This window comes from Algoriphagus sp. NF (assembly GCF_028823735.1).
Lineage (GTDB): Bacteria > Bacteroidota > Bacteroidia > Cytophagales > Cyclobacteriaceae > Algoriphagus > Algoriphagus marincola.
This window is the reverse complement of sequence record NZ_JAPEIB010000002.1, coordinates 57,672-115,342: the sequence shown is the minus strand read 5'-3', so window position 1 is coordinate 115,342 and position 57,671 is coordinate 57,672. Positions and strand designations below refer to the sequence as shown.

Genomic DNA, 57,671 nt, shown 5'->3' with positions numbered 1-57,671 from the left:
CAGGATATTTTGTATTCGATTCAGCGTATCCTTCAGGTAGTGTGATTGCGGCTTTTAGGTTTTTATCCATTATTTCACTTCTTACAGTCAAGGTGTCTACTTGCGAAAAAGCAAGGGTGGAAAAGAAGTAAATAAGGAACAGGGCTTTCTTCATAGGTTTAGGGTATTTTTAATTCAAGAGTAGGGTATTTTCTAGCTTTTCAAAACTCTATAAGCAGCTTCGATCAAATAGACATGTGGTGAAAATAGCTTTTTTTGAAATATTCTAGGAGGGAAAATTGATCATAGGGGAGTATTTCCTTTCGGAATAGGTATATTTCAAAGGTAAACTAGAAAAGAATGGAACGTCTAAAACGAACTGCTTTATTTCTGATTGTTTTGGTTTTCGGGGCTTTAGTACTCCGAGAAGGGTCGTTTATCTTGGTCCCTTTGGTTTGGGGAGTTTTCTTTTCTTTTGCACTTTCTCCCATTGCTGATTGGCTGGATTCAAAAGGTCTGCCAAGGAGTATTTCCATTATTATGAGTATCCTGCTTGTGACTCTGATTGCCGGAGGAATAGTATATGGTCTATTGAATCAGATGATCGGCCTGGTCAAAGACATTCCGGAAATTGGAGAGAATTTCAATAGGAAGATTGGAACTTATGTCGAACAGTTGGAAGGGCTACTTGGGCGAAAAGTGTTTGATCCTCAGAATCAGGAAGAGTTGTGGTCTGTAGTAAAAATCGAGAATTTAAATGAAACACTTTTTGCTACTGGTAAATCCTTGACTTTGGCTGGAATTATCCCGCTTTATATCTTTTTATTGATGTATTACCGGGATTTTTTCGTGACTTTTTTGATTAAATATTCAGAAAAAAGCAAAGAAAGGATTCTCACCTGGGCAAAGGATTCTGGAAAGGTCATACAGTCTTATTTGACGGGAATGATTTTAGTGACTTTGATTGTGGCAGTTTTATCGGGCTTATTCTTTTTCCTGATCGGAGTGAAATATTTTCTTTTGTTCGCCGCTTTCATAGCTATTCTTAATTTGATTCCCTACGTAGGCGTATTCGTGTCCTCTTTTTTTGCGATTCTATATGTTTTTCTTACCACGGACTCCATGCTTTATCCTTTGATGACCTTCGGAGTTCTCTGGGGGATTCAATTACTCGAAAACAATATTATCACTCCCTGGGTAGTGGGTTCACATGTCAAAGTCAATGCCCTCGCTGTGATTTTGGCAATTCTTCTAGGGGGATGGCTTTGGGGAATTTCTGGAATGGTTCTTTTCATTCCATTGGTAGGAGTCTTGAAAATCACCTTGGAAAGGTCCTCTGGGCTGGAGGCATTTGGTTTTTTACTTAGCGATGCTGTCCCTGTCCAAGATAACTCAGCGGGCGAGCGAGCCTGGTTTTCTTGGTTTAGAAAAGATAAGTAGCCCAAAATAAAAAATGCCAGCAAGTTTTGCTGGCAAGTAAAGTGTCGGGGTGGCAAGATTCGAACTTGCGACCTCCTGCTCCCAAAGCAGGCGCGATGACCGGGCTACGCTACACCCCGAGAATTTTTGATTTTTAAAACGGCCATTTGCCATTTAAGGATTCGAAGTTTCGGCCTTCCCGATCCCTATCGGGACGCGATGACCGGGCTACGCTACACCCCGAGATTTGATGAGCTTAACTCCCCAAACGGATTGCAAATGTATGGAAATTATTGAAAGTTTATTGATAGGCCTGAAAAAAATATCAGGCTTTATTTTTTGGGATTAATTTGAAAGAAAATGTGATCATTTAATGGATTACATTTTATCACTCTTTAGTGATTAAAACTTCTTTTGGCTCAATTTTGAGTGAATGGAATTTTCGCAGAAATAAAAAAAAACCTGACCATTGAGGGTCAGGTTTTTATGGGTGATCAGACTATCGTATAGTCCAGCTTTTCTCTGTACAACTTTTACTTTTTACTCTATTGCTTATTGCTATTCATCAATCTTTGTACCACTTCAGCAATAATAATTAAGACTGCAATGACTACAAAAAGGTATATCGGGTTCAATTTTCCGCTTTGTTAATGATCGCGCAATGATAAGATAATATTTACTTAACATGGCAAAAATTTATGTTAAGTTTTTGGCAATCGGGAAAAACTTAACATTGGATACTGCTTTTGACGAGCTTCATTGAATTTTTCTACCTTTGAAATAAAGATATTCATCATCCTATGTTCAAGTTTAATTCATTGCCTATCGTATTGCTACTGGGCTTAATTGTAGTTTTCACAAGCTGTCAATCGAGTGAGGAGCAAGAAATAGAATCAGTTCAAAAAATTGAGAAAGTCTCAATTGCAGAGATTGAAGCTGGGATTAAGGCATTTATCGATCAGAAAACAACTGAAAATGGAGGGGTTTTTCCGGTAAAGGATGAGAATCATGATTTGAAAATGAAATTAGTCAGAGTACATACTGAGTATCTCTCAAATCTTGGCCCTGAAAGACACTTTGCTTGCGTAGACTTGGTAGATGATAGTGGAGACGTATATGATGTAGACTTTTTTATGGAAGGAAAGCCCGGTGCTATGACCGTCACTGAAACTACCGTGCACAAACTCAATGGGAAGCCATTCTACTCATGGAGGCAAAATAAAGAAGATAAAACTTGGTATCGAGTAGCTCTAGAGGAGTCTACCAACCGATTATTGGGTGTAGTAGAGGGAAGTGATGAATTCCAGTTTTTTTATCATATCAGTGTTCCTGAACTTCAATCGGAAGCACGAATGTGGGTTCCGGTTCCTATCTCAGATCATTATCAGCAAGTGGAAGTGTTGGAAATGGAGCTTGCGGGTGAGACAGTGGAAATAGAAGATCAGGAATATGGTAATAAGTTTGTCTATTTTGAATTAGGGCCTACAGATAGTGGTAAGGAAATCAAGTTTTCTTATGCTGTCAAGCGGAAGGAAAAAGGACCGTATGAGGCACCAAGCCCGAATCCAGATTTATACCTTGCCTCCAATCGTCTGATGCCTAAAGGTGGTCGCTTTGAAGAGATTGCTAAAGAGGTACTAGGGTCGAAAATCAATGATTCCAAGCTTATCCAAGCAAGAGCATTGTATGATTATATCATTGACAATATGCGGTACATGAAGTTTGGAGACTATGGAAACGGCGATTCAAACTATGCTTGCGATTCTAAAACTGGTAATTGTTCAGAGTTTCATTCCTTCTTTATTTCCTTGGCTAGATCTGTAGATATTCCTGCTCGTTTTGCAATCGGAGCATCCATCCCCTCGGATAGGAATGAGGGAGGAATTGATGGGTATCATTGTTGGGCGGAATTTTATGCAGATGGAAAGTGGTGGCCTGTGGATATCTCAGAGGCTAATAAGTACACCGCATTGGCAACTTATTACTTTGGAAGGCATCCAGCCAACCGAATTGAACTTAGTAGGGGACGTGATTTACAAGTAAATCCAGGCCCACAAGAAGGCCCAATTAATTTTATAGCTTTTCCCTATCTGGAGATCGATGGTAAGGAAGTCAAAGCGCCATCAAAGTTCACCTTCCAGAGAAGTGAAAATTCTTAAAACAGAAACGGGTCCTAAAAGACCCGTTTTTTGTTTAATCGTTGTCAGGATGCTCATTGGATGGATGTTCTCCACCTTCAGATGGGTGTTCAGAGCTATCAGTAGGATGCTCGCTTCCGTCAGAGGGATGCTCATTGCTTTCAGCAGGTTGTTCAGTAGCAGCTTCTTGATTTTCTTCTTTTTTGCCGCCACAGGATGTCAATGTTGTGGCTGCCAGAAAACTAAAGGCTAAGCCGAGAGTCAGGAGTGATTTGATTTTTTTCATGATAATGTTGATGGTTTTTTGTGAAATTATCAGGAGGCTTTGAATAATGCAATAAAATGCGCTTAATCCTTATTTGCAGGATTCAATTATCGAAGGATTTTTTTGACTACCTCTCGTTTTACATAGACAATCAAAAACCAAACAAGGTAAGCTGATGCCATTCCAATCAATGCTCCTACCAGCAGGTCTAATGGATAATGCACTCCAAGGTAGATTCTAGTGTAGCTGACCAAAGCTGCATATAAGAAAAGCCAACCTAAGTAAGGGACTTTTTTTCTCATTTTTAAGTTGAGAAAAGTGGCCATGCCAAAAGTATTGGCAGCATGCGAAGATGCGAATCCATATAGCCCGCCACATCTTTCATAATTGTGAATCAAGCCTTCCCAGCGAGCATCGTGACAGGGTCGGAGTCGCTCGAAAAAGGGCTTCATAAAGCTTGATGTAATCTGATCTGCAAATAATATGGTCAGAGCGACCCCGCCAAAGACCCACCAACTGTTTTTGGGGTCATAGCGATAAATCTTATAGATCAAGAATAAGAATAAAGGGAGCCAGGTGACGGTTTTTGTAAGCTGAAATACAATGGGATCCAGCCAATCTGTATGAAAGGAATTTAGCCATAAAAACAGCTGCTCGTCCCATATTGACAATTGCTCAATCATGTAGGAAAGTTTAGCCAGTCAATATCTTTCTTCAAGTGTTTCAAAGTAAACTCCTCCTGACTTCCTACAGTAGGTTCATGCATGTAGGTCCACTCTGCTTGTGGAGGCATACTCATCAAAATACTCTCTGTTCGGCCATTTGTATCTAGTCCAAACTTAGTACCTGCATCCCACACAAGATTAAATTCCACATAGCGACCACGGCGGAGGTTCTGCCATCTTTTCTCATTTTCTCCAAAACTGATGCGGGAGTTTTTCTTCATAAAATGACCATAAACTTCAGGAAAGAGCCGTCCTAAAGCTAAGCTGAAATGAAGGATTTGCTCAAACTCAGCATCTGATTTACCCGAAAGGCGATCATAGAAAATCCCCCCAATCCCCCGGGTTTCGTTGCGGTGCTTCAAATAGAAATAATCATCTGCCCATGTTTTGAATTTTGGGTAGTAAGTCTGGTCGAATGCGTCGCAGGTCTTTTTCACTTCTTGATGAAAGTATTGGGCATCTTCAGGCACAATGTAGTGGGGAGTCAAATCAATTCCCCCACCAAACCAATGAACACCATTATCCATTTCGAAATACCTGATATTCATATGGATGATCGGAACCATGGGACTAAATGGATGCAAAACAATGGAAACTCCAGTGGCAAAAAAGTCAGCTTTTTCAAGACCTAGTTTCGCCAAAATCTTTTCAGGTGTCGGTCCATGAACTGCAGAAAAAGCCACTCCTCCTTTCTCGATTATTTGACCATTTTTGAAAATCCTGGTTCTCCCGCCACCTCCTTGTGCACGGTCCCATTTATCTTCCATAAAATGGCCCTGACCGTCATATTCTTCGAGTTTGGCACAAATATGATCCTGCATTTGCTGGTAAATCAGCGCTATTTCTTCTTTTGTTTTTCTAGCCATAACTAATTTTAGAAAGGGTAACCGATCCCAAAATTGAATACGGTCTGCCCTCTGACCCCAAAAGGTCGTCTGAATGAAATATTGTCTAAAACCCAACGCTCTCCTTCAGGCTGAGCGGGGTCAATTGCTTTCGTAGCAAGGTCCAGTCGGATAATCAGGAAATCAAAATCCATCCGGAGTCCAATGCCTGAACCTACTGCCAGTTCTTTGTAAAATCGATCGAAACGGAAGTCGGCTCCCGGTCTAGTTTGATCCACTCCGATGACCCAGGAGTTTCCGATGTCCAAAAATAAAGCCATGTCGAAATAGCTGAATAAATTTCTCCGGTATTCCAGCATGGATTCGATGATCATTTCTGCTGGCTCTTCAAAAGGGTAATCATACTCGCCTTCTGGACCTCTTCGAGGGTTTGAGCTACCGGGGCCAAGTCGTCTGGCTTGCCAAGCCCGGATACTAGTTCCACCTCCCGCAAAGAAATATTTTTCGTAAGGAAGAATACCATTACTGACACCATATGGTTGGGCTATTCCAAAATTTAGCCGGTAGGCCAATGTTTGTTTTTCGTCCAAAGGATAGTACCTTCTGAAGTCTGCCTGTAACTTCAGCCACTGGAAATTTGCGATTTCGGTTTCCTCACTGTTCGTCGGTATATCCCGAAAATTTAGCAGCGTACCGCCACTTTCTACAAAAAGTCTAAGCATGGAGGAGGGACGGTTCCTGAAGTTTCCATAGCTATTGAAATTAATAATAGACTGGCCTGAAATACTGCTGATGTAGGAAGGTAAAAATGACCAAATCAGATTGTTTCCTTGATTGGCAAGGTCTAGCAGGATTTCTCCAAACTCTGGAGTGATGGCAGGCGTCTGAATGTAGTTTAGATCGGCTACATTCAAGGTGAACTGCTGCCGATTATTCAGCGTAGCCCATGTGTAGGCGAGTTTTCCGTTGAAACTGGTTCGTGTATACTCAGGCCGGTTGGTATAATTATAACCAATCTGAACTCGGGTGTTTGGGTTATATCGTCCGAATTTTCTCAAGCTCGATGGGTAAAATGGGACTAAAAACCGAGGGAAAATCACTGAAGAAGAGATGCCCAGTTCCCGACTTTGATAAACTCCTTGATTTGTGGCTGATGCCACTCCTTCCAAACCTGCCCTGAAGTTGAATTCGAGGATTTCTCCACCTCTGAAAAAGTTTCTGTTTCGAAGGGAAGTACTGAAAAATGGCCCCGGTAGCTGCTCTGTAATGCTTAGACCTACCTGATTGGTTAATTGATATTTTTCTGCGGGCTGAGTGAATATGTTAGCAGTCAGTGAGTTGCCTAAGGTGTCAAAGGTGATGTTGACAAAGCGAAATAGGTCAAGATTGCTGAGCTGTTTTTGACTCTCGATGACCATATTTCTTTGGTAGGTACTCCCTTTTTCGAACAGGACTCTTGAATCAAGAATCTTTTCAGAATACCTGTCTCGATAAAAAGAAAAGTCAATTCCATTGTACTCTACATTCACCTGTTGGTCAGCAAATTCATTGGATGGTGGGTTGACGCGAAAGTTGATTTCATCCAAGGAATAGACTCTATGTTTTTCAGCAAAGGTTGGTTTTTGGATCTCCTGACTGATTTTAACGGTCTTTGCGACGGTATCCATGTAGACCAGGTATTCTAGATAGGTCTTGGTAAACATGTAGAAACCATTGTTTTTCAGGAGCTCTTCTACTCGGTTTCTCTCTGCAGTAATGTCATCCTGAGCATAAGCTTTGCCTGTTTTTAGAAGGCTTCTTTGCTTTGATTGGTTGAGTAGTTTGATGATTTCTTCGTTGTCTGTCCGGGTGTAGACAGAGTCGATCAGGTAGAGTGGCCCTTCCTCAATTTCATAAGTGACATAGGCTTTTTTCTTTTTAGTCTTTACCTCAAAATCTACCTTTGATTCAAAGAAACCATTGTTGTTAAGGTAACCAGAAAGATTTTGGGTCGTGTTTTTGATAGCGGTGGAATCCAAGCGCGTCACTGGATTGCCGGTTCGCATCAGTCCATTCCCATATTCTTCCTTGTACTTCAAACTTTCAATTCGGCCAGAGACTTTTTCGATACGTTTTTCTTCTTTTCGGCTTAAAGAGTCAACCTCCTCTTTTTCTTCTAAAGACTGGAGTTCGGCCTCAAAGTTTTTTCTTTTTTCTGCCACTTTGCTACTGTCGAAAAACGAACGGCCAATTCGATAAATGGATACGCCCGGAGAAACGTTCAGAAGCGGAATTCGAAAGTTCGTTTCAGGCTGAAGGAGAGCAGACAATCGTTCTTCATCGGCTTTTTCGATGCCTTTTAGCTCATTTTCAAAAAGCGCATATTCATTCTCTTGAAGATTTTTGGTGAGTGAGCATCCAAATGATAGTCCAAGCAGCAAAAGAAAAAGTATATATTTGGAGCTCTTCAAAATGGTGTAATCAGACGACATGCTAAGCAAAAATACAATTAAGTTTTTTAAATCCTTACATCAAAAGAAATACCGAATTGCCCATCAGCAGTTCTTTGTGGAGGGTAGAAAAAGCGTTTTGGAGCTATTGGAATCCTCCTTTGTGACCGATTGTGTTTATGCAACTCATGAATTCTTGGATACCTATGGAGACCGGCTCCGCCAAGCTAAGGTATCCTTTGAGCTAGCTACCCCTGCACAGCTCGAAAGTATGGGCCAGTATCAGAGTAATGACTCGGCGATCGCTTTGGTCCGAATGAAAGAAAATCAATTGCCGGAAATTCAATCCTCAGATTGGGTTCTCGCTTTAGACGATGTGCGGGATCCGGGAAATTTGGGTACGATCATCCGCATCGCTGATTGGTATGGAATCAAAAATTTACTCTTTTCCAAACAAACGGCCGATTTCTATAATCCTAAAGTGATACAATCAACGATGGGTTCCTTCACAAGGGTTAATTTTTACTACTGTGATTTAGCAGAAGTTTTGTCAGCGTTGAATTTACCCGTCTATGGAGCATTTATGGATGGAGAGAATGTCCACTCCATCCAATCTGTCGAACATGGAGTTTTATTGATGGGGAATGAATCAAATGGAGTTTCTCAAGAGCTAGAACCCTTCATCAGCAAAAAACTAGCTATTCCTGCTTTCGGTCAAGCTGAATCACTCAATGTAGCGGTTGCCACAGCTATTCTTTGTGACAACCTCAAAAGAATTAGCTCCTGGAAATGAAAAAAGTCAAAAACCTGCTCCAGAAAGTCGGATTCAATACCTTTTTATTGGGCTTGATCTTAGCCATTTTTCTGGCTTGGCTTTTCCCAAAATTAGGAAGTTCAGAAGGCCCTATTCATTGGAAGCCTTGGATCAATGGCGGGATAGCATTGGTTTTTTTCTTTTATGGAGTCAAGCTAAATCCAAGGCAGTTGATGGAGGGCTTGTCAAATTGGAAATTGCATCTGACGATTCAGCTTTTCACCTTCATTGTTTTTCCCTTTTTAGTTCTGCTGATATTCAGGTGGTTGCCATGGGTCGATCAAGATTTCGAGTTGGGTATTAGTTATTTAGCTGCTTTGCCTTCCACGGTCAGTGCCTCTGTAGTGATGGTTAATATTGCGGGTGGAAATGTTCCTGCCGCCATTTTCAATGCAAGTATTTCAGGTTTACTAGGGGTGGTAATTACCCCTGCCTGGATGGGTATTTTGGCTGAAAACCTCGGACAGGGTGAGGTGGATTTCTGGCCTACCTTTGTGGACTTGACCATAAAGGTCATCTTGCCGGTTTTTGCGGGTGTTTTATTGCATGGAAAGTTATTTCCATTGATCAGATCGCATCTTAAAAGACTGAAATATCTCGATCAGGCGATTATAATGATGATTGTATTCACTGCTTTTTCAGATAGCTTTTACCAGAAAATATTTCAACCTTATTCCTGGTTAAGTCTTTTGAAAATAGCCTTTTTGATGCTCATACTTTTTCTGATGGTGCTATTGTCTATTGAGTTGGTTTCACGCTTTCTCGGTTTTTCTATTAGGGATAGGATAACAGCGCTTTTTTGTGGATCCAAAAAATCCTTGGTACATGGAGTTGTTATTGGAAAAGTTATGTTTCCAGATCCTGCTGTTTTGGGACTGGTTTTACTCCCCGTGATGCTTTATCATTTCCAGCAGCTCTTGATTGGGTCATCTTTGGCGGAGTGGTTTGGAAGGAAAAACTTCCAATAAAAAAAGCCCGTTTTATCGGGCTCAAAATTTTAAATATGTTTTTCGGATAGTTTTTCGACTAGCTCCAAATACTGACTTTCAGCTTCAGTTTTGGAAAGTCCTTTCAGGTTCAACCATGCATTGTACTTGGCAGCTGCTTTGAAGTCAAATCCTCCTGGACGTTCGGTTTCATTATCACCTTCTGTGGCCTGTTTGTAAAGGGCATATAATTTCAAAAGTTCTTCATTTGAAGGTCTAGAGGTGAATTTCTTGGTAATCGCTACTGCCTCTTCAAGTGTAGTTGGTTTCATTTATGTACTTGGATAAAAGGATAAAGGATTCTAATTATGCTCAAAGATAGGGCATAAAAAAGGCCAACTTTTGAAGTTGGCCTTTGATATTGGTCAATAAAGCTTATCGCTTATTCATGGAAACGTAGTCGCGCTCGTTTGCACCAACATAAACCTGACGCGGTCTTCCGATTGGCTCTCCATTCTCACGCATTTCTTTCCACTGAGCGATCCATCCTGGGAGACGACCCAAGGCAAACATCACTGTAAACATGTCGGTAGGAATACCTAGCGCTCGGTAGATGATTCCTGAGTAGAAATCTACGTTTGGATAAAGCTTTCTATCGATAAAGTACTGATCATTTAGCGCAGCATATTCGAGTTCTTTTGCGATATCTAAAACTGGATCTTTAACGCCTAGCTTTTCTAGCACATCGTCAGCAGCTTTCTTGATGATTCGAGCTCGCGGATCGAAGTTTTTATAAACGCGGTGTCCAAAGCCCATAAGACGGAAAGGATCGTTTTTATCCTTCGCCTTGTCTAAATACTTTTTCGCATCTCCACCGTCGGCTTTGATCGCCTCCAGCATTTCGATCACTGATTGGTTAGCGCCACCGTGTAGAGGTCCCCAAAGAGCATTTATTCCTGCAGAGATAGAAGCATAAATAGATGCTTGGGAAGAACCTACGATTCGTACGGTAGAGGTAGAACAGTTTTGCTCGTGATCAGCGTGAAGGATTAGAAGTTGATCCAAAGCCTTTGCTACCACTGGGTCTACATCATACTTCTCAGCAGGAAGTGCAAACATCATTTTCAAGAAGTTGGAACAGTAATCCAAAGTATTGTCTGGATAGTTTACTGGGTGTCCCATTTCATTTTTATATGCCCAAGCAGCAAAAGTTGGCATTTTCGCAATCAGCCTGATGATGCTCAAGTTTACTTCATCCTCGGATCTGTTTGGATTAAGCGACTCTGGATAAAAAGCAGAAAGTGAACAGATCAAAGAGGATAGTACACCCATTGGATGGGCATTAGATGGGAATCCGTCCAAAATCTTTTTAATATCCTCATGCACCAATGTATGGTGAGTTACTTCACTGGAGAAAGCTTCAAATTGATCTTGAGTAGGAAGCTCACCATAGATAAGCAAGTAAGCCACTTCAAGAAAAGTAGATTTTTCGGCCAAGTCCTCGATACGATATCCTCTGTAGCGAAGAATACCTTTTTCCCCGTCCAAAAATGTGATAGCACTGGTAGTAGAACCGGTGTTTTTGTAACCTGGATCTAGGGTGATTAAGCCAGTTGAGCCTCGAAGCTTGGCAACGTCAATAGCAGGTTCGTTTTCGGTTCCCACTGTGACAGGAAATTCAAAATCTTGTCCGTTATAGGACAGCTTTACGGATTCAGACATATAGGTTTATTTTTGGATTACTACTTTCAAAAACTTGATAATCGCCCATAAGTTAACAAAATCCCCTATTTTATTTAGGATTATTTACACTTGGTGTATTTTGATTGTGCTAAAGGAAAAGGGCCTGTTTTGGTATTCTTCACTTGGTTGGAAGGCTTTTTTGCAAGGTGATATACGGACAGTTTTTTATTCGGAGGTATATCTTTTTTGCCAAACGTAAAAAAAGCCCCGAAGGGCTAATTTTAATCACAAAAATGTTCGAAAACTTCGACTAAGTGGTCTCCGATCATCTGGGCGTTTCTACCTTCGATATGGTGACGCTCAATGAAGTGTACCAATTCTCCGTCTTTGAACAAGGCCATTGCTGGAGAAGAGGGAGGGTAAGGCAATACAATTTCTCTGATTTTATTGACGGCATCGCGATCATTTCCTGCGAAAACCGTAGCAAGTGTGCTAGGCTTCTTTGCCGCCTTATCCAATGCATATCGTACACCTGGTCTTGCAGCTCCGGCTGCACAACCACATACTGAATTGATAACCACGAAGGTGGTACCCTTATGCTCAGAGCTAAGGTGCTCGCTTACCTGATCAGCTGTACGGAACTCTTCGAATCCGACGTCTGTCAATTCTGCACGCATCGGTGCGATTAATTCTTCTGGATACATATTCTTTACTTATTATTTGAAACTTACAGAAATCCTAATTCAAGTTTGGCAGCTTCTGACATCATGTCCTGTGAGTAGGGGGGATCGAAAGTCACCTCTACTTCTACATTGTTGATACCTTGAATCTGCTGTATTTTATTCTTAACCTCAGAAGGAATAAATTCCGCCGAGGGGCAATTCGGTGAGGTAAGAGTCATCAAGACATACACATTGTTGACCGGGTACACGGTGATCTCATAGATCAAGCCTAACTCATAGACATCTACGGGTATTTCTGGATCATATACCTGCTTGATGGCTTGTATTACCTTTTCTTTTGTCTGTGTTTTGGTTTCCTCCATGTTAGGCGTTCAATTTTGTTTGATACGCTAGCGCATAGCGTTTCATTTGTTGGATCATAGAGGCCAGTCCATTAGAACGCTGGCTTCCGATGATGCTTCCCATTCCTATTCGGTCGATAAAATTCAAATCTGCCTGAATGATTTCCTCTGGGCTGCGATTATCCAATACGCGAATCAACAGTGAAATCAATCCCTTGGTAATATCAGTGTTAGAATCAGCGAAATATCTGACCTTCCCATTCTCCTCGTCTGCGATCAACCAAACCTTGGATTGACATCCTTTGATCAGGTTTTCATCTTTTTGTTCATCAGCTGGAAATTCAGGTAATTTATCACCTAACTCCATGATGTAAAAAATGGTAGATTCCCGATCATCACCGAGGATTTCAAACTCTGATACAATTTCGTCTTGTAAGGTGCTGATGCTACTCATTTGTTTTTGATTCTAGCAATTTTGGCGATTCCTTCCGCCATATTTTCGATTTCAAATTTGGTGTTGTAAACAGCAAAACTAGCCCGTACAGTTCCCTCAATTCCAAATCGATGCATCAAAGGTTGTGTACAGTGATGCCCTGTCCTCACGGCGATTCCTCTCGCATCCAGCATTTGCCCCACGTCAAAAGGATGCATGCCTTGAATATTAAAAGAAAGTACCGAAACTTTGTCCGCTGCAGTCCCCACCGGGATGAAGCCTTTTATATCTTTGGTAAGCTGATTTGCATAGCTCAGAAGATCATCTTCATGCGCTTTGATCTGCTTTTTGCCAAGGGACTGAATAAAATCCAGCGCCTGCCCAAATGCGATTACATCGGCAATATTGGGCGTCCCCGCTTCGAATTTGAAAGGGATTTCATTGTAAGTGGTCTTTTCAAAGCTGACTTCTTTGATCATTTCACCACCACCAAGGAAGGGAGGCATTTCTTCCAGAATCTCCCGCTTCCCGTACAATACGCCTAGTCCAGTAGGTCCATAAAGCTTATGAGCAGAAAAGGCTAAGAAATCACAGTCTAGTTCCTGTACATCAATTTCTAAATGCGAAGTAGACTGGGCTCCATCCAAAAGCACTTTAGCTCCAATTTCATGAGCCGACTGGATGATTTTTTTGACTGGATTGATCGTGCCTAGGGCATTGGAAGCGTGAACGATGCTGACGAGTTTTGTCTTTGGGTTAAGCAGCTTTTCAAATTCCTCAAAGACAATTTCTCCATTTTCTTGAATGGGAATCACTCGAAGTTTGGCTCCCTTTTCTTCACACAGCATCTGCCAAGGCACAATATTGGAGTGGTGCTCCATGGTGGAAATAATGATTTCGTCATCTTTTCCGATAAACTTTCTTCCAAAAGTCTGAGCGACCAAGTTGATGCTTTCGGTGGTGCCCTTAGTGAAAATTACTTCAGCAGACTCTTGTGAATTGATAAAGTCCTTGACTTTTTCTCGAGTTGCCTCGTAATGGCGTGTTGCTCGATCTGCTAAGGTGTGCGCACCTCGGTGAATATTGGAATTGTCGTGTTCGTAGTAATTCCTCAAAGCATCAAGAACTGACTGAGGCTTTTGGGTAGTGGCTGCATTATCAAAATAAACCAAAGGCCTGCCATGTACTTCTTGGTGAAGCACAGGGAACAGGCCTCTGATTTTTTCCAAATCAAAACTCATGTATTGTTAGAATTTGCTGCCTAGACGATCTTGGATCAGCCCGACAACATGGTTTTTAAAGCTTTCTTCCTCAATTTTCTCCATCACTTCTCCAGCAAAAGCATATAAAAGCAATCCTTTGGCTTGGACCTTACCGATCCCTCGAGCTTGTAGATAAAACAAAGCCTCTTCATCAAGTTGACCTACTGTACAGCCGTGTGAACATTTAACATCATCTGCCCAAATTTCCAATTGTGGTTTGGTATTCACGATGGCATCCTCAGAAAGCAGGACATTATTATTCTGTTGGAATGCATTGGTTTTTTGTGCGTCTTGTCTTACGAAAATCTTTCCGTTGAAAACTCCTCTGGACTGAGCGTCAAAAATACCTTTATACATCTCATTTGACTCAGCATGCGGAATCGTATGGTCCACATTGGTATGATTATCTACATGCGTTTTTCCGTTCAGCAAATAAATCCCGTACATATTTCCTTCCGAGTTGCTACCGAGAAGGTTTAGGCTAAGGTTATTTCTAACCATATCTCCTGAAAGAGAAATATTCACAGAAGTAAATCGGGCATCAGACTGAATATCTGTCTCAATATTGCTGACCTCAATCGCCTGATTGGATTCGTTTTGTAGTCTGTAGTAATTGATGTGGGAGTTTAGTCCTCCTTTGATTTCAACTACTTTGTTGACAAAGTAAGCTTCCTCTCCCATACTGATACTTTGATCTAGGAAAGTAATCTCTGAGAAATCACCCACTTCTATCCAGAATCGAGGCGTGATAACCTGCCCGTCATTTGCTCCATTGAAAGAGAGCAGCAAGATGGGCTTTTCAACTTTGGTCTTTTTAGGGACTTTGATGCTGATTCCTCCTGAAAAGCTCGCTTGATTTAGAGCAGCAAAGGCATCTTTTTCTGCTTTGGCAATAGAACCGATCTCCGCTGAGCTTGATAGAATATTAGAAACTTCAAGGCCTTCGATAGTGGAGGACATTTCCTGAAGGAATTTTCCATTGGAAAAAACCAAAACATCTCCCTCAAATCCTTGAAAAACAGATTCTTTGATCAGGTTTTCTTCTACCGAAAGCTGATTAGCTTGATTGAAATTATCTAGGCTTTTTTCAAGCTTTTTGGTGATTCCGGTGAATTTATACTCTTCTTCCTTTGGAGCAGGAAGACCTGATTTTAGGTATAAGTTTTTCGCTGTCTGTCTGGCTTCCGTGAAGTTAGCGGGAGCGCTTTCAAGCAAATTCTCAAATAAATCTTCTTTTACTAAAGTGCTCATGTTTATTGATTTATACAGCAGCGTCTACTTCTTCTTTGATCCAGTCATACCCTTTCGCTTCCAGTTCGAGCGCAAGGTCTTTTGTACCTGACTTGACGATTTGTCCTTTGTACAACACGTGCACGTAATCAGGGACAATGTATTCTAACAGCCTTTGGTAGTGAGTTACTACGATAGTAGCAGTGTCAGGGCTTTTCAGCTTGTTGACGCCATTCGATACGATTCGAAGTGCATCGATATCGAGACCAGAGTCTGTTTCATCCAAAATGGAAAGCGTGGGCTCTAGCATTGCCATTTGGAAAATTTCGTTTCTCTTTTTTTCTCCTCCAGAGAATCCCTCATTGAGCGAACGGCTAAGCAATTTTTGGTCAATCTCAACCAATTTCATTTTCTCCTTCATCAAGGAAAGAAACTTTACTGCGTCCAAAGGCTCCTGACCACGATATTCACGTACTTGGTTTAGGGCTGTTCTTAGGAAGTTGGTAGAAGATACTCCGGGGATTTCTACCGGGTATTGAAATGCCAAAAAGACTCCTTCTCTAGCACGGTCTTCCGGCGCCAAGTCTAATAGATCTTTTCCCTTGAAAATTACTTCTCCTTCAGTAACCTCATATTCTTCCCGTCCTGCTAAAACAGAAGCAAGCGTAGATTTGCCAGAACCATTTGGTCCCATGATAGCGTGAACCTCACCTGGTTTTACTTCGAGATTGATTCCTCTGAGAATAGGCGTGCCTTCCACTGCGGCATGCAGATTTTTTATCGATAGCATAGTTGTGTTATTTCTAATGGTTTTACTGGATCAACCTACTGATCCTTCTAAGGTCAAGGCAAGAAGCTTTTGAGCTTCTACCGCAAACTCCATAGGAAGTTGATTCAATACTTCTTTGGCGTATCCATTGACGATCAAGGCTACTGCATCTTCTGTGCTGATACCACGCTGATTACAGTAGAAAATTTGATCTTCTCCAATTTTAGAAGTAGTAGCCTCATGCTCTACTTTGGCACTTGGATTTTGGATATCAATGTATGGGAAGGTATGAGCTCCGCATCGATCACCCATCAATAATGAATCACACTGTGAAAAATTCCGTGCGTTGGAAGCACGTTTCATCACTTGAACCTGTCCTCGGTAGGAGTTTTGAGATTTACCTGCAGAAATACCTTTCGATACGATTCGTGATTTAGTATTCTTGCCGATATGGATCATTTTTGTTCCTGTATCAGCTTGCTGCATGTTGTTTGTGACAGCTACAGAGTAAAATTCACCGATTGAATTGTCTCCTTTAAGGATACAAGAAGGATACTTCCAAGTCACAGCAGAACCCGTCTCCACCTGAGTCCAAGAAATTTTAGAATGATCTCCGGCACAGATTCCACGCTTCGTTACGAAATTGTAGATTCCGCCTTTTCCATCCTTGTCTCCAGGGAACCAGTTCTGTACGGTTGAGTATTTTACTTCAGCATGTGCTCCTGCATAAATTTCTACAACAGCAGCATGAAGTTGATTTTCATCTCTTTGGGGGGCAGTACAGCCTTCCAAATACGATACGTAAGACTCGTCCTCGGCTACAATTAAAGTTCGCTCAAACTGTCCTGTATTGGCAGCATTGATACGGAAGTAGGTAGATAGCTCCATTGGACATCTGACACCCTTCGGTATATAGCAAAAGGATCCATCAGAAAATACTGCTGAATTCAAAGCAGCATAATAGTTATCTGTCATGGGAACTACTGATCCCAAGTATTTCTTCACCAGTTCGGGATGCTCTTTTACTGCTTCGCTAAAGGAACAGAAGACGATTCCCAACTTGGCAAGTGTGCCTTTAAAAGTGGTCGCTACAGACACGGAGTCCAAGACTGCATCAACAGCAATTCCTTGAAGCCTTTTTTGCTCATTCAATGAAATCCCTAAGCGCTCATAAATGGCCAATAACTCAGGATCGATTTCGTCCAATGATTTTGGCTTTTTGGTTTGTTTAGGAGCTGAATAGTATCGAAGCTTTTGGAAATCCACCTTTGGGTAGGTGACGTTAGCCCATTCAGGCTCTTCCATAGCCTCCCAAGCGCGAAAAGCTTTCAAGCGCCAATCCAAAAGCCATTGAGGCTCTTCTTTTTTGGCGGAAATCCATCGTATAATTTCTTCATTAAGGCCTAAAGGAGCTTCATCTGCTTCATAATTGACGGACCAGCCGTGCTCATATTCTTTGGATGTAAACTCTTCTAAAATCTGATTGTCTTTGCTCATGGGGCGAGTTATTTAGACTAATTACATTTTGCTTGCGAAGGTACAACTTATAATCAAAATATAATGTTCCCGGTTATACGAAAATTCTATCAGGGATGCTGTTTGTCAATGAAAATGAGCAGAAAAACGCTGAAATTCAGTTTAAATAAAAATAAAAAAAAGCCCCAATAGAGGCTTTTAAACAGGATAGTTTTTTATTTAGATTTAGTCCAAATAGTATTTTTATTTTGTTTCTTTATCGAAAAATTGAATCGGGCGATTGATACTTTCTTCAAGAACAATCAAGGTTTCCGTTCTGTCTATGCCCTCTACCTTTTGAATTTTGTCCAGAACCATTCTGAGGTGGTTGGTATCTCGGCAGATGATTTTTGCAAAAATGGAATAGTTGCCTGTGGTGTAATAGGCGCTGACAACTTCAGATATTTCTTTGAGTCGCTCAATGACGGTGTCATAGAGGGAACTTTTCTCTAGGTAGATTCCCAAAAAAGCTGCGATGTCATATCCAAGTTTGGTGAAGTTTATATTTAAGGTCGCACTTTTCACAATCCCCATGTCCTCTAGCTTTTTCATCCTGACGTGAACCGTCCCGGATGAGACAAAGACTTTTTTGGCTATTTCGGTGTAGGGAGTCTTTGCGTCCTCATTGAGTAAGGAGATAATTTTTAAATCTATATTATCGATATCTGAATTTTTGTCCATCTTTTTAGATAGTTTTTAGATGATTTTTAACGAAACTGCTTGTAAATTAGAGATTGTTCAAAATAATGCAAAATTATTTTTTCAATTTGTAATTGAATCGATTTTATTTTTTATTTGTAGCCGATTTGAATACGTTTAAAAAATTTGGATTTAATTGCTTTTGATTATTTTTAATTTTGAAGTGATTAATAAAATCCGAATTTTCAGCTAAAAATCGGACTTTTAATCTCTAAAGTTATATTTGGGTTTATATTCTGAAAAAAGTCTTGCCGGTGGCAGGACTTTTTTGTTTGGGCTTTCTAAAATTTAAAATGCAAAAAATTGTATTCGAAAAAAAATTTAATGTATTTTTGAGCAATCCTTTAAAAATCATGACAAAAACAGCCCTATCCATCAAGATTTTTGTAGCGTTTTTAAGTGTAACATTGATTAGTGTTCACCCAATTCAACCTTCAAGCGCACAGGCAGCAAGCATTGTCTCCAAAGCTGAAGTAAATTACAATAAGGTTAGTTTCAGAAATTTAGCCTATGAAAACTTAGAGGCGGAGATAGTATCTTCCGAAGAAGTGACCTATTTGCCTTTGACAGTGAAGGAAAAAGAGATTGCTCGCGATCTTGCTTCTAGCTGGGTTTGGCCGGAGTATACCTTAGATATGATTGACTCTTACTCGCCATTTTTGTTCCGCACCAAAAAGTCAAGAGAGTATGAAGAGGTGAAGGTCTTGGTCAAGGTGGATTTTAGAGGAAAAGTCAGTGGTTATGAGTTCCTAACTGAATTGGATAAAGGTACGCAAGAGCGGATGGATTATTTAATCAGGAAATTGCCTGCTTGCAAGGCTGTGCCAGGATACCCAACTTACAATTCGACGACTTTCGAATTGACAATTCGAAAAGAATAATTCTCCTACATTTTTTTTAAACGGTGGTGAATCGATTTCTTGGCTTTTTTACCTTAGCCAAGTAATAAAATGCCACCAATATGTATAAGCAACTCATACTTTTACTCTTAGCCTTTTTTGGTTTAGGGCAGGGATTTGCCCAAGTCAAGGAGTTCCGAAAGGATAAAGCCTATCCTGAAAAAGACTCAAAAGGAAAATACTACACTGTATCTGGTGAACGCCATGGTCCTTCTTTTTTCAAAAAGGAGGTTTTCCCTGAAGTGGAATATACCCCCGGTGACCAACTGACTTTTGATAAGTATCACACAGTTGATGTGATGTACCATTGGTACGAAAAATGGGCTGCAGCCTTTCCAGAAATCACAGATTTATATGTGATCGGCTATTCATTTGAAGGTAGGCCCATTTACCAAATGACGATCACGAATAAGGAGACAGGAAAGGATACCGATAAGCCTGCTGCTTATTTCGAAGGAGGGAGACATTCAGGTGAAATCACTTCCTCAGAATCTATTCTTTGGCTGACCAAGCACCTATTGGAAAACTACGGAAAGGACGAAGAGATCACTCATTTGATTGACACCAAAGCAATCTATCTCCGGCCACAAAATAACCCGGACGGTTCCAACCTTTATCTTTTTTCGGCTCAGAGAAACAGAAGCACCGTAAGACCTCATGATAATGATAGAGATGGTTTGGTGGACGAAGATCCCGAGGAAGATCTTGATGGAGATGGGATCATATATCAAATGCGCAAAATGGCCGTTACGGAGGAGGAAAAGAAAAAAGCAAATTATATCGTGAATCCCGACCATCCATCCGGCAAGCTGATGAAGCGTGTTTTTGCCGGCCAAGGTGATTATTTAGTTTTCACCGAAGGTATCGACAATGATGGAGATGGAGATTACAATGAAGATGGGGTAGGAGGCTTGGACCTTCATAGAAATTACCCTGAAAATTGGCGTCCGGATATCGGAGGAGACCTTACAGGAAGAGGCTACACTCAATATGGTGCCGGTCAATACCCGCTAAGTGAAGCAGAAACCCGCTCTACTGTATTGTGGATTCTAAGCCATCCCAATATTTCTGTGGTCAACTCCATGGATACACGTGTTCCCATGCACCTTCGTCCACCATCCACCTCCAAAAGTGAGGAGCGAATGTATCCTGAAGATTTGGCGATTTACAAGGAAATGGATGAGCTTGGACTTTCCTATACGGCCTATCCATGGGCTGGAGATGTCTATGAAACCTATTCTACTCGCTACAAAGTCAATCGATTGACAGGAGACCCACTCAAGCCTTCTCCACTTTTCGGTCATGGTCCTGACTTTGGCTACTTTTATTTCGGAAGCATTTGGTATGGTGATGAGCTCTGGAACAACGGGGCTATGAAAGATTATAATGGGGATGGGGTCTATGATGACTATGATGGTCTTGTATGGGATGAAGAGGAAAACGGAGGCCGTGGATTTAAATCTTGGACACCTTTCACCCATCCTGAATTGGGCGAAGTAGAGATTGGAGGTTTTCATCCTAAATTCTTTGGACAAAATGGTCCACCTTGGCAACTTGAGGATTGGGCTAGAAAACAAGCCTTGTTCAATTTGGCTATGGCTCAACGACTACCTGAGTTGAAAGTAGAGACTCCAGAGGTCAAAAAAATATCCGATGGTGTATTTGAGGTTTCTCTTTCTTGGACCAATGTAGGTGGATTGCCTGTTGCCCTTGAGCAAGCCAAATTGGTTAAGATTGTTCAGGAAGATCGTGTCACGCTGGAGTTTGATAAGGAACTGATGGAAGGGTATGAAAATGCCAAAGTGAAAATCACATCTCCTGAGCTATATGATAAGACAATTTATGCAGGACATACAGGGAAAGGAGAGACAAAAAAAGTGACCTTCCGAGTGGAAGTAAAAATGGATGAAGAAGTCACCGGAAAAATCAAACTGTCTTCCACGCGTGGAGGATTTATCAGTCAAGAAATTACGCTAAATAATTGATTATTATATGATGATTAAAAGTAGAATAATTGCGGCAGGGGTTTTCTTGCTGCTTTTTCTGAGTCTAGAAGGGCACGCTCAGCAAAAACGCTCTCTGACTCATGCGGACTATGACGGATGGGAGAGCCTATCTTCTGACCGCATTACCAAAGATGGGAAGTGGGTAGGATATATGATCTCACCTCAAGAAGGGGATGCAAGACTGGAGTTGATGCCCTATCGGGATCCCTCCAAAAAAATGATTATCCCCCGGGCATCAGGCTGGAATTTCTCTCCTGACGATGCTTTTGCCGTGGGGAAAATAGAGCCACAGTATGACTCGGTTCGTGTTTTGAAGCTTAAAAAGACCAAAAAGGATGAAATGCCTAAGGATAGCTTGTTTATCTATGATTTGGCTAAAGGCTCCATCGAAAAGCTAGCAGAGGTCAAATCTTTTTCCATTCCTGAAAAGTCCGGAAGTTGGATTGCTATTCATTTTGAAAAAGAAAAACCTGCCAAAAAGGATCCCGCTGACTCAACAGCTAAAGCGGAAAAGCCAAAGAAAACTGACGGAACAAAATTATTGGTTCGATCCTTGGATGGCTCGAAAAAGTATGAATTCGACCGGGTAAAGAGCTACGGTTTTTCGCCAAATGGAGACTTTCTTCAATTTGTCTTGGCAACAGAAGATACCTTAGATAATGCATCCATTCACCTTCTTAATCTTCAGACAGGGGAGGAAACTAGCATTCATGAAGGCTTCACTGAGTATTCTAGGATGAAGTTTTCTCCAGCATCTAAGTTTTTGGCATTTGTGACAACAGACGATTCTACCAAAGCTGAAAAGCCCTATTACTCTTTGATGCTTTATCAAACAGCTTCTCAAAACCTCGAAAAAATAGCGGATGAAAATTCTCAAGGAATTCTATCTGATGCTAGAATCAGTCAGGATGAATCGATCGTGTTTTCAGAGGATGAACAGTTACTCTTCTTCGGAGTGACCAATGATTACGTGGACTATGCATACGAAAGCGACACCACCATTCTGGATGAAGATCGAGTAAGCTTGGATATCTGGGGCTGGCAGGATGCTGAAATCCAGCCCATGCAATTGAGAAATAAGTCAAGAGAGGAAAAAAGAGCATACAAAGCGGTGATGGATATTTCTTCAAAGCAGATACATCAGCTAGAAGACCGCGAGATTCAAAATCTGATTTTGCCTAGCAAAGTAGAAAATACCACGGCAATCGCTTGGACAGATAGTCCGTATCGTAGAGAATACAGCTGGAATATTCAGATTGGTAGAGACATTTATTTGGTAGATTTCGAAACGGGAGACCGGACATTGATCGAGAAAGATGTGCCAGGCTATCCAAGTCTTTCTCCGGAAGGAAAATTCATCACTTGGTATGGCTCTCGGGATAGTTCTTGGGTGGCTTTTGATGTCGCAAATAAAAAGCGAATCAATCTGACGGAAGCATTGGATGTACCCTTCTATGAAGAGCTTCATGATTCTCCATCCCTACCAGGTTCATATGGTACTGGAGGCTGGATGGCAGGAGATGCGGCTATCTTGATCAACGATCGTTATGATGTCTGGAAGATTGATCCACGTAATCCCACTGCAGCTCTGAATATTACGAAAGGCGAGGGAAGAAAGAATAAGATCACATTTAGACGCCAATCTTTGGATCGTGAAGAGCGATTTATTGATCCGAAATCTGAATTGTATCTAACTGCATTCAACGAGCTTACCAAGGAATCCGGAATGTACAAGGGAGATTATTCTGGACAAACGCTTTCAGAAGTTTTGATGACTCCACACAGATACTATGGATTGAATAAAGCGAAAGAGAGCGATCATTTAGTAATTCAGAGAAGCACCTATAAGGAAAGTCCCGACCTGTATATCACAGATTTGAAATTGAAGGATATGAAAAAGGTGTCAAACCTGAATCCTCAGCAAAGTCAGGTCAAATGGGGCAGCGTGGAGTTGGTAGATTATTTAGCCAATGATGGTACCCCACTGCAAGGATTGCTCTACAAGCCAGAGTATTTTGACCCGAACAAGAAGTATCCAATGATGGTATATTTTTATGAGCGAAACAGTGATGGATTGCATAATTATCGTTCTCCTGCACCTTCTGCTTCCACAATCAATATTCCTTATTTCGTAAGCAATGATTATGTGGTATTTGTGCCAGATATCAAATACGATTTAGGACTTCCGGGACCTAGTGCCTACAACTGTATCATTCCAGGTGTACAATCTATTGTGGCAAAAGGATTTGTGGATGCGGATAATATGGCCATTCAAGGTCAGAGTTGGGGAGGCTATCAAGTTGCTTATTTGATTACCCAAACGAATATGTTCAAAGCAGCAGGAGCAGGTGCTCCCGTGGTAAATATGACCTCTGCTTACGGCGGAATTCGTTGGGGAACAGGGATGAGCCGAATGTTCCAATATGAGCAGACCCAGTCAAGAATTGGTGGTACGCTTTGGGAAAAGCCGATTTACTACATCGAAAACTCTCCACTATTCTTCATGGATAGAGTACAGACACCGGTATTGATCATGCACAATGATGAAGATGGAGCAGTGCCCTGGTACCAGGGGATTGAAATGTTTATGGCTTTGAAAAGACTGAATCAGCCTGCATGGCTTTTACAGTACAATGGAGAGGATCATAACCTTCGTCAACGCAAAAATCGAAAGGATCTATCTATTCGACTAAGTCAGTTCTTTGACCATTATCTGAAAGGTGCACCAGCTCCACTTTGGATGACAGAGGGACTGCCTGCTGTAGAAAAAGGAAGGACGCTCAAATATGAGTTAGAAGACTAAGATAATCCCGAAAAAGAAGGCTGTCATCGAATTTGACAGCCTTTTTTATTTTAAGAGTAATCTTGAATTTTTGAAATCAAGCCATCTTTAAATGTGAAAACTGATTTGCCTTTCAGGTTGATTTCTTCACCTTTTTTCAAGCTTCCATCCGGAAAATCTTTCCCAAGAATGGCATGATACTTCAAGTGAACTTCAGTGTAACGTGCCTGGTGAATATATTTTTCCGGTGATTGTTCCCGGGTTTCAAAAAAATCCAAGGCTTGAATAGCTTGCTTTTCAAATTCATCAATTCCTTGGGTACTGTGAGTTATCTCTCCATTTGTATAATTTTCAAAGATTACATCTTTATGAAGAGGTTTTAGCATTCCCTTCACATCCTTTTGATTATAGGAATTGATATAGCTATCGATTAGTGTCTCTCTTTGTAGATTTAGCATGGCACGAGATTCTTAATTAGACTGCCACAGGAGCTTTGATATGTGGGTGCGGATCATAGTTTACCAATTCGAAATCTTCGTACTTGAAAGCAAAAAGATCCTTCACTTCTGGGTTTATTTTCATCGTAGGAAGAGGCCTGTGGTCTCGGCTTAGTTGAAGTTTGGCTTGCTCAAGGTGATTCAAGTAAAGATGTGCATCTCCAAAAGTATGAACGAAGTCTCCTGGCTCGAGATCACATACTTGCGCTAGCATCATGGTGAAAAGCGCATACGAAGCAATATTGAAAGGTACTCCCAAGAAAACATCTGCACTTCTTTGATAAAGTTGGCAAGAAAGTTTGCCATCGGCTACGTAAAACTGGAAAAGGGTATGACAAGGCGGAAGAGCCATATTGTCTACATCGGCTACATTCCAAGCACTGACGATATGTCTACGACTATCCGGCTTATTCTTGATTTGCTCTACGAGTTTCTTGATTTGATCGATTTCACCGCCTTTGCCATCAGGCCAGTGGCGCCACTGATACCCATAAACTGGACCGAGGTCTCCATTTTCATCAGCCCATTCGTCCCAGATGGATACTCCGTTTTCTTTTAGCCAATCAATATTTGTACTGCCTCTCAAAAACCAAAGAAGCTCTATGATGATGGAACGAAGGTGCAGTTTTTTTGTAGTCACCACAGGAAAGCCTTCAGATAGGTCAAATCGCATCTGATGACCAAAAATACTCAAGGTTCCCGTACCTGTCCGGTCCGTTTTCTTTGTCCCTTCATCCAAAATCTTTTGCATCAAATCGTGATACTGCTTCATGGTCTTTGCTTCAAGTTTTAAATATTGATACAAGATAATAGCTTCCTCGGAAAATCTGAATCTCTACAAACAAAGGTGAAGCTTTCTGCTTATACTTGTCAGAGATTTGGACCAGCCTTTCAGAATGTTTTCAAAAAAACAATCAAACATATTTCTCACGCTTTCAGGACTTTTTACCCTTATTCTGTTGATTTGGCGACCCGTTCCAAAGTTTGATTATGATTTTGAACAGTTTTTTCCGCAGGATAATGAAGCGCTGAGTTTTTATAAGAGTTACGCAGATATTTTCGGAGGGGACAATGATTACCTTCTTCTTGCTTTTGAAAATGATGACCAAGAACTCTGGCAGCCTGAATTTCTTTCGAATTTCGAAAGTCTACAATCTCAAATTAAGGTCTTGGAAGGAGTGGATACTACCATTTCAGTTTTAGACCTAAGAGAGCCTCGAATTGGAGCTTTTGGAGTTCAGTTTAGACAGGTAGTCACTTGGGATGAAAGTCGGGTTAACTTAACCTTACCTAATAGTCAGCTTGCAGGAAGTTTGATTTCTGAGGATGGCAATGCCTTGCTTTTGCTTGTGAAAAATAAAACAGGTATGAGCAAGGAGGCTGGGGATGTGCTTTACCAGTCTATTCGTGAGGAAATCGATGAGTCCGAATTAAAACTAAGAGCCGTTGCCGGTAAAATTCAAACTCAGGGAGATTTCGTAAAATTGATGCAATCTGAGTTCGGATTTTTCTTTGCCATTAGTTTGGTGGTCATGCTCTTGATCCTGACCCTGTTATTTCGATCTTGGTGGGGAGTGGTGATTCCTTTTGTGGTTCTCTTGATTGGGGTTTTGTGGGCTTTTGGTGTGATTCTTTGGATGGGAAAGCCCTTAGCCTTAATGTCTGTCATGCAACCAACCATTTTCCTGATAGTTGGGCTCAGTGCGTTGATTCACTTTTTTGTTCATTTGGTCAAGAAGCTTCAAGCCGATACAGATCAAAAGGAAGCGATAAGACATTCCTATAAGCAGCTTTTTATTCCGGTTCTGGTGACCATGATGACCACTGCCCTAGGATTCTTTTCCCTTTGGTTCACTTCCATTCCGGCTCTTCAGGATTTTGGATTGACCACGGCTGTCGGGATTTTCATGATCTTTTTGGCAGTGATAGGCATTAGTCCGGGACTCCTTTATTTGGTGAGCAAAAGCTTAAATGCCAGGCCTTTGAAAGCCAAACGAGCTGTCAGTTTGCAAACCCTCTTTTCCCTGATTTTAAAGCGAAGAAAAGTCATCGGTTTTGGCTTTCTGGCGATGAGTATCATTGCAGTTTTTTTAGGATTGAGAATCCCAATTAATGGATACCTGCTCGATAACTTACCCTTTGACCATACCATTCGAGAGGACTTTGGATATTTTGACAGTGAGTTTGGGGGATCAAATCCGTTTGAGCTTTCCTTGGAGCTAGGGGAGGAGGCTGATACATTTTGGGATTATGAAGTTCTTCAGCAGGTCCAAAAGCTGGAAGAGGAATTGAATGAGGTTTTTGGAGAAAATAAATTCATATCTCCCATTACACTCACAAAAACCCTTAATCAGGCTCAAAATCAGGGTGATGTGGATGCGTTTCGGTTTCCAAGTCGTGGTCAATTTATCCGTATGCAGCGGATTTTGAGGCAAGGCAGCGGCGGATTGGTAGAAGGACTCATCGATTCGACTGGGAGAATTTCTCGAATCAGTGGAAGATTGCCAGACTTCGGAAGTTATAAGATGCGAAACTTGAGATCTGAGCTAGATCGGTTTATCCAATCTGAACTGGACTCATCACTTTTGAAAACAAGATGGACAGGCACTGCTTTTTTGATTGATCAGGGTCATGAGTCGGTCACCTGGCAGATGGCGAGAGGCCTAGGGGTAGCATTTTTGTTGGTAGGGCTTATCGCAGGGATATTATTCCGCTCTTGGCGGATTTCATTTTTGCTTTTAATCCCAAATGTGATTCCACTTCTTTTAATGCTTGCAGTGATGTACTTTTTGGGTATAGAATTCAAGTTGACTACCGCTATTTTATTTACGGTGGCATTTGGGATTGCTGTAGATGACAGTATTCATTTTATGACAAGATTCAGACTTGAACTAGGCTCCGGTAGAAGTTTCTTTTACGCCATGAAGCGGACGTTTTTGGAGACGGGAAAAGCCATTCTGCTGACTACCGTAGTCTTGGTGTCGGGATTTGTCTTGTTTGTATTGAGTGATTTTGGAGTGACTTTTTACTCCGGAGTACTCATTAGTTGTGCCTTGGTTTTTGCGCTCTTGGCTGACTTGATGCTACTACCGCTACTTCTCATTCCCATGAAGCGCGTTTGGGAAGGAAAACAAAACTCTGAGACTTAATCTATCAATTGAAAAGTCGCTGAAACAGGATAATGATCCGAATAATCTACTTCTCGATGAGTGTCAAATTGGGTCGCTTTCAGATTTGGAGAGGAGAAAATATGATCGATGCGGAGGAAAAATAGTACCCGATTGTAAGTGAATCCAAATCCTTTACCGGCGTTCTCAAAGGCATTGTTCAAATTTCGACTCAATCGAAAATAGCTATTGGAATAGGGGATTTCATTTAAGTCTCCCATCAAAATGATCGGATGGGGCGAGTTAATGATGTGTTGCTCCAAAACGTCAAGTTGCTGACTCCGGTAAAGACTACCTTGATGAAGTTTTTTGAGAGTTTGTCGATAATTGGCTCTAACCCCCTCGAGATCATCTAGATTTTCAGAGTTGATTTTCATGGACTCTAGATGGCAGTTGTAGATTCGGATCGTGTCTTTTTGGTAGAGGACATCTGCGAAAATCGCCCCATTGGTTTTTTTATTATCAAACACCTTCCCTTGGTTGACTATGGGTAAGGCAGAACTTATAGCGAGTCCATAGGATCTCCTGTCAGGTCTTCCTTCGATGATTTCGTAATAAATCTCCTTGTCATTCTCCTTTCCCAGTAAGTTCACGGCATTACGGGAGGGAGAGGTGTAGTCCTGATAAAACTCCTGAAATACCTTGATCTGAGCCGGGTGCTCCTGAATCCAAGAAAAGATATTAGGATCAAACTCACCTCCGATTCTCCGCTTGTAGTCAAAGAGGTGAACATTATAACTCAGCACACTTAGTCCTTGCTTACTATCATTGGTTAGGTTCCATTGCACAGTGATTTCAGCGAATCGATACCCTATTGCTAATGCAAAAAGCGGAATTAAAGCAGATTTTTTCCAACTCAATGCTAAAATCAAGAACAAAAAAAGATTGGCTAGCCAAATGAGGGGAATAAAAAAAGGAATGAGGCCAACATACTGGAAATCACCTGGTCTGACATACACACTGCCGAATATCAGCAGGGAAACGAAAAAAAGCAGCCAAGCAAAATATCTCATAAGGTTTGTAAAAGTATGAATCAAATTTTGATTTTTATTAGCGCGCCACCCAACTTTGGGCTTGGCGAAACCGTATAGCAGCAAATGTGATGCAAAAACAAAATGATTTTACTTATTTGCTGCAAAACCTTTGATAAAAGTTCAGGCAAGGATTTTGTAGCTTTGTTTTAACGAAAACTCCAACCAAATAATATGATGAAGAAACGATACGTTTTTCCTTTTGCAATGTTGATTACGATGGTCATGGTAGCCTGTGGAGGCTCGAAAGAGGAAAGTTCCGAGGAGATGGATTCAATGGAAGTATCTGAATCCTCTGAAGCCGAATCTCGACCAAGTCCACTAGAAGTCAAAGAAGGGCAAATAGCCGGAAAGGCATTCAAGGTGCAGTATGGATCTCCTGCGGTAAAAGGAAGAACCGTTTGGGGTGACTTGGTTCCCTATAATGTAGTTTGGCGTACCGGTGCCAACGAGGCGACTTTTGTAGATCTTTCTGAGGATATGACAGTTGAAGGTCAAAGCCTCAAAGCAGGTAAGTATTCTCTTTTCACCATCCCCAAAGAATCAGGAGCCTGGACAGTAATCTTTAATAGTGAATGGGATTTGGAGCATGGGCATTTTCAGTATGATGAAAAGCAGGATGTATTGCGGGTAGAGGTAACTCCATCTTGGGAAGAAAGCTCTCAAGAGCGCCTTGCAATTGATATCGAGGAGCCAGGCTTGGTCATTCGTTGGGAAAAGCTAAAACTTCCAATCAGTATTCAATAGGAATTGATTTAAACCAAATAAAACCCTGATTTTATCCAAAGTCAGGGTTTTGCTTTTTTATAAGTAGCTGTCGAAGCTATTTTTGATTTTGCTATATTGGCAATCTTTAAAACACCCGAATTTCATGAAGTATTTCTGGTTTATCCTCGTATTGCTAATCACCCTTTCTCTTGGATATTTCGCTTCAAAGCCCTTAGGACCAGCGCCACCACTTGCGCCACTTCTTGATCCGAATGTTGGTTTTTGGCAAAACATGTACAGCGAAGATGATCTTGCTGCCGAAAATCTAGAACTAGCTGGGCTAAATTCTACGGTAAAGGTGGTTTATGATGAGAATTTGATTCCTCACATCTTTGCTGACAATGCTGAAGATCTTTATCGGGCTCAAGGCTATGTGACAGCAAAGCATAGACTTTGGCAAATGGAGTTTCAGACGATGGCTGCAGCAGGTCGTATTTCTGAAATTGTAGGGCCGGTGGCTTTGGAATTGGACCGAATGACCCGTCGAAAAGGACTCGCCTACGGAGCAGAGTTAGGCTATGAATTTGTCAAAGAAAATCATCCAGAAATGATGCCCTTGATTGATGCTTTCGCGGATGGTGTGAATCAGTATGTCGAAAGTTTGGATGATGCAAGACTACCTGTAGAATACAAGATTCTAAATTATCGACCTGAAAAATGGTCCGCATACAAATCTCTGCTGCTTCTAAAGTACATGTCAGATATGCTGATGGGTGACAGAGATTTACAATACTCCAATCTTCGAAAGATTATTGGGCAGGAGAAATTGGATGTTCTTTTCCCAGAGTTTCCTGAAGAGAATGACCCTGTGATTGAAGCCGATCGGGTTTGGGATTTTACACCTGTATCTATTGATGTGCCTGACTCATTGAATTATCCAAATGACGCTTTGACCATCGATCCATTGCCACAGCCAGAGGACGGGGTCGGGTCAAACAATTGGGCCGTTTCCGGCTCCAAAACTCAAAACGGAAACCCAATTCTAGCCAATGATCCACATTTGAGTCTGAATCTTCCTTCCCTTTGGTACAGTATGCAACTTACTACTCCGGAGTTTTCTGTCAAAGGAGCCACGCTCCCAGGAGCTTTAGGGGTGATTTCCGGATTTAATCAAAATATCGCTTGGGGAGTGACAAACGCAACCAAGGATGCCAGAGATTGGTACAAAATCACTTTTGAAGATGATAGCAGAAGTAGATATCGATATGGTGATGAATGGAGAGAGAGTTCCTTCCGCATTGAAGAGATAAAGGTAAAAGGTGAGGAAACCTTTATGGATACCGTAGTCTACACTCATTATGGCCCGGTAGTTTATGATAGAAGTTTCCGGTCGGACCGTCAGGATGTCAACTTTTCGCTGAAATGGACTGTGCACATGGGTTCGAATGAGCAGCTTACATTTTTGAAGATGAATAAGGCCAAAAACCACCAAGATTACATGGATGCCTTAGACCATTACACCGCTCCTGCACAGAACTTTGTTTTTGCATCAAAGGAAGGGGACATAGCCATGAGGATTCAAGGTAAATTCCCTGTCAAATGGGAGGGTCAAGGTAAATTCTTCATGGATGGAGCAGATCCGCAGATGGAATGGCAGGCTTATATTCCCAATGAGCACAACCCTAGTACCCTCAATCCAGAGCGCGGTTTTGTTTCTTCAGCTAATCAGCATCCAGTGGATCCTTCATACCCTTATTATGTCTTTGACAATAGCTACGAGCATTACAGAAATCGAAGGTTGAACGGGGAGTTGAGAAGGTTAAACTCCATAACAGTGGAGGAAATGAAGGCTCTTCAATTTGACGATTATTACCTTCATGCTGCCGAGGCCTTGCCTGTAATGATCGAACTTTTGGAAACTCAAGATTTTCAAGATGAAAAAGCATCCAAATATTTGCAAGAGTTGAAAGACTGGGATTTTTATGCTGACCCCAATCAGAAAGCACCCACGCTATTTTACAATTGGTGGGGAAAGACCTACAATCAACTTTGGAAGGAATGGGAAGAATGGAATGTGCCGGTAGTACGTCCAAATTACTACCAAACTGTCAAATTGATGCGGGAGAATCCGGAGAGTGAGTTTTTTGACAATAAAATGACCGATGAAGTTGAAACAGCCAAGATTCATGTCAACAAAGCCTTTCAAGAAATGGTGGCCGATATGAAAGAGTGGGAAAATGAGGAGGGGGATTATGCCTGGGCAAATTATAAAAGGACTAGTATTCAGCACTTGGTACCTCAATTTGAGTCTTTCTCGGTGAAGAATGTCTACACCGGTGGAGGTTCGGGTATTTTGAATGCAACTAGTAGCAGAGCAGGGGCAAGTTGGCGAATGGTCGTGGAGTTGGGCGAACCAATAAAAGCCTATGGTATTTATCCAGGAGGTCAATCCGGGAATCCAGGATCAAAATATTACGATAATTTTATTTCCAAATGGGCCAATGGGGAGTACCTCAACTTTGATTTGAGAGAGTCAAATCAAACTGAAAACATCTTATTTGAAACCAACCTGACTCCAAAACAATGAAATTTATAGCATTCTTGGTTCTTTCCTTTGTGGTTGTCCTTCTTGTGAATGGCGCCACATCCTATATTGGGGCAATGATAGCCCTAGCATTACTTGGGGCATTGATGCACCCTGGAAGCTTTGCAGCTTTCTTTGGTGGTGGTTTTGGAATGGCGTTGGCTTGGACTTCTTTGGCTCTGTTTTTGAAGTTTTCTACAGGAAGTGATTTGCCTGAGAAAATGGGAGAGCTATTTGGAGTAAATTCTGCGATGGCTATTTTATTGATCACGGCTGTGATTGGATTTGTACTTGGTGCATTCAGTGGTTTAAGCGGCCACCTGTTTTGGAAAATGTTTCGGAAAAAGCCAAAGAACATTTATCGGGGTAATCTTTAGGATTAATTCTGGATTTTTTTGGCCTAATTTTCCGACAAATTAGTTTTTCAATTTATTGAAATGAGTACCTTTGGTACTCGCTTTATATCTAATTTTTAATGCTTGAGTCTCTTATTACCTCTAAAACACGGCTGAGACTTCTCGTGAAGTTTTTTGTAAATGACCAAAACCGAAGTCACTTGCGAGGATTGGCGGATGAATTTGGTGAATCTACTAATGCCATTAGAAAAGAGCTTAATAATCTAACTCAGGCCGGAATTTTGCTGAAAGAATCCAACAAAAATAAGATTGCTTATAAAGCGAATACCCATCACCCATTCTTCATCAATATTCAGGAAATAATCCGAAAATATCTCGGGTTGGATAGACTGCTGGAACAAATTCTAGATCGAATGGGAGAGGTGGGTCAGGTAGTTTTGGTAGGAGATATCGCTAAAGGTATCGATACGGGCACTATTGACGTATTGGTCACCGGTGATCAATTAAATCAAGATTACATCAAAGGACTAAAGTCAAGAATAGAAGAATTAATCGAGCGAAAGGTAGTATTCACCCTTTCCAATGATCGATATGAAGAAGAAGGCTTAGTCCTTTTTGACAGTACGGTAGGCGTTTAATCGACGCTTTTGGACATAAAATTGGCTTAGGTTTCATATAGAAATGGGACTGAAAGGGCGAAGCTGTGTCCAAGCTGTTATATTTAAAGATTAAAAGTTCAAATTAGATAAACTTTATCCAGGATCATTTGAAAAAATCAGTTGAAATATTTCGAAGTCAAATTCTGAAATCTTTTTCTCTTTCCTTATTGGCGGTATTGATTTCATTTTCAATTCAGGCTCAGAGTCTATCCGATATTCAATCGGTCAAAGTAGACAATTTATCAGATGCTCAGATAGAGAACCTCATCAAGCGGGCAGAATCCAATGGTCTTACGACAAATCAGCTAGTTGCTTTAGCAAGAGAGCGAGGAATGCCAGCTTCAGAAGCTGCTAAACTTCAGCAGCGAATCCAGCAACTTCAAAATCAAGCTCAAAGCCCAAACTCTGGAAATCTCACTTCTGGAAGAGAAATGGGTTTTCAGCAAGTGGATGTATTTGATTCTCTAAGAAGGTCTGACCCATATTACGATCTTACGCCAAAGCAAAAGAAGATATTTGGGTTTAAGCTTTTCCATAATCGAAATCTGGATTTTAGTCCAAGTCTGAATCTTCCCACACCACAATCTTATGTAGTTGGTAGTGGGGATCAATTGCTAATTGATGTTTACGGGGCTTCTCAGCAATCCTTTGATGTACAGGTGACCCCGGAAGGTAGAGTATTTCTACCAAATGTTGGGCCTGTGCAAGTAGGAGGGGCTACGATTGAAGCAGCCACCGTAAGAATAAAAACTGCACTTTCTAGGATATACTCAGGTCTTCAAGGTGCTAACCCTAACACCTTTTTGCAAATCAGATTAGGTAACATTCGGTCTATCAAAGTATCCATGGTCGGAGAGCTTACCAAGCCCGGAACATACACATTGCCATCTTTTGCCACGGTATTTAATGCCCTTTATGCCGCTGGCGGCCCCAATGAAAATGGAGCCTTCCGGAAAATCCAAGTTTACAGAGGGTCCAAGCTTATTTCTCAAGTAGATATTTATGAATTCCTTTCCAAGGGAGACCAATCGGCTAATATCAATCTGCAGGATAATGATGTGATCATTGTACCAGCAGTAGAAGGCCGCGCCGAGGTGTTAGGACCGGTCAATCGAGAAGGCTTATTTGAGGTGAAGTCTGGAGAGAGCTTAAAGGATTTATTTCTTTATACGGGTGGGTTTTCCAGTTTGGCCTATCGGGATCGCGTGACAATTCGGAGAATAGAAGACAACCAACGGAAGATTATAGATGTTCCTTCTTCAGATTTTGGAAGCTTTTATCCCCAGGTTGGTGACGAAGTTTTAATAGGAGAGGCCTTAGATCGCTACTCAAATAGAGTGCAAGTAAGTGGGTCAGTGATGCGGCCAGGAGAATTTTCTTTGGAGGAAGGGCTCACTATAAAAGGGCTTATCGAAAAAGCTGAAGGACTCCGTCCAGAGGCATTTACTAATCGGGTGACTTTATACCGAACAAGTGAGGACCTTACTTTAGCCGCTATTACAATTGAGCTGTCAGAAATTCTGGAAGGTCGTGCAGAAGATATCCCGTTGAAAAATGAAGACTTACTTTTCATTCCAAGTCGGTATGAAATCCAGGAAGAGTATTATGTCAAAATCAGTGGAGAAGTGAGTTTTCCAGGCACCTACCCTTTTGCAAACTCCATGACTGTTGGTGATTTAATACTTCGAGCGGGTGGGCTTTTGGAGTCTGCAAGCAATTCCTCCATAGAGGTAGCTAGGCGTGTCCGGGATGCAAGCAGTAGGCAGATAGCTGAGATTTCTACTTTAAGTATAGGCTCGGACCTCGAAATCACAGAAGAGGAGAAGCAGCTACCACTTCAGCCATTTGATCATGTTTTTATTAGAAGAAGTCCTGGCTTTGAGCGAGAACAAATCATGACTGTAAGAGGAGAAGTGAAGTTTCCGGGAGAATTTGTGATTTCCTCTGCAAACGAAAGGATTTCTGATGTAATTGAGCGAGCTGGGGGGTTGAATGAATTTGCTTATCCGCAAGGTGCCAATTTAATTCGACGAACTGTCTATTATAAAGGAAAAACAGAGGAGGAAATCAGGGAAGAAACCCTAGAAGAAATATTTGACAGGTTAAACCCAGAAACGAATCGAAATTTGAATGAGGCTGAACTTATCTTGTTTGAAAGAGTCCAACAAAAGCTCAAGGAGATTGAGTATAATCGGACACGTATTTCTTCCAATTTAAGTTCTGATCCATCCACAATTCTAATGGATACACTTTCTATAGATCCAGAGCTAAATAAATCACGGTTTCAGCAAGAGGATATGGTTGGTATAGATCTGGAGAAAATATTGAAAAACCCAGGTTCGGAAGAGGATTTGATTTTGATGGAGGGTGATATTTTACAAATTCCGAAACAACTACAAACGGTCAGGATGGTAGGAGAGGTCTTGCTTCCAACGACTACTAGATTTGAGAGTGGTAGAAGTTTGAAGTATTATATTTCAAAAGCAGGTGGATTTACAGAGAATGCCAGAAAATCTAAATCTTATGTAGTGTATGCAAATGGAGATGCTGCACAAACTAAAGGGTTTCTGGGGATTAAAAAATATCCCAAATTATTGCCTGGAGCTGAAATCGTGGTTCCAGGAAAGCCTGAAAGGGAGCGTATGAATGCAGCTGCTTGGATTGGGATCGCTTCAAGCCTTGCTACTTTGGGGATTTTAATTGAGAGATTGATACAATAAATATTAAATAAGATAAATCTAGTTTCATGAAAATTGCAGTAGTAGGTACAGGCTACGTTGGCTTGGTATCGGGTGCTTGTTTTGCAGATGTGGGTATCGAAGTTACCTGCGTGGATATTGATCAGAAAAAGATCGATAAGCTCAAGAATGGAATCATGCCTATCTATGAACCAGGCCTGGAGGAAATAGTGATTCGCAACTATAAAAGCGGAAGACTTCATTTCAGTACGGATCTAGGTGAGGCTATTCAAGGTGCCGAGGTGGCGTTTATTGCCGTAGGTACTCCTCCTGGAGAAGATGGGTCAGCTGATTTGAAATATGTTTTGGCAGTAGCTGATGAGATTGGTCAAAAGATGACCGATTACATTGTGGTTGCTACAAAGAGCACAGTGCCAGTCACTACAGGAGAAAAAGTTCGGGCTACGATTAAGGCTGCATTGGATAAGAGAGGGTCAGACCTTCCATTTGCGGTAGCATCCAATCCGGAATTTTTGAAAGAAGGAGCAGCTGTAGAGGATTTTTTAAAGCCTGACAGAATTGTGATTGGTGTAGATGATGAGCGTGCTGAGAAAATCATGCAGCGGCTTTACAAGCCCTTTCAACTCAGTGGAGAGCGGATTATCTACATGGATATTCCTTCTGCAGAGATGACCAAGTATGCTGCTAATGCCATGCTTGCCACAAAGATTTCCTTTATGAATGATATTGCTAACCTATGTGAAAAAGTAGGAGCTGATGCGAATATGGTTCGGAAAGGAATTGGCTCTGACCCAAGGATTGGAAATAAGTTTATTTATCCAGGTGTAGGATATGGCGGGTCTTGTTTTCCCAAAGATGTGAAGGCAATCATCAAAACTGCAAAAGAATATGGGTATGATCTTCGCGTCCTACAATCTGTAGAAGATGTAAATGATGATCAAAAGCATATTTTGGCTTCGAAAGTAAAATCTCATTTTGGAGAAGATCTTAGTGGAATGACCTTTGCCATGTGGGGGTTGAGTTTCAAGCCAAATACGGACGATATGCGTGAATCCCCTGCAGCAGTCATTATCGATGAACTCCGGGCGGCGGGTGCAAAAGTGCGTGCCTATGACCCAAAAGCGATGGAAGAGGCAAAAGAGCACTATATTTTCGATAAAGTGACCTATTGCAATGATGCCTATGATGCCTGTGTGGATGCTGACGCCTTACTCTTGGTGACAGAATGGTCCGAGTTTAGGATACCAAGTTGGGAAGCAGTCGCTAAATTGTTGAAGAACAAAGTAGTATTTGACGGTAGGAATATCTATGACAAGAAATACTTAGCGTCATTAGGATTTACCCACTTTGGTATTGGCTCTAAATAGATAATTCAAAATCTCCCCAAAACAAGATTGGGGAGATTTTAATTTTTAAAAAATATGATCATTGCAGGAGCAGGAGGGCATGGCTTGGAAGTGTATGGAGTGCTAATTTCCCAAGGTTTTCCAGCCTCAGAAATCTGTTTCTATGATGAAGATAGGTCAAAGAAAATAATCTATTCCTCGGGGTCTAAAATATTGAATACTGAAAATGAGTTGAAAAAAGCATTGGAAACGAATCCTAATTATTGCTTGGGAGTAGGGTCCCCGGCTTTTAGAGAATATTTTTTAAAAAAATTTGAATCATTTGGGGGAGACCATTACGCGTTGAAAGGCACAAATAGTGTTTTAATGGGGTCAGGCCAAGGTTTTGATTTGATGCCTTTTGGTTTCGTAGGCCCTGAGACAGAAATTGGAAAAGGCGTTTTAATTAATTCCAGAGCGAATGTGCATCATCAATGCATAGTAGGTGAATTCTCTGAGTTGGGCCCTGGGTCGATATTATTGGGAGGTGCCAAAGTAGGTAAGCACTGCAGGATAGGTGCAGGTGCAATTTTGTTACCAGGGGTCGAAGTTGGCGATAATGTGATAGTTGGAGCTGGAGCGGTGGTCACCAAGAACTTCGGGAATAATTCCATTTTGAAAGGCGTACCCGCATCTAATCAATAGGGTTTGTTCATTTATTGAAATGTCTAAAATTAAATCCTTAATCAAAAAATATCTGATTCATTTCAGCTACTTCTACCATCATCTAGGGTACAGGATTTTTATTGCCTTTTTTCTCAGTTTCTTTGTTGGGCTTTTAGATGGACTTGGGTTAGCAATGTTTTTACCATTGCTACAAATGGTTGACGGAAGTGCTGATGTCAATCCCGAAACTTTGGGAGGGATGAGCTTTTTGATAGAGTCTATCGAGCTTTTAGGTTTTGAGTTAAATCTTTATTTAGTGCTTGGGATGCTTCTCACTCTTTTTGTATTAAAAGGAATCATGAAGTTTCTGGAGTCATATTACAACGTACTTACTCAACAGTTTTTTATCCGAAAACTACGTTTTGATAGCTTGAGTGGCTTATCAGATTTTGATTTCAAATCCTTTGTTTTAGCTGATTCTGGCCGAATCCAAAATACCTTAAGTGCCGAGGTAGGAAGAGTTTCCAATGCTTATGCTTTTTATTTTGCTGCGGTTCAATCCGGAACCTTGGTTTTTGTTTACTTAATCCTTGCCTTTTTTACAGATCCTCAGTTTGCATTATTAGTTGCGGTAGGAGGTGGTGCAACCAATCTCTTGTATAATCGAGTGTATAAGAAAACAAAGGAGACTTCGAAGAAAATTACTTCGGGTGGACATACATTCCAAGGAATGCTAATCCAGAAAGTAGCTTTTTATAAGTACTTAAAGGCAACAGGTTTTATCAAAACATATGAGCTTAGGTTGCGTGAGGCAGTAGATTATATTGTAAAAAGTAATAAGAAAATAGGCTTTTATAACGCTTTACTAGTTGCCGCACGTGAGCCTATGGTGATTTTTGTGGTAGTTGTGGTAATCATTGTTCAGGTCAATGTTTTTTCCCAACAATTAGGTGTCATTATTTTGAGTTTGTTGTTTTTCTATAGGTCTCTGAACTCTTTGGTAATGATGCAGACACAGTGGAATGGCTTTTTGAATTTGTCGGGCTCATTGGAAAACATGACTGCTTTCATGAAAGAACTCCAGTCACAAAAAGAATCAAATGGAGTGGTGCCGTTTGAGAAGTTTGAAGATTCAATTTGCTTAGACAATGTTGGCTTCTCTTATGGTAATAAGATGGTTTTGACTGAAATTGATTTAACAATCAAAAAAAATAAAGCCTACGCATTTGTTGGGGAAAGCGGCAGCGGAAAGTCAACTTTGGTCAATTTGATAGCTGGATTGATGCCTGTTTCAACTGGATCAATAACTGTAGATGGTTTAGACCTTGAAGAGGTTGAGAAATTAAGTTTCAAAAAGAGAATCGGATATATTGCCCAGGAACCTGTAATTTTTTCAGATACCATATTCAATAACGTAACTCAATGGTCTGAGCCAAGCCCTGAAAATCAAAAAAGGTTTTGGAAAGCATTAGAACAGGCAGCGATTGCCGATTTTGTTCTATCTCTTCCTGAAAAAGAAAATGCCAATTTGGGTTCGGCCGGAATCCTGATCAGCGGTGGACAAAAACAGCGCCTTTCGATTGCAAGAGAACTTTTCAAGGATATCGATATTCTCATCATGGATGAAGCAACTTCAGCTTTGGATTCTGAAACTGAGAAGATAATTCAGGAAAATATTGAAAAATTAAAAGGTAGATACACACTCCTAATTGTAGCACATAGACTATCTACTATCAAAAGTGCAGATGAAGTAATCTTATTAAATCATGGACAAATAGAGAATAGGGGCGCTTTTTCTGATTTGATAAGAAGGTCCGATTCTTTCCAAAAAATGGTCCAATTACAGGAGATATAAATTAAATGTTAGCAGGAAAATCCATATTAATAACAGGGGGTACTGGCTCTCTAGGTAAAGCACTTACTGAGCATATTCTAAAGAAATATCCTAATGTAAGAAAGTTGATTATTTTTTCTAGGGATGAACAAAAACAGTATCAAATGTCCCTAGAATATCCTCATGAGGATTATCGACAGATTCGATTTTTTATAGGAGATGTTCGAGACAAAGACAGGCTAAAAAGAGCCTTGAAGGATGTGGACTACGTGATTCATGCAGCGGCCATGAAACATGTTCACATCGCTGAATATAATCCAGAGGAATGTGTGAAAACCAATATTGACGGTGCCAGGAATGTAATTGATGCATGTTTGGAAACGAATGTGGAACGTGTCGTAGCTCTATCAACAGATAAAGCTTGCGCTCCGATTAATCTTTATGGAGCTACCAAATTGGCGTCAGACAAGCTTTTCGTAGCAGCTAATAATATTAAAGGCTGGAATCCTATTCGATTTAGTGTGGTAAGGTATGGAAATGTAATGGGGTCCAATGGCTCCGTCATTCCATTTTTTATCAATAAAAAGAAAGAAGGCGTGCTTCCTATTACAGATCCAAAGATGACCCGGTTTAATATTTCTCTGCAGGGAGGAGTGGAAATGGTCATGCATGCTTTAGAACATGCTTGGGGAGGCGAAATTTTCGTTCCTAAAATTCCTTCTTATAGAATAATTGATGTGGCCGAGGCGATTGGTCCAGAGTGTGAGCAGCGAATTGTTGGGATTCGGCCCGGCGAAAAAGTACATGAGGAAATGATAACGCCTTCTGATTCATTTTATACTTATGATCTGGGAAAGTATTTCACGATTCTACCTACTACTCCGAAATGGAAAGTGAATGACTTTATTCAGAAATTTGGAGCAAAGAAGGTCCCTGAAGGGTTTGCATATAATTCAGAAACAAACTCGGACTGGGAAAGTGTCCAAAGCTTAAGAGCATTAATAAAGGAACATGTAGACCCTAATTTCGGCATTTAATGAATAAAATTCCATACGGAAGACAACACATCACAGAGGATGACATTCAGGCGGTAGTAGATACTCTGAAATCCGACTACCTCACTCAAGGTCCAAAAATCGCTGAATTTGAGCAAGCTTTTGCAGAATATGTAGGCGCAAAGTACGCAGTAGCTGTATCAAATGGTACAGCTGCCTTACACCTGAATGCTATCGCTTTGAATGTCAAGCCAGGAGATAAGGTGATTACAACCCCCATTACCTTTGTGGCTTCTGCCAACTGCGTTCGCTACTGCGGGGGAGAAGTGATATTTGGGGATATTGATCCTGAGACCTACCTACTCGATATTAAGCATGTGAGAGAAATTCTTCGGGCTGATGTTCGACGGGAAATTAAAGGAATAATTCCTGTGAATTTTGCAGGAAGGGTAGTTGATATGCAAGCATATCGGCAATTAGCTGATGAATTTGGTTGTTGGATTATTGAGGATGCCTGTCACTCACCCGGAGGCTTTTTTTTGGATAGTGATCAAAAACAGGTGATTTCAGGGTCTGGTCAATATGCAGATTTAGCTATTTTTTCTTTTCATCCGGTCAAGCATATCGCAGCTGGTGAAGGAGGAATGATTACAACCAATAATGAAGAGCTTTATCAAAAAATCTTAAACCTAAGGACGCACGGTATCCAACAAGATCCTTCAAATCGAATATACGATGACTCTCTCTGGTACTACGAAATGCAAGAGTTGGGATATAATTACCGTCTTACAGATATGCAGGCAGCGCTTGGAAGGAGTCAGCTCTCAAGGGCAGAAGAGGGCTTAAGTCGAAGGAGGGAACTAGCAAATCGCTATTTCGATTTTTTCAAGAATAAGTCTTATGTTTTGGGACAGTCAGGGGTGATAGAAGGACATGCATATCATCTTTATATCCTTGAGGTAAAACAGCGTAAGGAACTTCATAAGTATTTAAGAGATTTAGAGATTTTTGCTCAAATACACTATATCCCGGCACATCTCATGCCTTATTATAGACAGTTTGGATGGAAAGAAGGAGACCTGCCAATTGCTGAAAAGTACTACAGTCAATGCATAAGTATTCCGATGTTTCCCTCACTCTCGGATGAAGAGCAACGTTTTGTGATGGATAAAATTGATGGTTTTTATAATGGGTGATCTTTGTATCATTCCAGCTAGAGGAGGAAGTAAGCGGATTCCCAGAAAAAACATCCGTGAATTTCTAGGAAAACCAATCATAGCATACAGTATTCAGACTGCGTTAGATTCAGGATTGTTTGAGGAGGTTATGGTATCTACCGATGATTTGGAGATTGCCAAAGTTGCTGAGGGTTTTGGGGCGATTGTTCCTTTTTTAAGAAGTAAGGAAAAATCAGATGACTTTTCCCCATTGGCAGAAGTGGTAGAAGAAGTCCTTGAAACATATTTAACAGCTGGTAGAACTTTTGAATTCATATGCTGTCTTCTTCCTACATCTCCATTGACTCAGAATTCAGATTTGCTAGAAGCTCGCCGATTGCTAGAAAATTCTAATTTCGATAGTATTAGACCCATAGTTCCTTTTTCCTATCCTATTCAGCGTGCATTTCGAATAACAGAAGGAGGTGAGGTAGATTTTTTCTTCTCGGAATTTTCAAACCATCGTTCCCAGGATCTTGAGAAAGCATATCACGATGCCGGACAGTTTTATTGGTTCAGGGCCGAATCTGGAATGAAAAAAGGCAAAAGAGGAGCAATAGTCATTTCAGAAAAATATGCTCAGGATATTGATACCCTTGAGGACTGGGAAATGGCCGAGTGGAAGTTTAAAAATTTAAAGCAGATATGAAGTCCTTCTTTTTTGTTCCAGCGGGCAATAAAAAGCTTTTACCAAAGGCTTCCTCCATACCGGCTTCTGATATAGTGATTGATCTTGAGGATGCACTGGGAAATATTCCTATAGAAGATGCAATCCAGAACCTTAAGGACTATTCAGTCAGGGAAAATTGGTGGGCAAGGATTCCTACTACCATCAGAAAAGAGCACCTTAAGGAACTATACACTAGAGGGTTTGGCAAGTTTTTGCTGGCAAAAATTGAATCAAGAGACCAAATAGACGGGTTTATTTCCAAGTCAACCAATATCGCTGCCAAAAATTTATCTTTTATGGTACTCTGCGAAAGCCCTCTTGCTATTGTAAATCTTAGAGAGATAGCTTCACATGATATAGTAGAGGGCCTGGGTTTTGGGAGTCATGATTACTGCCAAGCTGTGGGAATGAAGCATGATTTCGAAAATGTGAATTGGGCTAGACTGAGCGTATTAAACTACTCCAAAGCATTTCAAAAGTTTGTAATTGATATCGCTTCCATGAATATTGATGATGAAAATGCATTCACCGCTGAGTGTGTGGATGGAAAGGATAAAGGATTTGATGGGAAGTTTTTGATTCATCCATGGCAGTTGGATTTATTCCAAAAGCATTGGAAGTTCAATGACGCTGACTTGCAGTTTGCGCTAAAAGTCAAGGAATACATGGATGAAATAGGTGGTGTTCAAAATTTTTCTGTGGCAAATATTGATGGAAAGGTTGTTGAATTACCCCATTTGAACAGGATAGACTTAATTTTAAAATCTAGCAACTATGGAGGCCTCTAAGCTTGGCAGTTTTTTCGAAAGTTTTCAGGTGGGGGATGTAATCGAGCATTCTCTTTCTAAAACCATCTTCGAGAGTGATAATAATCTCTTCAGTTTATTGACGATGAACCACCACCCGGTCCATCTCAATGCAGATTACGCATCCAAGCAACATCATGGTCAAATTCTTGTCGTAGGCACCTTAGTATTTAGCTTAGTAGTCGGAATTACAGTTCCGGATATCAGTGGTAAAGCGATAGCAAATCTGAACTATGAGTCAGTGAATCATCTTCACCCCGTTTTTATAGGTGATACAATTTATGCCAAGACGGTGATCCTTGAAAAAAGGGAATCTAAATCCCGAAAGGACTCTGGACTTATCAAAGTAGAAACGATCGCCTTTAATCAAGATGGAACAGACGTCTTGAAATTTACTAGGACAGTTTTGGTAAAAAAGGCTCAACCATGAAGAATTTTATTCAAGCCCATTTGATGCGAAGTTTGATGTTTGTTCCAGCGCATCGGGAAAAGTTACTGGAAAGTGCCATCAATCGATCTGCAGACGTGCTTTTGTTGGATTTAGAAGATTCCGTCCAGCCTGCCGAAAACAAGGTCATCGCCAGGGAAAATATCAAGAATTGGGTTTCTAAAGGGAAATTTGCAGACTTTTTGGTTTTTCCCCGAGTTAATGACCGCGAAAGCGGAGAGTTACTTCGAGATGCTTATGAATTAACAATAGAAGGAATTCATGGTTTCATGTATCCCAAATCAAAAAAAGGAGAAGATGTTTATTTTTTTGATAAGCTCCTAGAGACTATTGAATACGAAAAAGGTATCCCGGTGGGTACTTTCAAGATTATTCCACTAATAGAAACAGCTGCTGCTGTTCTCAATGCACAGGAGATTTGTCAGGCTTCCGACCGGGTGATTGCAATTGCCTATGGCTGTGAAGACTTTATTGCAGATTTAGGAGGGATCCATGATGAAGAAGGCCAAAGTTTATTTACTCCAAGGGCCATAATCGCTATGGCTGCAAAGGCACATGGTATCCTTCCAATCGATACGGTTCATGTTAATGTTCATGATTTGGAAGAGCTTGAACAAAACCTAAAGGTTGCCAAGAATCTGGGCTTTGAAGGGATGATGGTATTAAATCCGAAAGAACTTGAGTTGGTTCATCGGTATTTTTCTCCTTCAGCCAAGGAGATAAAAGATGCTGAAGAGATGTTAAAGTTGGCAGATCAAGCCAAAAGTCAAGGAAATGGAGTGGCCATGATCAATGGGAAATTTATCGGGCCGCCAATGATTTTAGCAGCACAAAAGGTTCTAAAGAAAAAAATGCTCATCGAAAAGAAAAACTCAAGGTGAAAAAATTAATAATTATCGGGGGATTTGGAAACGGAACTGTTGTACAGTCAACCGTCGAAGACATTAATGAAAAAAATCCCACTTGGAACTTACTTGGCTTCCTGAATGATCGAGAAACAGACCCAATCAATGGCTATCCAGTTCTTGGCAAAATAGACGCAGAAACAGTTTCCAGGTTTTTGAAAGATCCAGATGTGTATTTTTTCTATTCTTTGATTTCGGTAAAGCTCAATTTTAAATTTCTCGGAAAGCTTCATGATCTTCAGATTCCTCAGGATCGCTTTGCTACACTAATTCATCCAACCGCAGTCATATCTAAATACGCTAAAATTGGTCACGGAACATGTATTCAGCCCTTCGTGTCAGTAGGTCCGAATACCCATATCGGAAATCACGTGCAGATATTTGCCCAAGCTCTTGTGGGACACGGAGCGCGATTAGATGATTATAGTTATGTGGCAAATAATGCTTGCATAGGAGCGGATGTCCATTTGAAGGAAGGGGCATATTTAGGAACAAATGCTACTACTCTAGAGTTTGTGTCTTTAGGTAAGTGGTCTGTGACGGGAATCGGTACAGTAGTGCTGAAAGATGTTCCAGATTACGCAAAAATGGTCGGAAATCCGGCTCGGCAGATTGGGAGTGTAGCTGAATGAAAATTCTTTTAAGGGTAGATGCAGGAGAGGGGATAGGTCTAGGGCATTTTGCAAGATCGGTATCATTAGCAAATGCGCTGAAGCACAGAGGCCATCTTATTGATTTTGTGTGTAAAGAATCAGATTTTTGGAAGGAAAAAATTGATTCTGGTTTTCCTCATACCGTATCAGTTCTCCATAAAGGAAACAATGAAATTGATTTTTTGAAGGATGGAGGCTATGATCTATTGTATGTTGATGGAAACATAAACTATAGCTTTGAAGAATCCGAAGGGATAAAAAAATATGTTCCTATATGCATGTACCAAAATCTAACTGAGGCTAAGGTCTTTGCCGATGTATACATTTTGCCTTCCATTCACCAGAATAGTGGTTTTTTCCAAGACTTTGGGGACTCAACCAAGGTCTTTCAAGGTCTTTCATATTTTACCTTTAATGAGTCACTTTACGCTCTTGAGCCCATTGAGATCCGCTCAGAAATAACCAAGATAGGAGTAGTAACCGGAGGAAGTGACCCCAGAAATATTTTGTCTGGTGTTTATAAATTGGTAGAAAACCTTGAAAGTTTAGATGGTATAAAGTTTGATTTTTTTGTTGGTGAAAGCTTTTTACATAAAGGGAGTATACCCAAATCAAGTGTGTATCGAAGATTTATTCCTTTTGATTACTCCATCATTACTACTGGTGATCTTGTGATTTGTGCTTTTGGTGTTTCTACATACGAAATGATGGCTTTGGGAATCCCTATTATCTCGGTAGGTCATCAGCCTAGTACTTCAGAAGCAGCCCAATACCTTGCCGACCAAACGGAATCGATCCTTCATTTGGGGCTATATGATCAATTGACCAAAGCATCGCTTCAATCAGCCATTAATAAAATGCGCAAGGAAGAGGTAAGAAAACTTTACAGCAAAAAAGCACGAGGTGTGGTGGATCTAAAAGGAGTAAGCCGAGTGGCAGACATTATAGAAAGCAACTTCAATGCAAAATAAAACCTATATCATAGCTGAGCTATCGGCGAATCACAACAATGATTTTGATCTCGCAGTCAAGACCATTGAAGCAATGGCAAGTTCAGGAGCTGATGCCGTAAAAATCCAAACATATACTGCTGATTCGCTGACTTTAAATGTGAAGAATGAATATTTCGGACCTTTGAAGCAAGGGCTCTGGCAAGGTCGCACGCCCTATGAATTATTTCAAGAGGCAAGTATGCCCTATGATTGGCAGCCCAAACTGAAGCAAGTTGCTGAATCCCTAGGTCTTGATTTTTTTAGTTCTCCTTTTGACCGTGAAGGAGTTGACTTTTTGGAAAATGAAGTAAAAGTAGAGCGGTATAAAATCGCATCTTTGGAAATCTCTGATATTCCATTGATTAGTTATACTGCTTCTAAAGGTAAGCCGATGATCATCTCTACTGGAGTTGCCGAACTTGCAGATATAGAGCTTGCTGTTAAAGCCTGTAGGGATGAAGGAAATGAGGATATTACATTATTGAAATGCACCTCAGAATATCCTGCCCCCTTTGAAATGGCTAATTTGAGAACTATTCCCAATCTTCGAGAGACTTTTGGTGTGAAAGTTGGTGTATCGGATCATACTATGGGAAGTACAGTTCCCGTTGTGGCAGTAGCACTTGGTGCTGAAGTTGTTGAAAAGCATTTTATCCTTGATCGCTCCCTAGGGGGACCGGATTCTGCATTTTCAATGGAACCTGAGGAATTTGCATTCATGGTTCGGTCAGTTCGAGAGGCTGAGGCTGCATTAGGAAAGGTGAGCTATAAAGTCAGCGAAAAAAGTAAAATAAGGAGAAGATCCCTTTTTGTGACAGCAGACATCAAAAAGGGTGAAAAATTTACAGAAAGCAATATTAGAAGTATTCGACCTGGGTACGGTTTGCATCCGAAGCATTTTCATGAAGTTTTAGGAACTCATGCTACCAGGGATTTCAAAAAAGGTGAGCCTTTAACCCTGTCGTGATTTTAATTTTGGTAGATATCAGAATCTTATGATACCAGTAACAAAACCATTTTTGCCTCCTCAGGAAGTCTATGACTCCTATCTGAAAGGTATTTGGAAAAGGCAATGGCTTACAAATATGGGGCCTTTGGCTAGCGAATTAGAGATTCGAATTAGAGAGCGAGAAAATTTAAAATATGCATTATTCGTTACCAACGGAACCATTGCCCTTCAGATTGCTATCAAAGCTTTGGGATTAAAGGGGGAGATTATTACCACACCTTTTTCATTTGTAGCAACCACCAGTAGTATTGTTTGGGAAGGCTGTAAGCCGGTATTCGTAGATATTGATCCGGATTCATTGAATATTGATCCAGATAAAATCGAGGCCGCCATCAATGAAAATACCACTGCAATTCTAGCCACTCATGTCTATGGTAACCCTTGTGATGTGGAGAGAATTGAAAAAATTGCTCAACGACATAACTTGAAAGTTATTTATGATGGGGCTCATGCATTTGGTGTGAAGATCAATGGTAAGTCAATATTTGATTACGGGGATATTTCGGTTTGTAGCCTTCATGCAACAAAACTTTACCATTCTATTGAAGGAGGATTGATTTTTACCAAAGATCCCAATCTGGTAAAAAAAATGGAGCGAATGAGAAATTTTGGTTTTGATGGACCATCTAATTTTTCCGAATTGGGAATCAATGGAAAGAACTCGGAATTTCATGCTGCAATGGGTTTGGCAAATTTAGACTTCTTCGACTCAATCCTTGAGCAGCGTACGATGCTTTCGGATCGTTATCGTCAAAAATTGAAGGGTCTCAAAATTAAATATCCCAAATGGCATGAAAATGCTTCCAATAATGCATCCTATTTTCCTGTCGTTTTCGATTCGGAAGAGACTATGCTCAAATGCGCTAATCAATTGAAACTGCGCGAAATATTTACCAGAAGGTATTTCTATCCCTCCCTATCCAGTATTTTACCATATTTAGAAAATTCTGAAATGCCTATTACAGAGGAAACGGCCAAAAGGGTTCTTTGTCTTCCCCTGTATTTTGACTTGGCTATAGAGGAGGTTGATTTGATTTGCAGAATAATTTTAAGAGCACACGAAAATTAAATGATTAATAGCCATAGCAAGCAATATACTATTGGAATAAGCTGTATAGGAAGTGGCGTAGGGGAGTCAGTAATCAATTCATGTAGACTTTCTAATCTTCCACTCAAAAAAGTAGGCTTGGGGACAAACCCATTTGCCTACGGTGCCTATGCATGCGATGCAATGGATTATACCCCTACGATTTATGCTTCAGATTTTGTCGATGAACTGATAAAAAAATGTATTGAGCATAAGATCGATTTTCTCATCCCGGGGAGAGATGATGAGGCTCATATTTACTCTCAAAATAAAACCAAATTTGAGAAGTCAGGTATCAAAATTCTTGCTGCCTCTGAAGACATGATTGCCTTGTGTAGGGATAAAGAACGGATGAGTTTGGAGCTAAATCCAATCGCAGATGTTTTTGTAAAGTGTTTTCAGAAAGAAACAGTACTAGATGCCATAGCTGAAGGGGAAGTTAGCTTTCCTTTGATTGCTAAACCTAGAAGTGGTTTTGCCTCTAAAGGGGTAGAAATAATCCAAAGTGAGGAAGATTTTCATCTAATTACCGAAAATCATATCCTTCAGGAGTTGGCCGTTCCGGTAGAGGGAGATCCAAATTATGATTTTTTTATCTCTGAAATTTCAAAAAATAGAAACCCTCAAGTTGCGGAAATTTCCATTCAATTGGTCTTTGGTAAAGATGGGGAGCTCTTGGGAAAGATGGCTACCTATAATAAACTAAGTAGTGGAATTCCGATTGAAATTTTGCCCTATGAAGACCCTTTGATTTGGGAGACGGTGGACCGATTGCTTCCCGAGTTTCTTAATCGCGGTTTGGTAGGTCCTCTGAATATTCAGGGAAGAATGACAAAAAGAGGCCTTAAAGTTTTTGAAATGAATCCCCGTTTTACAGGGATCACGGGTTTACGAGCGTTAATGGGCTTTAATGAAGTCGAAGCATGCATTAAAAGTTGGTTGAATATCGGAGATCAGCCTTCTTTTCTTGAATTTAATCCTCGCAGATTTGGTATTCGTCAGACGGCTGACAGGGTAATGGGGCTTTCAAAAAATGATAAAATCACAGAGATTTTTTCAGCTATAAATAAGGATAGATTTTCTCCTCGAAAGCGAGTTCTTATTACCGGAGCATCAGGGTATTTGGGACAAAGTCTGGTGAAGAATCTTCTCGACCAAAATAATTTTGACCTTATTCTACTAGGTCGAGATAAAAAGAAACTAGAACAGTTGTTCGGAGGACTAGTTTATAAATGTATTGATTTTGAGAGTCTTGATCAGGGTGATTTTGATCTTGGAACCATAGATATCGGATTGCATGTAGCATTTGCTAGACCCTATCAAGGCAATCAGGCTATTGCTGAAAGTCTTGAGCTGACAAGTAGGCTCTTTTTAAAATTGGCTGCTCATCATGTTCCTTTGATTATAAATATTTCTTCCCAAAGTGTCTATGGTAAAGAGAGTGGGGAGCATTGGACAGAGTTGAGTCCCGTGGCACCTTTAGGTGTCTATGGACAAGCAAAGTATTCCACTGAAGTGATTCTACAGAATTTGAATAGGATTTACCCGCAGCTCAAAACAGTATCACTTAGGTTGGGAACCCTTTGCGGAGGTCAGCCAGGATTGGAACCGGTTGATGTCCTGTCCAAAATGGTATTGCAGGCTGAGAGTGAGGCAAAAATACAGCTTTTCAATGGCCAGATATTGGTAGAAAGGCTAGACGTCAGAGATGCTTCAAGAGCTATTGTAAGTATTCTTCAAAAGGATCCTGATCAACTCGATGAACTTTATAATATCGGAGCTATTTCAGTTTGTTCTTTATCTGAGATTGCCGATTGGATTGCTGAAAAAGCTTCATCCAATATAATAGTTGAAGACTTTAAAAATGACTTTTCAAGTGTCGGTAGGTTAGATAGCAGCAAGTTCCAATCTCAATTCCAATGGAGACCGGTTCACACCATGAGGGATACTATCGACTCTCTTTTTCAATTTTTTAATTCAACCACAATTTCCAGTAGTGTTTCATCTAAAAGAAATTAAAGACAACATTCTTTCTTTTGAAAGAGACCATGACCTTTCTGATTGGAAATATCAGGGGATGGATATTTGGCCAATTCTTAGATCCTTGGTTTTTGTAGAGTGTAGAAATGAATTGAACTCTCGACAAAATGCGGTGAAGCTTGATTGGCTTAGAAAATCAAAAAGAAAACGAGTACGGTCTTTTTTGAGGAAGCTAAAAGTTAAACTAGCATTTAGGAATAAAGATTTAGCTCAGACCGAAAAGCGTGTTTCAAAAAGCATGAAAGCAGATCCTACTCCAGCACATGCCATGTTTTTTGGCTCTTGGTATTTTAGAACCACTTTTAAGGGTCGTTTTATTAATAAGTTTTTTTTCCCATTGACTCAAATAATTGAAAATAAATTTCATCTAAGATCAATCGAAGTAGAGTATTCTACCGGCAATAAGTTCAGGTCTGAGTATAAGCAAATAAGTGATGAAATAGAATTTATTGATGGGTATGAACCAGGGGCTTACGATGAAAGTAGAATCAAGTGGCTAAAAAATGACTCAAGGTTTGTAGGTTTTTTTGATTCGCTCTCAAGACTCGGAGTACCTAAGGATATGGCCGATATCATGGCTCACAAGATTGAAAAGATTTATCGGGAATCTTTTCGTTTTGAGCAACTTTTTTCGAAATACCAGCCAAAGATGGCTTTTTGCTTGACTTTTTTTAACGAGCAAATGTTTGCCATGCTTTTTGCTGCTTCAAAAGCCGATGTGAAATCAATAGATATCGGACATGGGTTCCCGTCCGATCCCGAGAATCTCATTTACAGCAGGTTTGGGGATTATCCAAAAGAGGGATACAACACCTTCCCTGACTTTTTCTGGGTTTGGGATGAGCCTGTGAAAGAAGCTATGAATCAGTGGATACAAGGGCAAAACAAGCACAGAGTTTTGGTAGGTGGAAACCCTTGGCTTGATTTTATTATTCCGACATTGTCACAAGAAAGTCTTTCTCCAAAAAAAGTAATCCTTTACACTCTGACGGTTAATCGCCCGGAGCATTTCATCCTCGATGCCATGAGAAACTCACAGGATCGATTTGAATGGTGGGTTAGACTTCACCCTGCTATTTCCTTAGCAAAGGAGGAGGTAAGAGAAATGTTTGAGAAAAATGGCCTGACAAATTTCAATTTAGATGAAGCGAATCGGCTACAATTACCGTTTTTGTTAAAAAATTGTGATGTTCATATTTCCAGGAATTCCAGTTCTATATTTGAAAGTATTTCTATGGGAAATACACCAATTCTTATAGATGAAGAATCCATTAACTACTACTCAAGCTACATCAAAAAGGATTTGGTAAAGCTTCTTCCCCAAGAAAATGACCAGTCACTTTTACTCGCTATTGAACAAGTAATGAAAAAACCAAAAGGCAAAAATCAGAGCTCTACAAAAAGCCTTGAGGCATTAAGTTTTCTATTTGAAAGCCTCCTATCAGAATTGCCCTTAAAGGCTTTATAGTATATGGTAGATTCAGATATCCCTTTGGTAAGTATTAGCTGTCTTACCTATAACCACGGAAAATTTTTGAAGGAAGCTCTTGACGGGTTCTTGATTCAAAAAACAGATTTTCCTTTTGAGATTTTGATCCATGATGACGCTTCGACAGATGATACCGTTCAAATTATTTTAGATTATCAAAAGAAATATCCTGATTTGATCAAACCCATTTTTCAAGAAAAGAATTTATGGTCCCAGGGTACAAGAGCCTTGTCTGCAACGTATAATTTCCCAAGAGCACAAGGAAAGTATATTGCCATGTGTGAAGGGGATGATTTTTGGACAGATCCATATAAATTACAGAAGCAGGTGGATTTCTTAGAGAATAATCCTGACTATGTAGCTTGTGTTCATGGCGCTCATTTTTTTGATGAGTCATTGAATTCAAGAGTCGAAACAAAATTTGAAAAAGTTAAAGGGGATTTTGATCTTGATCTTTTCAAAATTTTTCATGAATCGGGTGGAGTATATCCTTCTTGTTCCATTATGATGCGAAATACTCCGCCTTTTTACCCGAAAGAATTGTTGAGATTTCCCTCAGGTGATTTGACCTTAATTGTTTTTTTGAAGATGAAAGGGAAAATCCGCTTTATGAAAGGCCTTTGGGCTACCTACCGTATTCATGCAAACGGGGTATATCAAGGCGAAAACCGTGGTATTAAAAATATTATAAAAAACAGGTACCTTATTCAGGAATATTATTCCAATCTTTCCAAAAAACTCCCAAAAAGTAGTACTCGAAGACTTCTTTTTATTTTCAAAGTAAAGAATTACCTGAGCATCATGTATTTGAAGATGAAAGTTCTAGTAAAACCAACTTGATCTTATGGATTTTAATCTGTTTTTAAAACACTTAGAACGGAATAAATTTCAAGCACTTGCGATAATTATTGCTTTCGCTGTGCTTGGAGTTATTTATATCATATTTACCCCAAAGTCTTATCGGGCTGAAACGCTTTTACTTCCTGAGTCAAAAAGCTCTTCGAGCTTGGGTGGTTTGGGGCAAATTGCTTCTTCAATTCCTGGATTGGGATCATTTTCACTGGGCGCTTCGGGGTCGGATGCTATCAGGCCTTCATTATATCCAAGTATAGTTCAAAGCACACCATTTGTTCGTGAATTTGTAGATTATACTTTTTATCATCCAGATTTCAAGGATAGTGTGAATTTAACGTCTTATGGTCAGAATTACGCTCCAACTAATCCATGGTCTGTTCTGAAGAAATATACCATTGGGTTACCAGGTGAAATAATTTCAGCTGTAAGAAATATTGGAAATGAGGAAGAAAATCCTCCCTCGACAATTTTTGATAAAGTCAAAAAGGAAAAGGGATTTTACAGGCCTACAGTCGGTGATTTCAAATACCTGAATGCGATAAAAGAAATTGTATCAGTTACAGTCGATAAAAGTACGGGTATCATTCGGGTGAGTGTTCAAACCACTAATCCCGTATTGTCTGCTTATCTCACTGAATTCACAAAGAATTATCTTGTTTCTTATGTGACCAAATATCGTCAGGATAAACAAATTCAACAGGTTGATTTTCTGACAGCTAGGAATAAGGAACTCGAACAAAAATTTTTAGAAGATCAGTCGCGGTTAGCTAGCTTCAAGGAGAAAAATCTCGATATAAGAAGTCCTTATTTACAAAATCAATTGGAGAATTTATCATCTCAATATGAGCTGTCCAAGTCTTTATATTTTACTGTAAATAGCCAGCTTGAGCAAGCGAAAATAAAGCTTAATGAAGAGACCCCAATTTTTGCAGAAATAGAGCCTGTGTCCATTCCTGCCATCAAAAGCAAGCCTCAAACAATGCTGGTACTCTTCTTGATGGGCTCTTTGGGTGTATTGACAGCAGCTTTATTTGTATTGATCAAAATACCTAAGCAAAAGTGATAAGGCTTTCTGCCAAGTCTGTAGAGAACCTCAAACTATCAAGTCTCTATATTCTTTCATCTTCTATTGTTCTAAGATTTGATTTTTTATTTGGAGGAGCTAATCGATTTGTACCCTTTCGGGTATTGATGCTTCTCACACTTTTTTGGTTTTTCGCACAGTTTTTCGAACCCTTCCGACCCTCTCGATTATCCAAAGCCACGCTTTTCTTCCTTAGCATTTTCCTGCTCTATTTCAGTTTGGCCCATTTGTATTGGGTTGATTCCATGGAAAGCTTGGGGCCATTTTTGAGAAACCAATTTCACTTTGTTTATATCCTGGCAGGATATTTTTTGACCAACTATCTAGCTACAGGCCTATCAAAAGATCAGATCCAAACCTTGGTGAAGTTTATCATTGGACTTGTATTGACAGTTGTCTCCCTTGAGACTTCACTCAGATATTTGATGCCCACCTTAGATCTGAATTCTGAAAGCACAGATTATTTGATAGAAATCTATACTGGGGCCCAACAAGGACTCTCTTTGGACACCTTTTATTTTTTTAAGATGTCTAGCGTCATGTTTTTTGACTCTAATTATGTGGGAGCTTTCCTACTCATCTTTATTGCCTTGCACTTGTTCGTTGATTATAGATCCTACTTGAGAAGAAATCTTGTCTCCGCAATATTTTTACTATTGATTTTCTTCACTCTGAGTAGGGCAGCAATTTTTGTTACAGGACTCTGGCTAGCATTTAATTTTTGGGACTCAAGGTCTTTCGTTCCAAAATGGGTTTTTGCCATCATCTGTGTGATGGCCTCCATCCTTACACTTTTTATTATTCAGGATAATGTTGCATTTACAGATGGAAGCTTCATAACCAAAATCCAAATTCTGGAGGGACTATCTGGATTCTTTGAGCAGGATTTGCCTACTGCCCTCTTTGGACTCGGGTATGAAGTTGGAGGGTATTTATATTCTTATATGTCAGGGGGGTATGCTCATATTCATTTGGCTATTTTACTAGGTGAGTTAGGACTGATAGGCACCCTTATTTACTTTGCATATTGGTATTTTATAGGAATTCAATCCGGCTCCAAGGTTTTATATATATTCATTCCTTTCTTTATAGTTGGACTTAGTTTGGCTGACCCTTGGGAGGTAGGGTACTTTTGGGCCTCTGCAATCATAGCCAGGTTATAGTTATGATTAATGTCTTGGTTTGTGCTTTTCAATCGGGTATAAATGGACTAGCAAGTAGTCTACCCGAGCCAAAGGATACAGTGAATTATTTTATTTCTTGGCAAGGCGAAAATATTGCTTTACTCCCAGTCCCCTCAGGCCTAGCGAATAGGTCTGATGTCAAGCTATCCCGATTGGAAGGGAAAGGGCTTTCTAGAAACAGAAACAACTGTATCAAAATCGCGAAAGAATACCAGGCAGACGGATATTTTTTGATTGCTGATGAGGATGTTGATTTCTTGGATGGATTTGAAAATCAAATAGAAAATGCTTTTGCGACTCACTCTGAAGCTGATCTTTTATGTTTCCAAGTAAAGTCAAAAGAAGAGAATCATCCATTTAAGAATTATCCTCTTAAAAGTCATCCGGTTTCATTAAAATCAATCGATAGGATTTCATCTATAGAGATCGCTGGAAAAATGGAGGTCTTGGATCAAGTCCGATTTGATGAGCGACTTGGTTTAGGGGCCGAGTTTCCCTCAGGAGAAGAAACAGCGTTTTTAGCTGATTGTATCAGATCAGGAAAAAGAATATTCTATTGCCCCGTGGCCATTGTCAGCCACCCTTTTGAGACTTCTGGAAAAAGACGGGTAAATATGTTTTCTGATCAAGCTTTACAATTGGTAGGTGGGCGCTCCTACAGAATTTACGGCCCCAAAATATCCCAAGTCTTTTTTTTCTACTCAGCAATCAAAAATTACGGGAAGTATAAGAAGACTAGGTCTTTTTTTTCCTACTTAAAGCAGCTTCATTTAGGTGTCAGGAAGTTTAAAAACCTAAAAATTGGCTAAAGTTTCAGTCATTATTCCTAGCTATGGAAGGCCAGAATTTCTTCAAAAGTCTATCCAAAGTGTGCTTAGTCAATCTTTTCAAGATTGGGAATTGATTGTAGTAGATGACAATGGGGTTGGCAGTGTTTCTCAAGTTCAAACCCAAACCTTATTAAATGAATATAGAGATGATCCTAGGATTCACTACCACATACAAGAGGAAAATAGGGGAGGCTCAGCTGCTAGAAATATCGGGTGGAAATCCGCGAGTGGAGAATTCATTTGTTTCTTGGATAATGATGATGAGTTTTATCCGGAAAAGCTCAAAGCTCAAGTACAATCATTGGAAAGGACTGGTTTAAAAATGACCGTTTGTAGATTTGACTCCTTCAAAAACGGTAAAAAGGTTCGGACCTCAGCCAAAATACCTGAGATGGATAGTTATTTAATTCCTTTCGCTTTGGGTAAAATTAATTTTGCTTCGGGATCAACCCTCATGATTTCCAAATCGCTACTGGAAAAAGTAGATGGGTATGACGAGACTTTTCGCCGGAAGCAAGACATTGAATTGATGATAAGGTTATTAGTGGAGGAGAGCCTGCATGTGGATGATCAGATTTTGGTTCGTTTGAACATAGATGATCGTGCCAATATTCCTGCGGTGGAAAACTTCAAAAAGTTTCAAAATCTCTTCAATTTAAAATTCAATAACCTATTCGAAACTTTTCCTGAAAAAGCCCAACAGGAGATGAAGCAGTATGAGATAACAGAATTAGCGAAAGTGGCACTTTGGAACAAAGATTGGAAACTGTTTCTAAGACTTTTTTTTACAGGAGGACTCAATTTTACTACTCAATTCAATTTGGGGACAGACTTGATCCAGAAATTTGTAACTTATTATTTGAAATGAAATTCCAAGAAATATCAATAGGCAAGGCAAGGCTTAGTTTAACTTTTATCCTATTGTTTGTTTTTAATTTTCTCTCAGCACAAGACTTGGCCAGTGTCAGAAAAAGGCTGACTGAAATGGGAGCTTATAAATCTGTGCTTCGATATGAGGATAAGAATTGGTCTTACCAAACCTTCAAAAAGAAAATCAATGACTCGAATGGGGCTTTTTTTAGAACTAATCCCCGACCTACCTCAGCGGATATTAAAAAGGATTTACTTCAAGAGGTATTTTATTTTTTGAGAATGCAGTCTGAGGGGAAGGAACCTGTCGAGATCAATGAGATTAAAGAGCGATTGTACAAGACTTTGGCCTGGTGGGTGATTGATAAGCCACAATTCCGGTGGACGGATAGTGCCCTAGATCAACCAAGGTATCTGGGCACCATTTTGATCCTACTTTATGATACCATGAAAGCGGATTTAGCCGATCCAAAATATGCCCCAAGGATTAAGAGAATTCAAGAAGAATCGGCTAATTATCTCCGTTACACCTGGAATTTTGGAAAAGCGGAGGATCGTTTTCTCAATTTAGGAGATGACTTGAATGAGGATGTTCAGAGGATGGGAAATGTAGGCTATAGGCTTTATGCTATGACTGCTATTTCGGCTGCATTGGACCGTGAGGATTTGATGGGGTCTGTCTCAAAAATTGCTGAGAATCAGATTCAATTTCATATCAATACCGGGCAAAGCCATCCGATCGCTTTAATGCCTGATTTTGCTTTGCATCAGCATAATTATGGAGGAGGTCAAATGTACAATCTTGGTTATGGACTAGATTGGTTTAACGATTTTGTTGCTTATGCCTACTATGTAAAAGATTCCAAGTGGGCTTTGGAAAAGGATCAATTGAAACTACTTGCTGGGTTTTTAGAAAAAGGTATTTATCCCTTTTTCCTCGAAAATAATCAACTGGTCCAACAGGCGCTTGGGCGACATAATCAGGTGAAGTCAACTTGGATCAAATTTCCTGAAAGCAGAGCTAAACTGCTGAGAAGCTTTTTTTCAGAGGGTTCTGCTGAAAGAATCGCAATAGATCGAGTCCTATCAGATCTGGATTTCAAGAAAAATACTGGATTCCATAGTTTTTACAGCTCAGATTTTCTAATAGCAGATCTGCCCAAATATAC

The 57,671-nt window shown here is 40.4% G+C and carries 52 protein-coding genes and 1 tRNA gene (2 of these 53 cut by a window edge); 34 read left to right on the top strand and 19 right to left on the bottom strand.

The annotated features are described in order from the left end of the window. Window positions 1-154, bottom strand: the start of a protein-coding gene (locus OU792_RS01445; protein ID WP_134202183.1) for an alpha/beta hydrolase. Its footprint begins 695 nt before the window's first position; 154 of the gene's 849 nt are visible here — the first part of the coding sequence; its start codon is at window positions 152-154; the stop codon falls past the left edge of the window. 185 nt (window positions 155-339) lie between these two features. Here OU792_RS01445 and OU792_RS01440 point away from each other — a divergent pair, with 185 nt between their 5' ends. After that, window positions 340-1,419, top strand: coding sequence for an AI-2E family transporter (locus OU792_RS01440; protein ID WP_274669277.1), 1,080 nt, complete (start codon window positions 340-342; stop codon window positions 1,417-1,419). A gap of 44 nt (window positions 1,420-1,463) precedes the next feature. On the opposite strand, the gene OU792_RS01435 is transcribed toward OU792_RS01440, so the two are convergent. Then, window positions 1,464-1,538: transfer RNA gene (locus OU792_RS01435), tRNA-Pro, on the bottom strand. 660 nt (window positions 1,539-2,198) lie between these two features. Here OU792_RS01435 and OU792_RS01430 point away from each other — a divergent pair. Continuing rightward, window positions 2,199-3,557, top strand: a complete 1,359-nt coding sequence (locus OU792_RS01430) for a transglutaminase-like domain-containing protein (protein WP_274669276.1) — start codon at window positions 2,199-2,201, stop codon at window positions 3,555-3,557. Window positions 3,558-3,591: 34 nt separating this feature from the next. On the opposite strand, the gene OU792_RS01425 is transcribed toward OU792_RS01430, so the two are convergent. The 4 genes from OU792_RS01425 to tamL all read right to left on the bottom strand — a co-directional run bounded on the left by OU792_RS01425 (window position 3,592) and on the right by tamL (window position 7,791). Continuing rightward, window positions 3,592-3,822 carry a hypothetical protein gene (locus OU792_RS01425; protein ID WP_274669275.1) on the bottom strand — a complete coding sequence of 77 codons (231 nt, stop codon included), beginning with the start codon at window positions 3,820-3,822 and terminating at the stop codon, window positions 3,592-3,594. 86 nt (window positions 3,823-3,908) lie between these two features. Then, window positions 3,909-4,484, bottom strand: coding sequence for a phosphatase PAP2 family protein (locus OU792_RS01420; protein ID WP_222583734.1), 576 nt, complete (start codon window positions 4,482-4,484; stop codon window positions 3,909-3,911). Then, complete coding sequence (hemF, locus tag OU792_RS01415) at window positions 4,481-5,392, bottom strand: oxygen-dependent coproporphyrinogen oxidase (protein WP_274669274.1); 912 nt, start codon at window positions 5,390-5,392, stop codon at window positions 4,481-4,483. The genes OU792_RS01420 and hemF overlap by 4 nt, the downstream gene beginning before the upstream one ends. 8 nt (window positions 5,393-5,400) lie before the next feature. Beyond that, the gene (gene tamL / locus OU792_RS01410) at window positions 5,401-7,791 is read right to left on the bottom strand and encodes a translocation and assembly module lipoprotein TamL (RefSeq protein ID WP_342453721.1); all 2,391 of its coding nucleotides are present in this window, start codon (window positions 7,789-7,791) and stop codon (window positions 5,401-5,403) included. Between the two features lie 49 nt (window positions 7,792-7,840). Between tamL and OU792_RS01405 the strand changes: the two genes are divergently transcribed. After that, entirely contained in the window at window positions 7,841-8,593 is a 753-nt protein-coding gene (locus OU792_RS01405) for a TrmH family RNA methyltransferase (RefSeq protein WP_222583731.1), read from the top strand. Continuing rightward, a complete protein-coding gene (locus OU792_RS01400; protein WP_222583730.1) occupies window positions 8,590-9,582 on the top strand; it encodes a bile acid:sodium symporter family protein in 993 nt (330 codons plus the stop codon). The genes OU792_RS01405 and OU792_RS01400 overlap by 4 nt, the downstream gene beginning before the upstream one ends. A gap of 29 nt (window positions 9,583-9,611) precedes the next feature. Here OU792_RS01400 and OU792_RS01395 read toward each other — a convergent pair whose 3' ends face one another. The 10 genes from OU792_RS01395 to OU792_RS01350 all read right to left on the bottom strand — a co-directional run bounded on the left by OU792_RS01395 (window position 9,612) and on the right by OU792_RS01350 (window position 18,137). After that, complete coding sequence (locus OU792_RS01395; RefSeq protein ID WP_024283208.1) at window positions 9,612-9,872, bottom strand: acyl-CoA-binding protein; 261 nt, start codon at window positions 9,870-9,872, stop codon at window positions 9,612-9,614. A gap of 103 nt (window positions 9,873-9,975) precedes the next feature. Continuing rightward, window positions 9,976-11,262 carry a citrate synthase gene (locus OU792_RS01390; RefSeq protein ID WP_026944715.1) on the bottom strand — a complete coding sequence of 429 codons (1,287 nt, stop codon included), beginning with the start codon at window positions 11,260-11,262 and terminating at the stop codon, window positions 9,976-9,978. 242 nt (window positions 11,263-11,504) lie between these two features. Continuing rightward, window positions 11,505-11,927, bottom strand: a complete 423-nt coding sequence (locus OU792_RS01385) for a BrxA/BrxB family bacilliredoxin (protein WP_024283206.1) — start codon at window positions 11,925-11,927, stop codon at window positions 11,505-11,507. 23 nt (window positions 11,928-11,950) lie between these two features. Next, on the bottom strand, window positions 11,951-12,268 hold the full coding sequence (locus OU792_RS01380; RefSeq protein WP_024283205.1) for an iron-sulfur cluster assembly protein: 318 nt from the start codon (window positions 12,266-12,268) through the stop codon (window positions 11,951-11,953). A gap of 1 nt (window position 12,269) precedes the next feature. Next, window positions 12,270-12,701 (bottom strand): SufE family protein, encoded by a 432-nt coding sequence (locus OU792_RS01375; RefSeq protein WP_134202193.1) that lies wholly within the window; start codon window positions 12,699-12,701, stop codon window positions 12,270-12,272. Beyond that, window positions 12,698-13,921, bottom strand: coding sequence for a cysteine desulfurase (locus tag OU792_RS01370; protein ID WP_274669272.1), 1,224 nt, complete (start codon window positions 13,919-13,921; stop codon window positions 12,698-12,700). Before OU792_RS01370 ends, OU792_RS01375 begins: the two co-directional genes overlap by 4 nt. A gap of 6 nt (window positions 13,922-13,927) precedes the next feature. After that, window positions 13,928-15,193 carry a Fe-S cluster assembly protein SufD gene (sufD, locus tag OU792_RS01365; RefSeq protein WP_274669271.1) on the bottom strand — a complete coding sequence of 422 codons (1,266 nt, stop codon included), beginning with the start codon at window positions 15,191-15,193 and terminating at the stop codon, window positions 13,928-13,930. Window positions 15,194-15,203: 10 nt separating this feature from the next. Then, window positions 15,204-15,962, bottom strand: a complete 759-nt coding sequence (sufC, locus tag OU792_RS01360; RefSeq protein ID WP_274669270.1) for a Fe-S cluster assembly ATPase SufC — start codon at window positions 15,960-15,962, stop codon at window positions 15,204-15,206. A 30-nt stretch (window positions 15,963-15,992) separates the two neighbouring features. Then, window positions 15,993-17,438: a Fe-S cluster assembly protein SufB gene (gene sufB, locus OU792_RS01355; RefSeq protein ID WP_026944720.1), complete on the bottom strand. Its 1,446-nt coding sequence runs from the start codon at window positions 17,436-17,438 to the stop codon at window positions 15,993-15,995. Between the two features lie 222 nt (window positions 17,439-17,660). After that, window positions 17,661-18,137 carry an Lrp/AsnC ligand binding domain-containing protein gene (locus OU792_RS01350; protein ID WP_024283199.1) on the bottom strand — a complete coding sequence of 159 codons (477 nt, stop codon included), beginning with the start codon at window positions 18,135-18,137 and terminating at the stop codon, window positions 17,661-17,663. Between the two features lie 371 nt (window positions 18,138-18,508). Between OU792_RS01350 and OU792_RS01345 the strand changes: the two genes are divergently transcribed. The 3 genes from OU792_RS01345 to OU792_RS01335 all read left to right on the top strand — a co-directional run bounded on the left by OU792_RS01345 (window position 18,509) and on the right by OU792_RS01335 (window position 23,863). Further along, window positions 18,509-19,036 carry a hypothetical protein gene (locus OU792_RS01345; protein ID WP_274669269.1) on the top strand — a complete coding sequence of 176 codons (528 nt, stop codon included), beginning with the start codon at window positions 18,509-18,511 and terminating at the stop codon, window positions 19,034-19,036. An 80-nt stretch (window positions 19,037-19,116) separates the two neighbouring features. After that, on the top strand, window positions 19,117-21,039 hold the full coding sequence (locus OU792_RS01340) for a M14 family metallopeptidase (RefSeq protein WP_274669268.1): 1,923 nt from the start codon (window positions 19,117-19,119) through the stop codon (window positions 21,037-21,039). 7 nt (window positions 21,040-21,046) lie between these two features. Beyond that, window positions 21,047-23,863 (top strand): prolyl oligopeptidase family serine peptidase, encoded by a 2,817-nt coding sequence (locus OU792_RS01335; RefSeq protein WP_274669267.1) that lies wholly within the window; start codon window positions 21,047-21,049, stop codon window positions 23,861-23,863. 50 nt (window positions 23,864-23,913) lie between these two features. Here OU792_RS01335 and OU792_RS01330 read toward each other — a convergent pair whose 3' ends face one another. Beyond that, window positions 23,914-24,300, bottom strand: coding sequence for a nuclear transport factor 2 family protein (locus OU792_RS01330; protein WP_274669266.1), 387 nt, complete (start codon window positions 24,298-24,300; stop codon window positions 23,914-23,916). 16 nt (window positions 24,301-24,316) lie between these two features. Further along, window positions 24,317-25,111 carry a thymidylate synthase gene (locus OU792_RS01325; RefSeq protein WP_274669265.1) on the bottom strand — a complete coding sequence of 265 codons (795 nt, stop codon included), beginning with the start codon at window positions 25,109-25,111 and terminating at the stop codon, window positions 24,317-24,319. 124 nt (window positions 25,112-25,235) lie between these two features. Here OU792_RS01325 and OU792_RS01320 point away from each other — a divergent pair, with 124 nt between their 5' ends. Beyond that, on the top strand, window positions 25,236-27,488 hold the full coding sequence (locus OU792_RS01320; RefSeq protein ID WP_274669264.1) for an efflux RND transporter permease subunit: 2,253 nt from the start codon (window positions 25,236-25,238) through the stop codon (window positions 27,486-27,488). Here OU792_RS01320 and OU792_RS01315 read toward each other — a convergent pair. Continuing rightward, on the bottom strand, window positions 27,485-28,519 hold the full coding sequence (locus tag OU792_RS01315) for an endonuclease/exonuclease/phosphatase family protein (RefSeq protein ID WP_274669263.1): 1,035 nt from the start codon (window positions 28,517-28,519) through the stop codon (window positions 27,485-27,487). The two genes, OU792_RS01320 and OU792_RS01315, sit on opposite strands and share 4 nt — an antisense overlap. Before the next feature lie 195 nt (window positions 28,520-28,714). On the opposite strand from OU792_RS01315, the gene OU792_RS01310 reads away from it, so the two are divergent. From OU792_RS01310 to OU792_RS01185, 26 genes are all read left to right on the top strand, one after another. Next, complete coding sequence (locus OU792_RS01310; protein WP_026944727.1) at window positions 28,715-29,284, top strand: DUF2911 domain-containing protein; 570 nt, start codon at window positions 28,715-28,717, stop codon at window positions 29,282-29,284. Window positions 29,285-29,408: 124 nt separating this feature from the next. After that, window positions 29,409-31,832, top strand: coding sequence for a penicillin acylase family protein (locus OU792_RS01305; RefSeq protein WP_274669262.1), 2,424 nt, complete (start codon window positions 29,409-29,411; stop codon window positions 31,830-31,832). Beyond that, window positions 31,829-32,206: a hypothetical protein gene (locus OU792_RS01300; protein ID WP_026944729.1), complete on the top strand. Its 378-nt coding sequence runs from the start codon at window positions 31,829-31,831 to the stop codon at window positions 32,204-32,206. The genes OU792_RS01305 and OU792_RS01300 overlap by 4 nt, the downstream gene beginning before the upstream one ends. A gap of 98 nt (window positions 32,207-32,304) precedes the next feature. Continuing rightward, complete coding sequence (locus OU792_RS01295) at window positions 32,305-32,823, top strand: hypothetical protein (protein WP_026944730.1); 519 nt, start codon at window positions 32,305-32,307, stop codon at window positions 32,821-32,823. A gap of 128 nt (window positions 32,824-32,951) precedes the next feature. Next, entirely contained in the window at window positions 32,952-35,564 is a 2,613-nt protein-coding gene (locus OU792_RS01290; RefSeq protein ID WP_274669261.1) for an SLBB domain-containing protein, read from the top strand. A 26-nt stretch (window positions 35,565-35,590) separates the two neighbouring features. After that, window positions 35,591-36,910 carry a UDP-glucose dehydrogenase family protein gene (locus OU792_RS01285; protein ID WP_026944732.1) on the top strand — a complete coding sequence of 440 codons (1,320 nt, stop codon included), beginning with the start codon at window positions 35,591-35,593 and terminating at the stop codon, window positions 36,908-36,910. A 54-nt stretch (window positions 36,911-36,964) separates the two neighbouring features. Further along, a complete protein-coding gene (locus OU792_RS01280) occupies window positions 36,965-37,573 on the top strand; it encodes a DapH/DapD/GlmU-related protein (RefSeq protein ID WP_134202204.1) in 609 nt (202 codons plus the stop codon). Window positions 37,574-38,102: 529 nt separating this feature from the next. Beyond that, the gene (locus OU792_RS01275; protein ID WP_274669260.1) at window positions 38,103-39,389 is read left to right on the top strand and encodes an ABC transporter ATP-binding protein; all 1,287 of its coding nucleotides are present in this window, start codon (window positions 38,103-38,105) and stop codon (window positions 39,387-39,389) included. Between the two features lie 5 nt (window positions 39,390-39,394). Then, window positions 39,395-40,405: a UDP-N-acetylglucosamine 4,6-dehydratase (inverting) gene (pseB, locus tag OU792_RS01270; protein ID WP_222583720.1), complete on the top strand. Its 1,011-nt coding sequence runs from the start codon at window positions 39,395-39,397 to the stop codon at window positions 40,403-40,405. Then, window positions 40,405-41,559 (top strand): UDP-4-amino-4,6-dideoxy-N-acetyl-beta-L-altrosamine transaminase, encoded by a 1,155-nt coding sequence (gene pseC / locus OU792_RS01265; RefSeq protein WP_274669259.1) that lies wholly within the window; start codon window positions 40,405-40,407, stop codon window positions 41,557-41,559. The genes pseB and pseC overlap by 1 nt, the downstream gene beginning before the upstream one ends. Beyond that, the gene (pseF, locus tag OU792_RS01260) at window positions 41,552-42,229 is read left to right on the top strand and encodes a pseudaminic acid cytidylyltransferase (RefSeq protein ID WP_134202207.1); all 678 of its coding nucleotides are present in this window, start codon (window positions 41,552-41,554) and stop codon (window positions 42,227-42,229) included. Before pseC ends, pseF begins: the two co-directional genes overlap by 8 nt. Further along, complete coding sequence (locus OU792_RS01255; RefSeq protein ID WP_274669258.1) at window positions 42,226-43,038, top strand: HpcH/HpaI aldolase/citrate lyase family protein; 813 nt, start codon at window positions 42,226-42,228, stop codon at window positions 43,036-43,038. The genes pseF and OU792_RS01255 overlap by 4 nt, the downstream gene beginning before the upstream one ends. Further along, complete coding sequence (locus OU792_RS01250; protein ID WP_134202209.1) at window positions 43,025-43,486, top strand: MaoC family dehydratase; 462 nt, start codon at window positions 43,025-43,027, stop codon at window positions 43,484-43,486. Before OU792_RS01255 ends, OU792_RS01250 begins: the two co-directional genes overlap by 14 nt. Next, entirely contained in the window at window positions 43,483-44,385 is a 903-nt protein-coding gene (locus OU792_RS01245; protein ID WP_222583717.1) for an HpcH/HpaI aldolase/citrate lyase family protein, read from the top strand. The genes OU792_RS01250 and OU792_RS01245 overlap by 4 nt, the downstream gene beginning before the upstream one ends. Then, window positions 44,382-45,041, top strand: a complete 660-nt coding sequence (locus OU792_RS01240; protein WP_134202211.1) for a PglD-related sugar-binding protein — start codon at window positions 44,382-44,384, stop codon at window positions 45,039-45,041. Before OU792_RS01245 ends, OU792_RS01240 begins: the two co-directional genes overlap by 4 nt. Then, on the top strand, window positions 45,038-46,033 hold the full coding sequence (locus OU792_RS01235) for a hypothetical protein (protein WP_222583716.1): 996 nt from the start codon (window positions 45,038-45,040) through the stop codon (window positions 46,031-46,033). The genes OU792_RS01240 and OU792_RS01235 overlap by 4 nt, the downstream gene beginning before the upstream one ends. After that, complete coding sequence (pseI, locus tag OU792_RS01230; RefSeq protein ID WP_134202213.1) at window positions 46,023-47,021, top strand: pseudaminic acid synthase; 999 nt, start codon at window positions 46,023-46,025, stop codon at window positions 47,019-47,021. Before OU792_RS01235 ends, pseI begins: the two co-directional genes overlap by 11 nt. Window positions 47,022-47,049: 28 nt before the next feature. Further along, complete coding sequence (locus tag OU792_RS01225; protein ID WP_026944744.1) at window positions 47,050-48,132, top strand: DegT/DnrJ/EryC1/StrS family aminotransferase; 1,083 nt, start codon at window positions 47,050-47,052, stop codon at window positions 48,130-48,132. Further along, window positions 48,133-50,169: an NAD-dependent epimerase/dehydratase family protein gene (locus tag OU792_RS01220; RefSeq protein WP_222583715.1), complete on the top strand. Its 2,037-nt coding sequence runs from the start codon at window positions 48,133-48,135 to the stop codon at window positions 50,167-50,169. Window positions 50,170-50,428: 259 nt separating this feature from the next. Next, on the top strand, window positions 50,429-51,658 hold the full coding sequence (locus OU792_RS01215) for a hypothetical protein (RefSeq protein ID WP_222583714.1): 1,230 nt from the start codon (window positions 50,429-50,431) through the stop codon (window positions 51,656-51,658). Between the two features lie 3 nt (window positions 51,659-51,661). After that, window positions 51,662-52,519: a glycosyltransferase gene (locus OU792_RS01210; protein ID WP_274669257.1), complete on the top strand. Its 858-nt coding sequence runs from the start codon at window positions 51,662-51,664 to the stop codon at window positions 52,517-52,519. A gap of 4 nt (window positions 52,520-52,523) precedes the next feature. Then, entirely contained in the window at window positions 52,524-53,597 is a 1,074-nt protein-coding gene (locus tag OU792_RS01205; RefSeq protein WP_274669256.1) for a Wzz/FepE/Etk N-terminal domain-containing protein, read from the top strand. Beyond that, entirely contained in the window at window positions 53,594-54,781 is a 1,188-nt protein-coding gene (locus OU792_RS01200) for a hypothetical protein (RefSeq protein ID WP_274669255.1), read from the top strand. The genes OU792_RS01205 and OU792_RS01200 overlap by 4 nt, the downstream gene beginning before the upstream one ends. A 2-nt stretch (window positions 54,782-54,783) precedes the next feature. Continuing rightward, the gene (locus OU792_RS01195) at window positions 54,784-55,611 is read left to right on the top strand and encodes a hypothetical protein (RefSeq protein WP_274669254.1); all 828 of its coding nucleotides are present in this window, start codon (window positions 54,784-54,786) and stop codon (window positions 55,609-55,611) included. Then, window positions 55,604-56,500 (top strand): glycosyltransferase family 2 protein, encoded by an 897-nt coding sequence (locus tag OU792_RS01190; RefSeq protein WP_134202220.1) that lies wholly within the window; start codon window positions 55,604-55,606, stop codon window positions 56,498-56,500. The genes OU792_RS01195 and OU792_RS01190 overlap by 8 nt, the downstream gene beginning before the upstream one ends. Window positions 56,501-56,616: 116 nt before the next feature. Beyond that, window positions 56,617-57,671 carry the 5' portion of a polysaccharide lyase family 8 super-sandwich domain-containing protein gene (locus OU792_RS01185; RefSeq protein ID WP_274669253.1) on the top strand. The gene runs 1,195 nt beyond the window's last position, so the window shows 1,055 of its 2,250 coding nt (coding positions 1-1,055); it begins with the start codon at window positions 56,617-56,619; the stop codon falls past the right edge of the window.

Bases quoted from the DNA above. Each gene is read 5' to 3' on its own strand.
- sufB (WP_026944720.1), bottom strand. From the start codon at position 17,438: ATGAGCAAAGACAATCAGATTTTAGAAGAGTTTACATCCAAAGAATAT.
- OU792_RS01305 (WP_274669262.1), top strand. From the start codon at position 29,409: ATGAAGTATTTCTGGTTTATCCTCGTATTGCTAATCACCCTTTCTCTT.
- OU792_RS01350 (WP_024283199.1), bottom strand. From the start codon at position 18,137: ATGGACAAAAATTCAGATATCGATAATATAGATTTAAAAATTATCTCC.
- pseI (WP_134202213.1), top strand. From the start codon at position 46,023: ATGCAAAATAAAACCTATATCATAGCTGAGCTATCGGCGAATCACAAC.
- pseB (WP_222583720.1), top strand. From the start codon at position 39,395: ATGTTAGCAGGAAAATCCATATTAATAACAGGGGGTACTGGCTCTCTA.
- OU792_RS01235 (WP_222583716.1), top strand. From the start codon at position 45,038: ATGAAAATTCTTTTAAGGGTAGATGCAGGAGAGGGGATAGGTCTAGGG.
- OU792_RS01395 (WP_024283208.1), bottom strand. From the start codon at position 9,872: ATGAAACCAACTACACTTGAAGAGGCAGTAGCGATTACCAAGAAATTC.
- OU792_RS01330 (WP_274669266.1), bottom strand. From the start codon at position 24,300: ATGCTAAATCTACAAAGAGAGACACTAATCGATAGCTATATCAATTCC.
- OU792_RS01370 (WP_274669272.1), bottom strand. From the start codon at position 13,921: ATGAGTTTTGATTTGGAAAAAATCAGAGGCCTGTTCCCTGTGCTTCAC.
- OU792_RS01300 (WP_026944729.1), top strand. From the start codon at position 31,829: ATGAAATTTATAGCATTCTTGGTTCTTTCCTTTGTGGTTGTCCTTCTT.
- sufD (WP_274669271.1), bottom strand. From the start codon at position 15,193: ATGAGCACTTTAGTAAAAGAAGATTTATTTGAGAATTTGCTTGAAAGC.
- OU792_RS01400 (WP_222583730.1), top strand. From the start codon at position 8,590: ATGAAAAAAGTCAAAAACCTGCTCCAGAAAGTCGGATTCAATACCTTT.
- OU792_RS01325 (WP_274669265.1), bottom strand. From the start codon at position 25,111: ATGAAGCAGTATCACGATTTGATGCAAAAGATTTTGGATGAAGGGACA.
- OU792_RS01315 (WP_274669263.1), bottom strand. From the start codon at position 28,519: ATGAGATATTTTGCTTGGCTGCTTTTTTTCGTTTCCCTGCTGATATTC.
- OU792_RS01420 (WP_222583734.1), bottom strand. From the start codon at position 4,484: ATGATTGAGCAATTGTCAATATGGGACGAGCAGCTGTTTTTATGGCTA.
- OU792_RS01320 (WP_274669264.1), top strand. From the start codon at position 25,236: ATGTTTTCAAAAAAACAATCAAACATATTTCTCACGCTTTCAGGACTT.
- OU792_RS01440 (WP_274669277.1), top strand. From the start codon at position 340: ATGGAACGTCTAAAACGAACTGCTTTATTTCTGATTGTTTTGGTTTTC.
- OU792_RS01345 (WP_274669269.1), top strand. From the start codon at position 18,509: ATGACAAAAACAGCCCTATCCATCAAGATTTTTGTAGCGTTTTTAAGT.
- pseC (WP_274669259.1), top strand. From the start codon at position 40,405: ATGAATAAAATTCCATACGGAAGACAACACATCACAGAGGATGACATT.
- OU792_RS01340 (WP_274669268.1), top strand. From the start codon at position 19,117: ATGTATAAGCAACTCATACTTTTACTCTTAGCCTTTTTTGGTTTAGGG.
- OU792_RS01390 (WP_026944715.1), bottom strand. From the start codon at position 11,262: ATGTCTGAATCCGTAAAGCTGTCCTATAACGGACAAGATTTTGAATTT.
- OU792_RS01255 (WP_274669258.1), top strand. From the start codon at position 42,226: ATGAAGTCCTTCTTTTTTGTTCCAGCGGGCAATAAAAAGCTTTTACCA.
- OU792_RS01425 (WP_274669275.1), bottom strand. From the start codon at position 3,822: ATGAAAAAAATCAAATCACTCCTGACTCTCGGCTTAGCCTTTAGTTTT.
- OU792_RS01375 (WP_134202193.1), bottom strand. From the start codon at position 12,701: ATGAGTAGCATCAGCACCTTACAAGACGAAATTGTATCAGAGTTTGAA.
- OU792_RS01215 (WP_222583714.1), top strand. From the start codon at position 50,429: ATGAAAGCAGATCCTACTCCAGCACATGCCATGTTTTTTGGCTCTTGG.
- OU792_RS01220 (WP_222583715.1), top strand. From the start codon at position 48,133: ATGATTAATAGCCATAGCAAGCAATATACTATTGGAATAAGCTGTATA.
- OU792_RS01250 (WP_134202209.1), top strand. From the start codon at position 43,025: ATGGAGGCCTCTAAGCTTGGCAGTTTTTTCGAAAGTTTTCAGGTGGGG.
- OU792_RS01295 (WP_026944730.1), top strand. From the start codon at position 32,305: ATGCTTGAGTCTCTTATTACCTCTAAAACACGGCTGAGACTTCTCGTG.
- OU792_RS01380 (WP_024283205.1), bottom strand. From the start codon at position 12,268: ATGGAGGAAACCAAAACACAGACAAAAGAAAAGGTAATACAAGCCATC.
- OU792_RS01385 (WP_024283206.1), bottom strand. From the start codon at position 11,927: ATGTATCCAGAAGAATTAATCGCACCGATGCGTGCAGAATTGACAGAC.
- OU792_RS01195 (WP_274669254.1), top strand. From the start codon at position 54,784: ATGATTAATGTCTTGGTTTGTGCTTTTCAATCGGGTATAAATGGACTA.
- OU792_RS01335 (WP_274669267.1), top strand. From the start codon at position 21,047: ATGATGATTAAAAGTAGAATAATTGCGGCAGGGGTTTTCTTGCTGCTT.
- OU792_RS01280 (WP_134202204.1), top strand. From the start codon at position 36,965: ATGATCATTGCAGGAGCAGGAGGGCATGGCTTGGAAGTGTATGGAGTG.
- OU792_RS01430 (WP_274669276.1), top strand. From the start codon at position 2,199: ATGTTCAAGTTTAATTCATTGCCTATCGTATTGCTACTGGGCTTAATT.
- OU792_RS01310 (WP_026944727.1), top strand. From the start codon at position 28,715: ATGAAGAAACGATACGTTTTTCCTTTTGCAATGTTGATTACGATGGTC.
- OU792_RS01245 (WP_222583717.1), top strand. From the start codon at position 43,483: ATGAAGAATTTTATTCAAGCCCATTTGATGCGAAGTTTGATGTTTGTT.
- sufC (WP_274669270.1), bottom strand. From the start codon at position 15,962: ATGCTATCGATAAAAAATCTGCATGCCGCAGTGGAAGGCACGCCTATT.
- OU792_RS01225 (WP_026944744.1), top strand. From the start codon at position 47,050: ATGATACCAGTAACAAAACCATTTTTGCCTCCTCAGGAAGTCTATGAC.
- hemF (WP_274669274.1), bottom strand. From the start codon at position 5,392: ATGGCTAGAAAAACAAAAGAAGAAATAGCGCTGATTTACCAGCAAATG.
- pseF (WP_134202207.1), top strand. From the start codon at position 41,552: ATGGGTGATCTTTGTATCATTCCAGCTAGAGGAGGAAGTAAGCGGATT.
- OU792_RS01210 (WP_274669257.1), top strand. From the start codon at position 51,662: ATGGTAGATTCAGATATCCCTTTGGTAAGTATTAGCTGTCTTACCTAT.
- OU792_RS01405 (WP_222583731.1), top strand. From the start codon at position 7,841: ATGCTAAGCAAAAATACAATTAAGTTTTTTAAATCCTTACATCAAAAG.
- OU792_RS01285 (WP_026944732.1), top strand. From the start codon at position 35,591: ATGAAAATTGCAGTAGTAGGTACAGGCTACGTTGGCTTGGTATCGGGT.
- OU792_RS01205 (WP_274669256.1), top strand. From the start codon at position 52,524: ATGGATTTTAATCTGTTTTTAAAACACTTAGAACGGAATAAATTTCAA.